This is a genomic window from Herbiconiux sp. (assembly GCF_023264855.1).
In the GTDB taxonomy this organism is placed as follows: Bacteria; Actinomycetota; Actinomycetes; order Actinomycetales; family Microbacteriaceae; genus Herbiconiux.
Genome location: NZ_JAHFUW010000028.1, coordinates 1 through 55,144, shown reverse-complemented (window position 1 = coordinate 55,144; position 55,144 = coordinate 1). Strand labels below are relative to the sequence as shown.

The window sequence follows — 55,144 nt, the reverse complement described above, 5'->3', positions numbered from 1 at the left end:
GCGCGACCGGCTCGAGCCGCCCGGGGCGCCGGGCCGCCCGCCGGGCCGCGCGCGGAGGTCGCGCCACGGGCCGATCGCGAGTCGTGCGATCCCGCGTACACCGACGCCGACATGCCGGAGCGGATCGCGCTGACACCGATCGACGCCACCACGCTGACGGCCAGCTCGAACTCCTCGTCGGAGGCGTAGTCGGCGGCGGCCAGCGACTGCATCACGATCAGATGGCTGCGCCGGGTCTGCTCGAACTGGCGCACCAGGAAGTCGCCGGTCTTGGCGGTGCTCTTCCAGTGGATGTGGCGCCGGTCGTCGCCCGGCAGGTACCCGCGCAGGGCGTGGAACGACATGTCGCTGTCGGTGAGGTCGGCGGTGGGAATGCCCTCGAGGTCGCGCAGCAGGCCCGTGTTGCGCAGTTCCAAGGCCACCGAATGCGGATGCACGAAGAGCTCCGCGGCACCCGAGCGCACCGACTCGCGGCGGGCGAGACCGATCGGATCGCGCCGCAGCACGGTGACGGGGCCGAGCCGGATGACACCGCGGCGCTCGGTGGGCACGGCGATCACGACCTGCCGGGTCTCGCCGGGCGCGAGCGGCGGCAGCACGACGTGCTCGACCCGCTCCCCCACCGCGAGCTCGGCCGCCCGGGCCGGGAGCCGCCGGGCGGTGTCGTTGTGCACCTTCACCGCGACGGTGGCCGACCCGCCGGCCACCACGAAGCCCTCGAGCACCTCGATCCCGATCCGGCCCGAGGCGCGGCCGAAGAGGAACAGCGCCGAGACCATGGCCAGAACCGCGCAGGCGACTCCGATCACCAGCAGCTCGAGCCAGCCGAAGGCGATCCCGAGCCCGATGCCGGCCACCGCGAGACCCGCCACGATCCAGCCGCCGGCCGACACGGCGACGGTTCGCCGTTCCCCCGTCATGCGGCGGAGACGTCCCCGGGCGGCGGGACGTCGAGCAGGATCTGCGAGATCACGCCGAGCGGCGTGACCCCGTCGAACTCGGCCTCGGGGTCGAGCACGAGGCGGTGCGCGAGCACGGGACCGGCGAGCGACTTCACGTCATCCGGAACCACGTAGTGCCGCGCGTCGGAGGCCGCGTAGGTCTTCGCGGCCCGGATCAGCGCCAGCGCAGCGCGCACGCTCGCCCCCAGCCGCGTCTCGGAGGCGTCGCGGGTGGCCTGCACCAGCCGGGACACGTAGTCGTTGATCGTGGCGTCGACGTGCACCGTGCGCGCCTCGGCGGCGAGCAGCGTGATGCCCTCGGCCGTCACCACGGGGGGCAGCGGGTCGCCGTGCGCCTTCTCGGTGGCGCCCTGCAGGATGCGCAGGGTGGTCGCATGATCGGGGTAGCCGATGCTCGTCTTGATCAGGAAGCGGTCGAGCTGCGCTTCGGGCAGCCGATAGGTGCCGGCCTGCTCGATCGGGTTCTGGGTGGCGATCACCATGAACGGCTGGCCGACCGGATGCGGGGTGCCGTCGACCGTGACCCGCCCCTCCTCCATCACCTCGAGCAGGGCCGACTGGGTCTTCGGGCTGGCCCGGTTGATCTCGTCGGCGAGCACCACGTTGGCGAACACCGGCCCGGGATGGAAGCCGAAGACGCCCGTGCGCTGGTCGTACACGCTGACGCCCGTGATGTCGCCGGGCAGCAGGTCGGGGGTGAACTGGATGCGGCTGCTGGTGCCCCGCACGCTGTCGGCGAGCGCTCGGGCGAGCGAGGTCTTGCCGGTGCCCGGAGCATCCTCGAGCAGCAGGTGGCCTTCGCTGAGCATGGCGGTGAGCGCCAGCCGGATCACGTGCGACTTGCCGTGCAGGGTGCGCTCGACGTTGGCCGTGAGCCGGTCGAAGACATCGGCGAACCGCGCCGCCTGCTCGGCCGTCATGGTGCTGCTCGTCGTGCTACCCGTGTCCGTCATGGATCACCTCTCCGCTAGCCAAAGTACACATAGTCGTAAGCGCCGATCGCGACCAGCAGCCAGGCGTCGCCCGCGGCCACCGGCGTGGTCGGGGTGCACGAGGTGGCCGTGACGCTGCGGCCCGCCTCGTCGCGCGCAGGAGCGCCCGCGGCCTTCGACCCGCAGTAGTACGTGGGCACCAGGGCGCCGTTCGGCGGGTCGTCCGTCCAGCCCCAGCTCGTGCCGTCGTACCGCGGCGCCGTGCCGAACGCGAAGGTCAGCGAGGGCTCGGGTGCCTGCATGGTCGACGAGTACGGGCCGCAGACCTCGGTGCCACCCCAGACGTTGCAGGCCTGCATCTGGAACCGGAACGGCTCGCCGAAGAGGCCCTGCGTCACCGCCCGCGGCAAGCCGGGCACGCTCATCGCCGTGGGCGATCCGGCGGGCGCTCCCGTCTGATCGACCGCCTGCACGTAGTACCGAGGGTTCGAGACGGTTCCGGATGTCGGCACCAACGTCACCTGCACCTCCACCGTCGGGTCCTGCCGCACCATCTGCAGGCCGGCCTGCAGGGCACCGGCGTCGATGACGCCCGGGCTCGGGTAGGCGACGGCCGAGACCACGCCCGAGGCCGCGCAACCGGCCGCGTTGTAGGCCCACACCACGAAGGGGTAGGCGGTGTCGACACCCGTCAGGCCCGTGAAGGTGGCAGCGCGCGCCTCGGCTCCGAGCACCTGCTGGGCGAGCACCTCTCCGCCCGTCTGGGGCAGCGTGACGGCACCCGGTGCGGGCGTGGAGACGGTGCAGGACTGGGCGCCGCCGGGAGCCGCACCGGCACCGGGTGTCAGCTGCTGCACGATGTAGCCGGCCACCGCGTTGCCGTTGCCCCCGAATTCCGGCCAGCGCACCGTCACCGTGCCGGGGCCGGCGTCGAGGTTCGCCACCGCCGTGATCGTCTGGGCGAGGGGCGCCCCGTAAGGAGTGCCGCTCGCCGTCGCGGAGGGCCACACGGCCAGAGCCGGGTAGGCGCCGTTCCGGGCCGTGACCGTGATCTCGGCCGAGGAGCCGTTGGCGAGCCCGCCGACGGTCGTGCTGCAGCCGGAGCCGCCGCATCCGGGGCCGGCCGCGTCGAGCGTGGCGACGAGCCGGCCGTTCGCGGCGACGTCGTACTGGCTCACCTCGGATCCCCCGGCGCCGACCGAGGAGGCCCCCCAGGTCACGGCGAGGGCTCCGTCCAGCGGAGCGACGGTGAGCGCGGCCGGGGCGGAGGGCAGCAGGTCGGACCACACCGGCACGGAGTAGCCCACCGGATCGGAGAGCCCGAGGGCGTTGCGGGCGGTCACCGAGAGGTTCACCGCGTTGCCGGGACCGTTGCCCGGTGTGGCGACGACACAGCGGGTGCTCGCGCAGCGGGTCACGCCGCCGGCTCCGCCCGGCGTGCGGGCGGTCACCTCGAAACCGGTGATCGGTGCGTTGTTCGCCACGCCGGGCGAGAAGGAGACCGTGACGGTGCGGTCGCCGAAGGCCGTGACGGCGACGCCGGTGACCTGTCCCGGCCGGTCTTGCACGGCGATCCGCACGGTTCCCCAGGCCGCCCGTTCGGGATCGCCGGTGCCGTCGAGAACCTGGTACTGCACCGTGAGATCGGCGGGAGCGGCATCCTGGGCGACGGTCACCTGCAGCACCCGTCTGTCGGCGCTCGGCGCGATCGCCACACCGGCCGGCAACGACGCCGAGTCGATTCCGCGCACGGACACCACGGTGAGCGGGATCTGCGGGAACGGGTTCGTGGCGTCGTCGTTGGCCAGCACGTCAATCGGGGTGGTGGCGCCTCGCGGGGCCACCACGGTGTCGGTCGCCGGAATCGCCAGGGGCTTCGTCGAGGGCACCACCGTCATCTCGATCCGGCCCGCTTGGCCGGCCACGGCGCCGGCGGCGACGCCGATGGAATAGGCGCCCTGGCTCCCCTTCTTGGTGCCCGGGTCGACCGTGATGGTGAGCGTGGAGCCCAGCAGCACCGCCGAGAAGCCGGCCGGGCGGGGTTCCAGCACCTGATAGGTCAGCGCGCCCGATCCGCCGGAGGCCGAGGTGGTGAGCTTGGAGAGGTCGATCGCCTTCTGCTGGCCCGGCTCGAACTCGATCACGGCGCCGCTGAACACCGGAGGCTGGTCGGCGCGCGGGGTGACGGTGATCGGCAGCACCAGGGTCGCCGTGCGGGCGGTGGGCCCGTCGCCGTCGGCCACCTGGAACGAGACGGACGCCGGGCCGAAGTACTTGTCGGCACTCGTGAACACGAGGGTGCCCGATCCGTCGACCAGGCTCGCGCCGTCGGCGTGGGTGGCCCGCACCGAGTTGGTGTCGGCGACGCGCACCTGCCGCCCGTCGACCGCCACCACGTAGTCATTCACGGCGATCCGCAGGGTCGCGCCCGATTCGACCGTGAGCTTCGGCGCGCCCGTGCGCAGCTGCGGCAGCGCGTCGTTCTGCCCGGGCACCCAGAGGAAGCCGGATGAGCGGATGTTGGGATCGTCCGGATGCGCGACGGTGAACGGGATGACCTGCTGCCGATCCTGCACCTGCACCCGGATGCGCCCGTCGACCACCTTGGCGACCTGGGAGTAGGCGGGCAGCACCGAGAGCCAGAGCTGGCTCGCCGGACCCTCGGCGAAGAAGACGTCGGCGAGCACGTCGACGTCGACGCTCTGCTTGTCGAGGATGTCGGTGAGGGAGAGCACCGTGTCGGAGACCTGGGGCCGGGACAGCGGTGCATCCTGGCTCACCTCGAGGGTGGCGAAGGCCGAACTCGTGCCGCCGCGTTCGTTCGCGATCGTGTAGATGAAGCCGTAGCGGCCGGTTTCCGCGGGAGCGACGAAGCGGAGCGTGTCGTCGACGACGGTGGCGGTTGCTCCGTTGCCGCCCCCGTTCTCCGCGGCGGCGGCAGCGGCATCCGCATCCGGAGCGTCGGCATCCGGGCCCTCGCCGCTCGGGAGATCGGCCGACCCGCCGCCCACGGGCTCGACGGCGGTCACCCGCAGGGGGCTGCCGTCTGGATCGGAATCGTTCTGCAGCACGCGCACCGAGACGGTCTTGCCGGGCCGCACGAGAACGTCGTCGGCGGTCGCGACCGGGTTGCGAGCACCCTCCAGGCGCGGGCTGATGCCCACCCGGATGGCGCCCGTGACGCGCGAGCCGAGCCTGTCCATCACGGTGTAGCGGAAGGTGTCGGTGCCGCTGGAGTACTCCCCCGCCTCGAAGTCGATCCAGTCGGCTCCGGTGCTGCCGACCGTGCCCTTGTCGGGCACCGAGTCGATGCCGAGGAACTGCACCGAATCGCCGTCGGGGTCGATCCCGGTGAGCGGAATCGGGATGCGCACGGTCTCGCCGGCGATCACCCGCGCCGTCACCAGCGGGGGTACCGGAGCGGCGTTCGCGGCGGGGTCGGCCTCGCGCACGCTGATGGTGACGGCGGCGGTGGCCCACTGCCCGTCGGGCGCATCGACCCGGTAGACGGCTGTGAAGTCGCCCGGTGTGTTCGGCGCGAGGTAGCGCAGGCGCGATCCGGAGGCGAAGAGCAGACCGGAACCGTCGCCGAGGCCCTGCACGAGATCGGGATTCAGGGTGAGCGCGTCGCCGTCGGGGTGCACGTCGTTGGCGAGCACGGGGATGTCGACGACGTCGCCCACCCGCACCGAGGCGCTGTCGGCCACGGCGATGGGCGGCTGGTGCACCAGCGGATCCGGGATCGCGATCACGGTCACCGAACCGCGCGCCTCGGCGAGGCCGTTCGTGACGGTGTAGCCGAACGTGATCGTGCCGGTGTCCAGCGGCCGGCTCAGGGTGACCCGGATCATCCGCTGGTCGATCACCTCCACGCGCGCCCCCTGGGCCTCGGCCTGCTGGTCGGCCTGGCTCACGATCAGTACGCCGCCGGCCTGGTCGAAGTCGCCCGCCAGCACGTCGACCAGCACGCTCGTGTTCTGGCGCGCGAAGGCCGAGTGCGGAACCGTGACCGGCCGCGTGTTCGCATCCGGCGGCGAGGTCGCGATCACCCGGATGGTGCCGGCCGCGGTGCGCGCGCCGTCGGACACCGCGTAGTCGAGGATGCCGTCGCCGGCCGAGGCGGCCGTGATGCGCACCGTGCCGCCGGAGTAGTCGGGCGAGAGGGTGTAGCCGTCTTTCGCCGGCACATTGGTGAGGCGCAGCGCCGCGGTGGAGTCGGCGGAGGCCCCGCGCACGTGCTCGAGCGGATCGGCCTCGACCTCCTGCCCCGCCGAGGCGAGCACCACGAAGCCCTCGGCGACGAGAGGAACCTCGTCGACCGGGTGGGTGCGCACCGTCAGGATGCCCGTGCTGGCGGAGCTGCCGTCGCTGACCGTCACCGACACCTCTTTGGTTCCGGTGGACTGGCCGGAATCCGTGAAGGTGACGACCCCTTCCGGGGTGGAGGTGACGGTATCGGGGGCCTGGACACCGGCGGAGAGCACGAAGAATGCGTCTCCGTCGGGATCGAACCAGTCGGATCGGATGTCGAGATCGGTGCGGCCGCCGAGCCCGACGTCGGCCGTGGTCGAACTGCTCTGGACCGGAGCGGAGTTCTCGGACGGATCGCGCACCGTGACCCGCACCGTGGCCTCGGCGCGGCCGCCCCGGCCGTCGGAGATGGTGTAGCCGAAACCGATCTCGCCACGCACGGTCTCGGGCAGAGTGAGCTGCAGCTGCTGATTCTGCTGGATCCTGTCGATCGTCCAGTCGGCGCCCTCCGGCAGCTGCACCGAATCGATCACCACGACGTCGCCGTTGGGGTCGTAGTCGTTCTGCAGCACGGGCAGCACGGTGCTGCGGCCGGGTCGCGCGCCGAGATCGTCGTCGGTGGCGACCGGCGGGCGCTGGGCGGGGTCGACCTGGGCCGGCTGGTCGGTGACCGCCTCCTCGGCGCTCTCGTCGTCGGTGCTGTCGGGCAGCAGCAGATCCCAGTCGTCGATCGGCGCGTTCTCGCGCACGACGTCCCAGGAGCGACCGGAGACCGTGTCGCTCAGCAGGATGCCTCCGGTGCCGTTGGTGCGGAACACCAGGTCGTCGGTGGCGACGGCTCCGGAGAGGGTTCCCACGACCGGATCGCCGTCGCAGCGGCTCCAGGAGCGGCCGTCCGACCAGGCCGCGTACCAGCATCCGTCGGCCCGTGCCGGCGTCGCGGGGAGGCCCCGATGACCGTCGTCGAGTGTCTGGGTCGCACCGCCGCTCAGCGTCACGGCCAGAAGGGAGGCCGAGGTGGCCACCAGAACGTCGGCCGAGGCGTCGGGCGACGGCGATTGCAGCGCGACCGGCGCCCTGCCGTCGGCCGCGCCGGGATCGCCGGCGGAATCGGTGGAGGGATCATCGGATGCGACTCCGGCGAGCGCCTCGACCACGACGCTGCCGTCTTGCGTGAAGAGCGTTCCGGAGTCGGCATCGAGCACCACCCACCGGTCGCCGACGGCGGTGATGGAGACGTCGTCGGAGGCCTCGACGCCGATCGGCCAGGTCGTCGAGCCCTCGGCGCCGATGGCCGGGTCGACGGCGAACACCGAACCGGTGGCCGGCGAGACCGCATAGACGGTGCCGGCGGCCGAGACGACCGTGTCGCCGTGTTCGCCGAGAGTGAGATCGGGTGGCGCGGTGGCGTCGAACCGGGCGAGCGAGGTGCTCGGGAGCATCCACACGTCGCCCGACGTGTGCGAGGTGATGACCGCGAGGGTGCCGGACAGCTGCACGTCGACGTCGCCGGCGGGCAGCGCCACGGTGTCGGTCACCGCGGCCGAAGCGGTGTCGATCAGGCGCGCTTCGGAGCGCCCGAGGTCGCTCACCACGACGGTCTGGCCGAACTGGCTCACGTCCAGCGCGCCGGACTCCATCCGCAGCGCCGTGTTCAGCTCGGCGAGCGGTGGATTGGCCCGGCCGACCGCCTGGTGCAGGTCGCTGCTCACCCACACCGTCGCGTCGTCGAGTTCGACCTTCTGCGCGGTGTACCCGGTCGAGACGACCGCCGTCACCACCACCAGCGCGGCGACGGCCGTGCCGGCGGTCGCCGTGAGAGCGCCGGCACGATGGGACCGGATGCGGTTCCGCGCCCGGGCGAGGAGAGAACCGGCCGTCATTCGGCGGCCGCGCACTTCTCGGAGCTGGCCTCCCCCGACTTGCCCGAGCGCACGACGGCGACGGTGATGCACACCGTGGCGTCGTCGGTGGGATAGGCCGCGAACTCACGACCGCGCTGCACCGAGCTCTCGCCGCCGGCCGTGCTGACGCGATAGCTGTCGCCGTCGCGCAGGCCCGGGTCGTCCCAGCTGAACAGGATGCGACCGGCGCTGGAGGAGGCGGCGATGTCACCGACCCGCGGGATGCCCACTCCGGCTGTCTGCTGCGAGAGCACGACACCGGCGGCCGCGGCGAGCGCGACGACTGCGGCCACGCCGACGAGCCAGCCGCGCCACCGGCGGTTGGCACGGGCGACCCCGGTTCCGGTGTCGCTGCGCTCCAGCGCGGAGCCTGCGGTCATCGGCATCTGCGAGTCGCCCGATCCGGTGGCCCCGGCCCGGAGCGCGGCCGTGGTCGAACGACGGCGCCGGCGCACCGCCGGAGTCGCGCTGCGCAGCACGGTGCGCTCGCCCGGGTCGCGCGCGTAATCGGCCGCCCACTCCGCCATGGCGACCTCGGCCGCCGTGGGGGTGAAGCCCAGCTCCGTCTCCACCGCCTGGAGCTCGCGCAGCACGGCCAGCGCCGACTCCGGCCGCTGCGCCGGATTCTTCGCGAGACCGCGCTGGAGCAGCCGTTCGAGCGAGACCGGCACGTCGTCGCGGCCGATCGGCGGCAGTTTCGTCTTGGCGATGCGGCGGGCCAGATCGCCCGGTGCCGAGGTCTCGCCGGTCACCTCGAACGGCGAGCGGCCGGCCAGCAGGGAGTACAGCGTGGCGCTGAGCGCCCAGACCTCCGACGCGACGGTTCCCTGCGTCGACTCGTCGATCACCTCGGGGGCCGACCACGGGATCGACAGGCCGACGGCCTCCGCGGTGGCCGCCGATCCGCGGGTCGACGACGCGATCCCGAAATCCGACAGAACCGGCGACCCGTAGGCCGTGAGCAGGATGTTGGAGGGCTTGATGTCGCGATGCAGGATGCCCTGGTCGTGCGCCGTCTGCAGGGCCCCGGCGATCTTCACGCCGATCCGCAGCACTTCGGGCACCGGAAGCGGCTGCCGACGATACCCCTGGCCGAGCGAGGAGGAGCACAGCTCCATCACCAGGTAGGGCCGCCCGTCGGAGGAGACACCGGCCTCGTAGACGGTGAGGATCGACGGATGCGCACTCAGGGTGGCCATCAGGTCGGCCTCGACCTGGAACATCCGTCGCACCTGCTCGTTCACCACCTCGGGCAGCATCACCTTCACGGCGACCTGGCGGCGCGGCATGTTCTGCTCGAACAGGAAGACGTCGGCGAAACCCCCCGAGCCCAGCACGCGCACGGCCGTGAACCCGGCCAGTGCGGGCGGAGCGGAAGGGAGTCGACGTGCCATCGGGTGGGTCAGGCTCCGGAGGAGGCACGCGCCGACGCGCCGGCGCCGACCTCGTCGGACTCGACGTCGACCACCACGACGGTGACGTTGTCCCGCCCGCCGTTGGCGAGGGAGGCCGCCACGAGTTCGGCCACGGCGCGCTCGGCGGTGGGAGTGGTGCTGAGGTAATGGCGGATGCCGAAGTCGGTGAGCTCTTTGGTGAGCCCGTCGGAGCACACCAGGATGCGCTGCCCGGCGACCACGGGAAGGGTGACGTAGTCGGGCACCGGCTTCTCATGGAAGCCGACCGCGCGGGTGATGACGTTGCTGTCGGGGTGGTGCTCGGCCTGTTCCCGGGTGATCAGGCCGGCGTCGATGAGTTCTTGCACCACCGAGTGGTCGACGGTGAGCTGGCGCAGCACCTCGCCCTCGAGCAGGTAGACGCGTGAGTCGCCGATGTTGAAGACGAGCCAGCCGAGGTCGTCGTCGATCTCGGCGAGCGCGACGCCGGTGACGGTGGTGCCCGTGCCCAGCACGGACTCGTCGCCCACCTTGTCGATGTCCAGCAGTGCCGTGGCGAGCGCCGCCTCGATGGCGCTCGCATCCGTCACCGCGTCGGTGATGGCACCCAGTCGCTCCACCACGGCCGCACTCGCGATGTCACCCGCCGAGTGGCCGCCCATGCCGTCGGCCACCACGAAGAGGGGCACGTCGGAGAGCGAGCTGTCTTCGTTGCCGGCGCGCTTGTTGCCTTTGTCGGTGAGCGCGGCCCACGACAGGGTGACGCGCCGCGGCTCCGCACCATCGCGGGTGACGTTCGCGCGCGCACTCGTTCGACCGATCTGGGTCACTGGACCAACTCCTGACAGCTATCCGGGAATCCTAAACGGTGGTCTCGGTGTTTTCTCGGTCTCGCGACGAGATGTGGATAACGTTTCCGTCGCCGATTTCGACGATAGCCGACCCTGTTGCCACCACCGAATCCCCCTGCCGCAGTCGCCGCGGCGCCGAACCGGCCACCGACACCCGGGTGCCGTTCGTGGAACGGAGGTCGGTGATCACCACGGTGCGGCCCACGGGTGCGAGTTCGACGTGGTTCTGCGACACCTCGCCCTCGGGCGATTCGACGGCGATGAGCACGGGCGACTCCGTGGAGTAGCCGAGCCGCGGCTGCGGGCGACGGCCGATCACGACTGGGCCGGCGAGGTCGGTGCGGGGGCCGTCTCCGATGCGAAAGACATAGCGCGGCGCCGGCGGGACCTCCGTGCTCGCCTCCTCTGCAGAGGGTTGGGGTTCGTGTTCGGCGGGAGCCCGGGCTTCGGCCCGGGATTCGGGTGCGGCTCGGGGATCGGGCGCGAGCGGCGGGCGCAGCTGCATCACCGTGTCGTCGTTCTCCGGTGCGGCACCGCCGGGGCCGGGCGAGGGAACGGATGCCACGACCACGCCGTCGGCGAGGCGCTCGGCCGAGTCGACCCAGAGCACGCGGCTGGCCCGGGCGACGCCGTGGTCCAGACGCCGCGCCCCTTCGGGCAGCCGGAGCCTGGATTCGGGCACCGGAGGCGTCTCACCCATGGTGACCCCGGTCACGGCGGCGAACTCGGCGAGCGCCCAGGGCTGCGCCCCGCCCGACCCGAACCGGCGGCTTCCGCCCACCGAGAGCAGGTCGACGGCCGCGGTGCCGCGCACCACCACGGTCGCCGTCCACGAGGTGGCGTCTGCCGACTCCGTTTCTGTGAAGCGGACGACGGCGAAGGAGTCGATCTGCGTCGCACCCCGCAGGGGGATGCTCGACACGACAGCCTCCAGCGAGGGGTCTTCCGCGCCGAGGGCATCCCAGACCTGCTGCACGATCTCGCCCGGTGCGCCGCCGGGCAGCAGCACGAGTCCCGGCCATGCCGCGAGCACCACCCAGTGCTCTGCAGGACCGTTCTCGTCGGCGGGAACGAATCGCAGACTCCCCATGCCGCCAGGCTAGCGGCCTCCGGTGGGCCGCAGCTGTGTTCCGGCACCTCGGGCGCGCCTCCCTCGAAATGACGATTTCATCAGACCGAAACGTGTTTTGCTTCGGATCCGCTTGCTGATAGCTATTTGAACTGACAGGATCGAGACATGAGCCCGAAACCGCGAAACTCGCAGCTCGACGACATCTCGAAAGCGATCATCGAGCAATTGCAAGACGACGGCCGCCGCTCCTATGCCGAGATCGGCAAGGCGGTGGGGCTCAGCGAGGCCGCCGTGCGCCAGCGGGTGCAGAAGCTCACCGACTCCGGCGTGATGCAGATCGTCGCCGTGACCGATCCCTTGCAGCTCGGCTTCTCCCGCCAGGCGATGATCGGCCTCAAGGTGTCGGGAGACACCCGTCTCGTCGCCGATGCGCTGGCCCGGATGCCCGCCGTCGACTACGTGGTGCTGACGGCCGGCACCTTCGACATCCTCGCCGAGGTCGTGTGTGAAGACGACGATGACCTGATCGCTCTACTCAATTCCGAGATCCGGGCCTTGGACGGCGTTCAGTCGACCGAGACCTTCGTCTATCTGAAGCTGCACAAGCAGCTCTACAACTGGGGTACACGATGACCACGACAGAACAGCCCGTCACTGCTTCGTTCCCGTCCGGGAGCGCTGCCCGCGCCTCGCGCTCCGAAGCGGAGCTGCAGCGGATGGCCAAAGACCATCTCTGGATGCACTTCTCCCGTCAGTCGGTGATGGAGTCCGGCGCCGGGGTGCCCATCATCACCAAGGGCGAAGGCCACCACATCTGGGATTCGGCCGGCAAGAAGTACATCGACGGCCTCTCGGGCCTGTTCGTGGTGAACGCCGGCCACGGCCGCCGCCGCCTCGCCGAGGTCGCCGCCAAGCAGGCGGAGGAGCTCGCCTTCTTCCCGATCTGGTCGTACGCCCACCCTTCCGCCATCGAGCTCGCCGACCGCCTGGCCCACCTGGCGCCCGGCGACCTCAATCGTGTGTTCTTCTCCACCGGAGGCGGCGAGGCCGTGGAGACCGCGTTCAAGCTCGCCAAGTACTACTGGAAGCTGCAGGGCCGGCCCACCAAGCACAAGGTGATCTCGCGCTCGATCGCCTACCACGGCACGCCGCAGGGCGCCCTGGCCATCACGGGCATCCCCGCGATGAAGGAGATGTTCGAGCCGGTGACCCCGGGCGGCTTCCGCGTGCCGAACACGAACTACTACCGTGCCAAGGAGATGGGCTTCGAGGGCACCGAAGCGGCCTTCGGCCTGTGGGCCGCCAACCGCATCGAGGAGATGATCCTGTTCGAGGGCCCCGAGACGGTGGCCGCGGTGTTCTTGGAGCCCGTGCAGAACTCCGGCGGCTGCTTCCCTCCTCCCCCCGGCTATTTTCAGCGGGTGCGCGAGATCTGCGACCAGTACGACGTGCTGCTGGTCAGCGACGAGGTGATCTGCGCCTTCGGCCGGATCGGCAACTACTTCGCCTGCGACACCTACGGTTTCGAACCCGACATGATCACCTGCGCGAAGGCGATGACCAGCGGCTACTCGCCGATCGGCGCCACCATCGTGAACGAGAAGGTGTACGAGCCGTTCAAGCACGGGCAGACCGCTTTCTACCACGGCTACACCTTCGCCGGTCACCCGGTGTCGGCCGCCGTGGCACTGGAGAACCTGGACATCTTCGAGGAGGAGGGGCTGAACGAGCACGTGCAGCAGAACTCCCCGATCTTCCGTCAGACCCTCGAGAAGCTGAATGACCTGCCGATCGTGGGCGATGTGCGTGGCGACGGCTACTTCTTCGGCATCGAGCTGGTAAAGGACAAGACCACCAAGGAGACGTTCGACGATGACGAGTCGGAGCGCCTGCTGCGCGGCTTCCTCTCGAAGGCGCTCTACGACGCCGGCCTCTACTGCCGTGCCGACGACCGGGGCGACCCCGTCATCCAGCTCGCTCCCCCGCTGACGATCGGCCCGGCAGAGTTCGACGAGATCGAGCAGATCCTCCGCGGCGTGCTCAGCGAAGCCTGGACCAGGCTCTGACACGGGCCACGGATCGGATGACCGGCTACCGCGACGTCTCGTTCTGGTTCGACTCGCTCGCCGCCTCCGGGACGGACGCGCTCGAACCCCGTGCCGCCCTGCGCGGTGACATCTCGACCGGCGTCTGCATCATCGGCGGAGGCCTGACCGGCCTGTGGACGGCCTACTACCTCAAGCAGGCCGATCCGGGCCTCGCCATCACCGTGGTCGAGAAGGAGACGGTGGGCTTCGGCGCGTCGGGGCGCAACGGCGGCTGGTGTTCGGCACTGTTCCCGAAGTCGACCGAGGCCCTGCGGCGACTGTACGGCGACGATGCGGCCCGCGCGATGCGGCTCGCGATGATCGACACGGTCGACGAGGTGGGCCGGGTGGCCGCCACCGAGGGCATCGACTGCGACTTCGTGAAGGGCGGCACCCTGGTGTTCGCCCGCGACACCGTTCAGCGTGCCTCGGCCGCCGCCGAGGTCGACGCCGCCCGCACCTTCGGGGTGGATCCGCTGGAGCTCGTGACGCCCGGCGCCCACGACGACGACCGCTCGCGGGCGATCGCGTCGACCTCCTCGCTCGCCGCCAGCTTCGACCCGTCGTGCGCCCGCCTGCATCCCGCGAAGCTGGTGCGCGGGCTTGCCCGGGTGCTCGAGGGCCTCGGCGTCGTGATCGCCGAGCAGACGGAAGTGGTGGACTGGGCCCCCGGACGCGTGCTGTTCCGCAGCGCCGGCGGGGAGGGGCTGATCTCCTGCGACGATCTGGTGATCGCCACCGAGGGCTACGGATCGCAGCTGCCGGGAGTGGGCCGCCGGATCATGCCGCTGTATTCGCTGATGATCGCGACCGAACCGCTTCCGGACGAGACCTGGGACGAGCTGGGCATCGAGCACGGCACGACCTTCTCCGACTACCGTCACCTGCTGATCTACGGCCAGCGCACGGCCGACAACCGCTTCGCCTTCGGTGGCCGCGGCGCCCGCTACCACTGGGGCAGCGCCGTGAAGCCGGAGTACGACCGGGTCGACCGGGTTTTCGACCATCTGGAGAACACCCTCGGCGACCTCTTCCCGGCGGCGAGGCACGCCGAGGTCACCCACCGGTGGGGAGGGCCACTCGGTGTTCCCCGCGACTGGCACGCCTCGGTGAGCTTCAACCCGCGCACCCGGCTCGGCTTCGCCGGCGGCTACGTGGGCGATGGACTGAGCACCACCAACTTGGCGGGCCGCACACTGGCCGACCTGATCACCGGTCGCTCGACCGAGAACACCGCGCTGCCCTGGGTGAATCACCTCTCGCCCAAATGGGAACGCGAGCCGCTGCGTTTCCTCGGAGCGAACCTCGGCCTCGTCGGCACCACCGCGGCGGATCTCGAGGAGTCGGTCACCGGCCGTCGTTCGCTCGCCGCCCGGCTGCTGAGCCCGCTCACCGGTCACTGACCGGCATCCGGAAGCTCCCGCCCGGTCCGCGGACCGGGCGAGCCCGAACCACTCGTCGACGAGGTCGCGCGCCATCAGGAGAGTCATCGGCCGAGCCACTCGGGAACGTGCCCGGATGCCAGCAGCGGCCGGAACAGGCGGGCGAGCTCGTAGTCGGGATCGATCCGAAGGCAGGCCTGCAGATAGGCGGCTGAGACGCTGCCGCGGCCCCGGCACCATTCGAGCCAGGCCAGGATGGCCAGCGGAGGCGCCGTGAGGGTTTCCGGCGCACAGGCGACCACGCGCCGGAGCACCTCAACGGCTCGCCGCAGTCGTGCCGCCTCGGGAGGCTCCCGGCCGTCGCCGAGAAAGCTCGCGTACCCCGGCGTGGGCGCCGCTCCGCCCGGGTCATCGCGGTCTGCCGGCGGCGGTGAGTCGTGCAGAGCGAGGATCGCCGCCTCGAACCCCCACGCGCACTGCAGCAGCACTCCGTCGCGGATGCGCTTGTGACGCAGCACCCAGGCCAGCCTGATCGCACGAGGATCGGCGGGCAGCCCGCCATGGTCGCTCAGGGCCCCTCGCCAGTCGAGCAGCGCCTCCGCGACATCCGGCCCGCCCGGTGTCTCGTCGGCGCCCGCGAACGAGGCCTCGAGGGTGGCCAGCGCACGCAGCCGCCGTTCCGGATCGATCGGGTCGATGGCCAGGAACGGGCCCCGATGCGGCCCCGCACGCCCGGGCGTCACCGCCGGCTGCCGGCGCGGCGCCGGCACATCCCGCCAGTCCGGCCTGTCGGCGGCGGCACCGAGCACCGATGCCCATCGGTCCCCGGCCACGCAGACCGCGGCCTCGACCGGGAAGCCCGCGGCTTCGAGGCACCCGCTCACCACCTCGACGAGCCGGCGCTCCGGTTCGGCCCATTCCCCGTAGACGACCACGGTCACCGCGGCCGCCTGCTGCACTCGGGCCAGCAGGCCCGTGAGCACATGGGCGAATCGGAGATGCTCGAGCCGCCACGTCGCGTCGGTGCGGAGCCCCGGCGGCTGTGGCAGATCGAGCCGCAGCACTGCGATGGGCTTGCGCCGCCGGCGCACCCGCAGCACGAGGCTCTGGCGGGGACGGAGGCCCAGCACCGTGTCGATGTCGTGCAGGAGAGCGAGGGAGGAGGATCCGGCGCGTGGCCGGGTGTCGATCGTGGTCATGCGGCCAGTGTCGTCGTCCGCCCGGACGCAGGGACGCGGCAGAAGGCATCTGTGGAGAGATCAAGGACGGGGACCGCCTGTGGAGAAGGTCTCGCGGAGGCTCCGCACAGCCCCGGACAGCAGATCGCCGGCCGGAATCAGAGACTCCGACCGGCGATCCGATCACTGCGCAGCCGGGAACCGGCCGGGGATCAGGCCTGGAGGGCGGCCTGCACGTCGAGCGTGATGGTGACCTTGTCGCCCACCAGAACGCCGCCGGTCTCCAGCGCCGCGTTCCAGTTCACGCCGAACTCGTTGCGGTCGATCTCGGTCTTCGCCTCGAAGCCGGCCTTGTAGTTGCCGTAGGCGTCGGCGCCGAAGCCGCCGAACTCGAAGTCGAAGGTGACGGGCTTGGTGACACCCTTGATGGTGAGGTCGCCGTCGACCTTGAAGTCGCCGCCCTCGTTGCGCACGCCCGTCGACACGAAGGTGATCTCCGGGAACTCGGGGGCGTTGAAGAAGTCGTTGGTGGCGAGGTGGCCGTCGCGGTTCTTGTCGTTGGTGTTGACCGAGGCGACCTGAGCGGTGGCCGTGACGGTCGTGTCGAGCGGGTCCTCACCGGTGACGAAGGTGGCGTCGAAGGTGTCGAAGGTGCCCTTGACCTTGCTGATGAGCATGTGGCGAACGCTGAAGCCGACCTCGGAGTGCGAGGGGTCGACGGTCCAGGTGCCGGCCTTGTAACCGGGGATCTCGATGGTGTCAGTCATGCTGTCTCATTTCGTGTCGTGGTGAGGCGAGAAGGGCGCGACGAGCGCGCATGATCAATACAAATGCATAGATCTGGGTATTTATTCCGAAGTGCGGATGAATTTTCCGCACCGTGCCGAGAAGCGGGGTAATCGGGACGCGCGCATTCGCACTCCACAACTTTCACTTTCGTCACATACCCTAGAGGCCATGTGGAAGCCGCCCACCCGTGCCTGGGCCGCCGGTCTCGCGATCGCCGCGCTCGTGGCCACACCCGCGCTGCCCGCCTCGGCAGCACCTGTGTCGAGCCCCGCGAGCCTCGCGACCGCGTCCGTGCCGGCCGCTTCCCCGGCGACGCTGGTGCGCGACGACTACCCCAGCTGGGACGAGGTGAACGCCGCCAAGCAGAACGAGGCCGAGGCCGCGAAGCAGGTCGACAGGATCAACTCCACACTCGACGGTCTCGAAGCCGAATCCGCGCTCAAGGCAAACGAGGCGCTGCAGCGCGGAGAAGAGTACCTCCAGGCCCAGCGCGACCTCGACGCCGCGACCACGGCCGCCGCGCTGCTCGCGGTGCAGGCGGCCGACGCCACCGCCAAGGCCGAGCAGTCGCAGACACAGGTCGGGCAGCTGGCCGCGCAGCTCTACCGTTCCGGTGGCGACTCGACCCTGAACCTGATCCTGAACCAGGGCGACTCCGACTCGCTGCTCTACCAGCTCGGCACGATGACGAAGCTCACCGAGCAGACCGGGCAGATCCGTGATGCGGCGGTCGCCGCTCAGAACACCGCCCAGAACCTCACCGACCAGGCGGCGAAGGCTCAAGCCGAACGCGATCGCCTGGCCACGGAGGCCTCCACTCGGCTCGAGACGGCGAAGGACGCGCAGGCCGCGGCCGATGCCCAGGTGGCCGAGGAGAAGGCCAACAAGGACACCTTGGTGGCCCAGCTCGCGTCACTCAAGAACACCTCCGTCGAGGTCGAGGCCGCCTACCGCGCCGGCGAGGCCGCCAAGGCGGAAGAGCTGGCCCGCCAGCGGGCGGCGCAGGCCGAGACGGACGCCCCGGGCAGCGCCTGGGTTCCCGGCAGCGGCGAGATCATGTCGCCCGCCGAAGCCCAGAACTACGCTTCGAGCATCATGGGGTCGTACGGCTGGGGCGGCGACCAGTTCTCGTGCCTGATCCAGCTCTGGAACGGCGAATCCGGATGGCGCGCCAACGCCTACAACGACTCCAGCGGCGCCTACGGCATCCCCCAGTCGCTTCCCGCCTCGAAGATGGCCTCGGTGGGCGACGACTACGTGACCAACGCCGCCACCCAGATCATCTGGGGCATGAACTACATCGCCGGCCGCTACGACACGCCCTGCGGCGCCTGGTCGGCCTGGCTGGCGCGCAGCCCGCACTGGTACTGAGCCGACGCGACGGCCGCGGGCCTCAGTGGCCGCGGTGATCCTGGATCGTCATCTTCGGTCCGTGCCGCTCGGCGCGGAAGCCGCTGGCCAGCACGAGGCGCACCACCCGCTGCCGCTGCCCGGCCCAGGGTTCGAGCAGTTCGGCCAGCCCGTCGTCGTCGAGCTTCTGGCCGGTGAGGGCCAGCCCCACCGTGGAGGCGAGGTGGTAGTCGCCGAAGCTGACGGCATCCGGATCGCCGTGCGAGCGCTGGGCGGTCTCGGCCGCCGTCCACACCCCCACCCCGTTCACGGTGCGCAGCAGGCACCAGAGTTCCTCGCCCGGATCGCGCGTCGCCGTGCGTTCGAGCCCCCGCGCCACCTCTGCCGCCTGCAGCACCGTGCGGGAGCGGCGCGGATCGACGCCCGCGCGATGCCACTCCCACGACGGGATGCGCCGCCACTGCGCTGCGGTCGGCGCCACGCGGAGCGCTGAGGGCACCGGACCCGGCGGCCGGTCGCCGTAGCGGGTGACGAGGATGCGCCAGGCCCGGAACGCCTCGACCGAGGTGATCTTCTGCTCGATCACGGCCGGCGCCAGGGCATCGAGAACCCGGCCGGTGCGGCAGAGGCGGAGGCCGGGGTTACGCCGGGCGGAGTCGGCGAGCAGCGCCGAACGGGAGGTGTCGAGATCGCTCCAGTCGTCACCGGAACCGAGCAGGGACGGAACGGTGTCGAGGGCGGCGGCCGCTCCCCTCCCCCAGGCGCGCACCCGCACGGCACCGCGGATGCCCGTGAGATGCAGTGACGCCACGGCCTCGCCGCCCGCCGTCTCGATGCGGACGGCCATCCAGATGCCCCCGTCGTCGGAGCGCAGGCAGGGGTCGCCGACCCCACGCCGCAGCGGGCCGAGGGTGGCCCGCAGATCGACCGGCTGACGCGGCTCGTAGAGCATCTCGAGCGGCTCTCCACCGGAATCCGCGGGCGCGGCGGATGGGATCAGAACGGTCATCGTGCGCTGAACACTACGCGAGGGCGCCGACATCGGCGGGCAGGCGCCGCACGCCCGACGGCATTTCCTCAGCCCTCGGCGTCGAGCAGCTGCAGCAGCCAGCCCGGGCCGCGCACGGCCGCTCCGACTGCGCGCACCCGCTCGCTCAACTCGCGGTCGGCGGTCACCACCAGGACGGTCGTGCCCTGCGGCGCACGGGAGACCTCGGCGACGATCTCGTCGTCACCGCTGCCCTCGGCCCGCACCACGTCGACCAGGCTGCCGGAGGCGTCGCTCTCGATCGTCGTGAGGTCGCCGAGAGCACCCTCGGCCGTCGATCCCGCCGTCTCCGCGAAGACCTCCGTGCCGGCATCCGGAGCCTTCGACGACCCCGCCGACTTCGCCTGCCCCTCGACCACCACGCCGAACCGCGGCCAGCTGCGGCTCGCGGCGAGACCGTCGCCGAGCTCGAGTTCGGCCGAGTCGATCCCGGATGCGCTCAGCCGGCCGATCCGCTCGATCAGGGCTTCTGCGGCGCCCAGCCGGTTCTTCCACCAGCCGTTCGGCCGGGAGCCCACCACGTTCGCCGCGTCGACGACCACGCGGATGCTCTCCCCGAGCCTGTCGCGCAGGGCCGGCCACGCCGATCCGAAGCCCGGATGCAGCGGAAGCGCATCGACCTCCTCGACCGGCACCCAGCGCAGCTCGAGGCTCTCGGCGTCGCCGATCACGGGGTCGAAGGAGCGGGCAGCCCGGGTGACGACCGTCACGTACGACCAGAAGCCGAGGTCGAAGGTGGAGGTGAAGGCGATCTCGAGGGCGTCAGAGGGCACCCCGGCCTCCTCCTCGGCCTCGCGGATGGCGCCGTCGACCGCCGACTCGCCCTCGTGCCGCGCCCCGCCGGGCAGGCCCCAGGTGCCGCCGAAGTGGCTCCATTCGGCACGGTGCTGCAGCAGGATGCCGGCCGTCGAGTCGTGCACGAGCAGCCCGGCGGCGCCGTAGCGGCCCCAGTAGCGGCGGCCGTCGGGGCCTTCCACCCAGGCATCCCCGCTGTCGCGCGGCGCCACGGGGTGGAAGGGAACCTCGGTCATACCTCCACCTTCTCACGAGGTGGCGGGGCTCACCGCACCGGCAGACCATGATGGAAACATGATCTTCACACCCGAGCTCCGGCATCCGGTGCGCACCCTCGGAAACCGCACGATCGACTTCGACCGGCGCATCGCCGTGATGGCGATCGTGAACCGCACGCCCGACTCGTTCTACGACCGGGGCGCCACCTTCGCGCTGGACCGCGCGGTCGACGCCGCGCTGCTCGCCGCCGAACAGGGTGCCGACTGGGTCGACATCGGCGGGGCCAAGTTCGCGCCCGGGCCCGAGATCTCGGCGACCGAAGAGCTCGACCGGGTGCTTCCGGTGGTGCAGGCCGTCGCGGCCGCGAGCGACGTCGTGATCTCGGTCGACACCTTCCGAGCCGACGTGGCGGCCGCGTGCCTGGCCGCCGGCGCCCACGTGGTGAACGACACCACCGCACTGAGCGATCCGGAGATGGCGGCGGCCGTGGCCGACTCCCCGTCCCGCGGCTCGCTCGTGCTGACGCACAGTCTCGCCGAGCCGCGGAAGCCGTATCCGAGCCCCTGGTACGACGACGTCGTGACCTCGGTGCGGGCGTTCCTCGAAGAGCGCATCGACCGGGCCCTGGCGGCCGGGATCGGCGACGACCGGCTCTTCATCGATCCGGGGCACGACCTCAACAAGAACACGCTGCACTCGCTCGAACTGACCCGGCGGATGGACGAGATCACCTCGATCGGCCTGCCGACGCTGGCCGCCGTGTCGAACAAGGACTTCATCGGCGAGAGCCTCGGTGCGCCGAAGTCCGAGCGCCGCGAGGGGTCGCTGGTGGCCGCGACCGTGTGCGCGATGCTCGGCGCCCGCGTGGTGCGGATGCACGACGTGCCGGCCAGCGTGAGCGCCATGCGGATGCTGGAGGCGGTTCTCGGATTCCGCGAGCCGGTCGAGGCGGTGCACAACGTGTAGTCGCGCCCTCTTTCACCCTGCGGCTTTCACCCTGTGCCCGGTGCGGGCGCCGGTTTCTGCCCGGTGTTCGCGTTCACCCCAGCGAGTTTCAGGCCGAGCTCGTGCACTATGGGCGAGGATCGCCTGAGAGTCGCTGGAGTGAACCGGGCCGCTCCCCCTCGGCCTCCGAACCGCTCCCTCCGCCGCCGTCCCGCTCCCCTCCGCCGCCGTCCCACTCCCCTCCGCCGCCGTCCTCGACAGGAGCCGCCCATGTCCTCCCTCCACGAGATCCACCCCGAGCCGTCGGGCCCGCTCGACCGCCGCGGCCTGCTCGCCCGCTACGCGCCGGCCGACCGCGACCGGCCCTCCACGCGGGTGAACTTCATCGAGAGCCTCGACGGATCGGCCACCGTGCAGGGGCTGTCGGGCGGGCTCGGCTCCCCGGCCGACAAAGCGGTCTTCGACGTGCTGCGGGCGGTCTCGGACGTGGTGCTCGTCGGGGCGGGAACGGCGCGCGCCGAGGGCTACGGCGCCCTGACGGTCGGCGAGCCGTTCGTGGAGTGGCGGCGCGCTGCCGGTCTCGCCCCGCATCCGGCGTTCGCGCTGGTCAGCGGGCGGCTCGACCTCGACCCTTCCAGCGACCTGTTCGCGAAAGCGCCGACTCCACCGCTCGTGTTCACGGCGGCATCGGCGCCGACGGATGCTCGGGCCCGGCTCAGCGAGGTCGCCACCGTGATCGACGCGGGCGAGACGCACGCCGATCCGGTGGTCGTGCTGCAGGAGCTGCACTCCCGCGGTCTGCTGCAGGTGCTGTGCGAAGGCGGCCCGGCACTGTTCGGGGGGCTGATCGCCGCCGACCTCGTCGACGAGCTGTGCCTGAGCATCAGCCCGGTGCTGGAGGGCGGCGCCGGCCCCCGGATCGCGACGGCGCCGGGAGAACAGGATGGCAGTGCCCCGGGCTCAGGCTCCAGCTCCAGCTCCAGCTCCAGCTCCGGCTCCGGCTCCGGCTCCGGCTCCGGCTCCGGCTCTCAGGACGCGACCGCGGTGGCGCGCTCGGCGCCCACATCGCCGCCACCCGGTTTCGAGCTCGTGCGGCTGCTGCTCGCCGACAGCATGCTGCTGAGCCGCTGGGCGCGCTCGAGAGATTCGGCAGACGGCACCGACATCGGTACCGGGATCGGAGGTGCGTCATGACCTCGACGATCGTGCTCGAGCTGTGGTCGCCCGGAACTCCTGTCGACGCGGCCGTAGCGTCGCTGCTGTTCGGCTACCACCGCCAGACCGAGCAGGAGAAGGGCCGTGCAGTCGAGACGGCGGCCGATCTGCCCGAGCGGTACCGCACCGAGGTCGAGAACACGGCCGCGGCCTTCGCCGACTGCTCGCTGCTGCTGGCCCGCACGGCCGATGGCGAACCGGTGGGCTGCGTCGTGCTGACAGCGGCCGGCTCCGACGGTGCGCTCCCCGAGGTGAAGCGACTCTGGGTCGATCCGGCCGCGCGGGGATTGGGCGTCGCCACCGCCCTGCTCGATGCGGCCGCCGAACGGGCGCACCGCCGTGGCGACGGCGGCGTGCGACTCTCGGTGTGGGAGTGGCGCGAGGGCGCCATCCGCCTCTACGAACGCGCCGGGTTCGTGCGAACGGACTCCTGGGACGACCGGGAGGGCCTGATCTGCCTCGAACGGGTGACCGGATGAGCGCGATCGATCCGGCGAGCGGCACGACGCCCTCCAGCGCGGCGATCCCGCCGAACGAGGTATCCCCGCCCTCGCGCTGGTCGCGCCACGGTGCACGCACGACCGTGCTGTTCACCGTCGCCGACCTCGTGGCCACCCTTCTGTTCGCGTTCGAAGGCGCACGTCTGGCCGCGGAGGCCGGGCTCGACGTCTTCGGCGTGCTGGTGGTGGGCTGCGTCTCGTCGCTGGTGGGCGGCATCCTGCGCGACCTGCTGCTCGGCGACACCCCGCCGTTCGCGTTCCGCTCGCCCTCCCGCATCCTGGTGGCGCTGCTCGGCTCGGTCGCCGCGATCGCCCTGGTGGCGACGCAGGCGACGGCTCCCGACGACCTCTTCGCCGTCCTGGACGCCCTGGGCCTCGCCCTCTTCGCCATCACAGGAGCCGAGAAGGCCCTGGACCACAACGCGAACGGCTGGGTCGTCGTCATCCTCGGCACCCTCACGGCGGTCGGCGGAGGCATCACCCGAGACCTCCTGCTGGGCCACGTCCCCACAGTCCTCACCTCGAGCGTCTACGCCTCCGCAGCGGCCGCCGCCTCGCTGGTGGTCTACGTCGCCGCACGCTTGCGTCTGCCCCCATGGGTCTGCATGACGCTGGGGTTCGCTACCTGCGCCGCCCTGCGTATCCTCGCCATCGTGTTCGACTGGCAACTGCCCCGGCTGAGCTAGCTGCCGGTCGCGCCGGGCTTCGCTCGGCGTGACCGGGCTGCGCCGGTCCCTGCCCGGCGCAGCGCGACATGTGAGCGCGCGGTCGAGGGACGCGGCCTTCGGTCGCATCCCTCGGCCACACGCTCACCTTGGGTCGTCGAGTAGGGCCTGTCACCGTGCTTCGCGGTGGAAGTGAAGGTGGCAAGAGGTAGCGCCGTGGCCGTGGTGACTGTTACAGCCGATCCACCGCTACAACGCGAACCACCGCGACTCCCGCCTCGTTCGAGGCGGCGAGGTCGATCTCGGCGGTGATGCCCCAGTCGTGGTCGCCGGCGGGGTCGTCGAAGATCTGCCGCGCCTTCCACACGGTCGGCTCCTGCTCCAGGATGAGCAGCGCGGCGCTGCGGGCGTGCGGGCCGATGCCGACCGAGTCGTGCTCGTCGTAGTAGTCGTCCATCGCGCGGACCCACCGGTCGGCGTCGAAACCGGAGGCGGCATCCAGCTCGCCGAGTTCGTCCCAGGCCTCGCGGGCGGCGAGCTGCACCCGGCGGAACAGTTCGTTGCGCACCAGCACCGTGAAGGCGCGCGGGTTCGAGGTGAGCAGCTTCGGGGCGGGTGGCACGATGGGCGCGGCATCCGAATCCTCCAGAAGCGCCCTCGCCGCCACGGCCTCCGGGTCGACCATCGCCTCCCACTCGTCGAGCACGCTCGAGTCGGTCTGCCGCACGAGCTCGCCGAGCCATTCGATCAGGTCGAGCAGGTCGTCGTTCTTCAGCTCGTCGGGCACCGTGGAGCGAAGAGTGCGGTACGCATCGGAGAGGTAGCGCGGCACCAGGCCCTCCGAGCGCGCGAGCTTGTAGAACGCGATGTACTCGCCGAACGACATCGCCCGCTCGTACATGTCGCGGATGACCGACTTCGGCGAGATGTCGAAGTCGCCGATCCACGGCTGGGTGGCGCGGTAGGTGTCGAAGGCCTCGGTGAGCAGCCCCAGCAGCGGCTTGGGGTAGGTGACCTCGTCGAGCAGCTCCATCCGCTGCTCGTACTCGATACCCTCCGCCTTCATCGCCTGCACGGCCTCGCCACGGGCCACGAACTGCTGGGCGGAGAGCACGGGACGCGGGTCGTCGAGGATGGCCTCGGTGACCGACACGACGTCCAGCGCGAACGTCGGCGACTCCTCGTCGAGCAGTTCGTAGACGGCGAGCGCGAACGGCGAGAGCGGCTGGTTCAGCGCGAAGTTGGGCTGCAGGTCGACCGTGAGCCGGATGTGCACCTGCCCGGTCGCGACATCCGTCACCTGCTCCACCACCTCGGCGGTGCGCAGCGTGCGGTAGATGGCCAGTGCTTGCCGGATGAGGTCACGCTGCTTGGCGCGCGGCTCATGGTTGTCCTCCAGCAGGGTGCGCAGGTTCGTGAACACGTCTCCGCCGCGTGCGATCGTGTTGAGCACCATCGCGTGCGTCACCGTGAGGTGCGAGGTGAGCGTCTCGGGTGTGGCCGCGATCAGCTTCTCGAAGCTGGGCTCGCCCCACGAGACGAAGCCCTCGGGCGCCTTCTTGCGGATGAACTTGCGCTTCTTCTTGACGTCGTCGCCCATCTTGGCGAGGGCCTTGAGGTTCTCGGTCTCGTGCTCGGGGGCCTGCACCACCACGGTTCCGGCGGTGTCGTAGCCCGCCCGGCCGGCGCGACCCGCGATCTGGTGGAACTCGCGCGCGGTGAGCTGGCGCATCCGGATGCCGTCGTACTTGGTGAGCGCCGAGAGCAGCACCGTGCGGATGGGCACGTTGATGCCGACGCCCAGGGTGTCGGTGCCGCAGATGACCTTCAGCAGCCCGCGCTGGGCGAGCCGTTCGACGAGACGGCGGTACTTCGGCAGCATGCCGGCGTGGTGCACGCCGATGCCCATGCGGATGAGGCGCGACAGCGTCTTGCCGAAGGCCGTGGTGAACCGGAACGGCCCGATCAGCTCGGCGATCTCGTCGCGCACCTCGCGGGAGGCGACCTTGATGCTCGACAGGGCCTGAGCCCGCTCGACGGCCGCCAACTGGGAGAAGTGCACGATGTAGATCGGCGCGCGCTGGGTGGCGAGCAGCTCTTCGACCGTCTCCTGGATGGGGGTCGTGGCGTAGCTGTAGCTGAGCGGCACGGGGCGCTCGACGCCCGTGATGACCGTCGTCTCACGGCCGGTGCGGCGGGAGAGGTCGAGGGCCAGCCAGTCGACGTCGCCGAGCGTGGCCGACATCAGCACGAACTGCGCGGCCGGCAGGGCGAGGATGGGCACCTGCCAGGCCCAGCCGCGATCCGGCTCGGCGTAGAAGTGGAACTCGTCCATCACGACCTGGCCCACCGGGGTGTCGGGCCCGTGCCGGAGAGCGAGATTCGCCAAGATCTCGGCCGTCGCGCAGATGATGGGCGCATCCGGATTCACCGAGGAGTCGCCCGTGACCATGCCCACGTTCTCGGCGCCGAAGATCTCGACCAGCGCGAAGAACTTCTCCGACACCAGCGCCTTGATGGGAGCCGTGTAGTAGCTCCGGATGCCCTGGGCCAGCGCCACCGCGTGCGCCCCGACCGCGACGAGCGACTTGCCGGTGCCCGTCGGTGTGCTCAGGATGACGTTCTCCCCCGCGACGATCGCCATGATCGACTCGTCCTGCGCAGGGTAAAGGGGGGTGCCGCGCTCGGCGGCCCAGCTCGCGAAGGCGTCGTAGGCGGCATCCGGATCGAACGGAGCCGGCATCGCCGGGCGGGAGGGGGTCAGGATCGGCACCACCCCAGCCTAGGCGCGGCGTGCGACATCCTCCCCCGGCCCCCAGGCCGCTGTGCAAGGCTGGGCAGATGGCGAGTGAGGGAGTGGCAGGTGCGGGCGCAGGCGCGGGTGTGCGCATCGACAGCTGGTTGTGGGCGGTGCGGGTGTACAAGACGCGCTCGCTCTCCACGGCCGCCTGCCGGGCCGGCCACGTACGGGTGAACGGCGAACGTGCGAAGGCCGCCCAGACCGTGCGCCCGGGCGACGAGGTGCGCGCCAGGATCAGCGGCTTCGACCGCATCCTGAAAGTCAGCGGATTGGCAGTCAAGCGCGGCTCCGCCACCGTCGCCGCCCAGAACTTCGTGGATCTGACGCCTCCTCCGCCGCCCCGCGAAGCCGTCGCCTCGGTGCCGGTACGCGATCGCGGCGCCGGTCGTCCGACCAAACGCGACCGTCGTGAGATCGAACGGCTGCGCGGTGTCAGGGACGACTACTAACCTTGACTCACGGTCACGACGACGACGACCGCCACCCCGATCACACCGCCGAGCCGCTGGCGAGCGGCCGCACCCCCTCCAGCGAGGCCAGTAGGAGCATCATGTCTGACGCCACCCCGACCGAAGCCCCCCAGAACGAGACCGCGGGCACCGCATCCGGCGAGCCCGCGACCGGAGGCCCGGCCTTCGGAGCACCGGCATCCGGAGCACCCGCCTTCGGCGCGGCCGCCCCCGAACCCGAGGGCTACGAGCTCACCGGGCGCGACCGCACCGCCCTGCGCTTCATCGGCGCCTCGGTGAAGATCGGCACCCCAGAGTTCCGGGAGCGCTACGAAGCGATCGTCGACGACCTGTACCGTCACCACTTCGTCGACCCCACGGCGCGCCCCGCCTACGAGCCGCCTGTGATCGTGCCGGCCGAAGACGTGGAGGGCGAGAACGATCCGCTCGAGATCATCCGGGCGAACCTCGGTCTCGTCATCGACGACCGTCGCCTGCGCGACGATGCCCGCACCGATGCCGAGCGCCGCCTCGCCGAGACCCAGGCACGTCTGTCCGACATGACGGCCCGCTACGAAGACACGCAGGCGCGACTGGATGCCACGGCCGCGGCGCTGGCCGGGCGCGAGGCCGAACTGGCCGCCCTGCACGAGCGCCTGGCGGCCGAGACGGCCGCACTCACCGCCCAGCTGGCCGCCGAGACCGGCGCACTGCAGGCGCAGCTGGCCGATGAGACCGGGCGGCTGCAGGCCGAGCTGGCCGCCACGTCGACCCGGCTCACCGAGGAGCACCGCGCCTCGTCGGCCGGCTACGAGAACCAGATCGCCGGGCTGCACGCGGCACATGCTGCGCAGCTGGGCGAGATCCAGGCCGCGCACTCGGCGCAGGTCGACCAGCTGACCGCAGCGCACGCGGTGCAGGTGGAGCAGCTCACGGGCGCCCACGGCTCCCAGGTGGAGGAGCTGCGCCGAGCGCACGCCGCCGAAGCCGACCAGCTGCGCGCGGGCCACGCCTCGGAGTCGGAGCAGCTGCGCCTGCACGACGAGCAGCTGCGCGCGGCGCACGCCGCCGAACTCGAGGGACTGGTGGCTGCGCACGCCGCCGAAGTCGAGCAGCTGCATGCTGCCCACGCGGCGGCGGAGGAGGAGCTGCGCGCGGCCGCGGCCGCCCAGGTCGAGCAACTGCACAGCGAGCGCGAGAGCGTCGAGGAGCGCCTCGCGGCCGAGCACGAGCAGCTGCGCGCCGAGATCGCCGCCAAAGACGAGCTGCTGGCCAATGAGACCGAGCGCCTTCAGGTCGAGCACGCCGCGGCGCTGGATGCCCTGGCCGTCGAGAACCAGGGTCTGCAGTCCGAGCAGGCTCTGGCGGCGCAGGAGGTGTCCGGCGAGACGGAGCGCCTGCTGAGCGAGCACGCCGCCGAGATCGAGCGCCTGCGCGCCGAGCACGCCGCGGCGGAAGAGGCGATCCGCTCCGAGCACGCGGCTACGCTGGCCGGGCTGAGCTCGGAGGGTGAGGGATCCGAGGCGGCCGCCGCCGCAAGTGCCGAGGCGCTGAACGCGGCGCAGCAGCGGGTGGCCGAGCTGGAGGGCTCGCTGGCCGGCGCGCAGGAGCGCGAGGCCACGCTGGAGGAATCGCTGGCCGAGGCGCAGCAGCGCGTCGAAGCGGCCACCGCGGCGGAGGCCGCGGCGGTGGCGGCGGCTTCTGCCGCCTCTGCGGCCTCCGTCGCAGCATCCGGAACCGTCTCCGAAGGCACCGGATCGGACGACGCCGCGATCATCGCCGAGCTCGCCGAGGCGCGTGCCCGGGTCACCGAGCTCGAGGAGGAACTGGTCGCCGCCCGCAGCGAGATCGGCGTGCTGGCCGACGAGCGCGACCGGGCCCTGTCCGACGCCGCCATCTCGCTCGAGGACCGCGAGAAGCTCAGCGACGCCTTGCTCGAGCTGCAGGCCTCGCGCGGCGGCGCAGCCGCCGGTGGTGCCGCCATAGGTGCCCTCGAGATCGAGCTGCAGGCCTCCCGCGCCCTGGTCGGCGAGATCGAGGACATCGCCACCGGCCAGCTCTGCGCCGAAGACGAGACCAGCGAGTACGCCATCGGCGCCAACGACTCGGCGGTGCTCGTGCTCAACGCGATCGCCGGCGCCGAGTAGCGGCACCGGAAACGCGGGTTCTCCGAAGTCCATTCCGACGCATCGAGATGCGTGATGTGTACGCTGTCCACAAGGGAACGACAGGGCTGAGCCAGGCCAGGCAGGAAACCTATGGACGACGGGGCGACGGCGACGGCGCGGGGACGCGACACCTACCGGCACGGCGGGCTGCGTGAGGCGCTCGTGGAGGCCGGGGTGGAGCTGGCGCGCGAGGGTGGCCCAGCCGCCGTGGTGCTGCGCGAGACGACCCGGCGGGCAGGCGTCTCCCCCAACGCCGCGTATCGGCACTTCGCCGATCGCGACGCATTGCTGCATGCCGTGTCGGACACCTGCCTGGGGTTCGCGGCCGATCGGATCGAGGCCGAGTTCGACGCGCATCCGTCGACCGGGGATGACGTCGCCGACGCCCGGATGATGCTGCGCGCGGTCGGTCTGGGCTACATCGGTTTCGCGCGGGAGGAGCCGGGCCTGTTCCGCACGGCGTTCTCGGTGCCCGACAACCTGCAGCGCGCCGCCGATCCGAGCAAGGCCGGCCGCCGGGGCCGGACTCCTTTTCAGCTCGTCGGAATCGCCCTCGACGCCTTGCTCGAGGCCGGGGTGCTGCCGCCGGACCGCCGCCCGAATGCCGAGTTCCTGGCCTGGGCGACCGTGCACGGCCTCGGCATGCTCGTGATCGACGGCCCCCTCCGCGGCCTCGACGACCGGATGATCGCCTTCGCCACCGAGCGCCTGCTCGACATGGTCGACCGCGGCCTCTGAGCCGCCGCCGCACCCTCCGCGAGGCCGAGACCTGAGTGGGGCCAGCTTTCGCAGAGGCACTCGGGAACGAGAGGAATGTCTCGGGCCGCGCCCGGACGACCCAGGGTGAGCGCGCGGCCGCGACAGCGACCGCACGCGAACATGTCGCCCCGCGCCGCAGAGGCGGCGGCGCGGACCGGGAGGGCCGCGCGCAGCACGACCCTCCCGGCAGCCAGCAGAGCCGCGCAGCAAATACAATCAAGGCATGAGCGACGGCGACCACTCCCAGGTCGGCGCCGACGCGCGCATCGTCGCGGCCACGCTGCAGATCCTGCGCGACAAGGGGCCGAACGCGGTGAACGTGGAGGCCGTGGCCACGGCATCCGGAGTCGCCAAGACCACCATCTATCGCCGCTACGAAGACCGCGAAGCGCTTCTGGGCGCGGCCATCGACGTGGCCACCACCGAGGTCACGCTGCCCAGCGGCATGTCGACCTACGACACCCTGCACTGGCTGCTCGGCGCCGCGCGCATCCGCGTGCAGGACATCGTCGGCCGCGGCACGGTCGCCGCCATCCTGATCGACGACGGCGGTCCGTTCGCCGAACAGTTGCGCGACATGATCCGGATGCGCAGCCACCAGCTGGTCGCCTTCCTCGACGAGGCGGTCGCCCGCGGCGACCTCCGTGCGGGCCTGGACGTGAAGCTCGTCGTGAGTGTGCTCCTGGGCTCGGCCGTCGGTCACGTCATCCGAGGCGGCGAGCCCGACGAGGAGTGGGCCGATCGCCTACTCACCCTGCTCTGGCCGGCCCTCACCCCACCCGAGCACCCCTGAGCCTCTAACCGAGAGGTCGCAAATGGCCCCTAAACCTGGGTTTTAGGGGCCATTTGCGACTTGTCGAGAGGGTTTAGGTCGCGGGGACTTTGGCGGCGCGGGGGGCCTTCTCCACGAGGGACGCTACGTCGGCCGCGGTGACCTGGGGGCCCAGGACCTTGCCGGGGTTGAAGAGGTGCTTCGGGTCGGCCGAGTCGAAGAGGCCCTGCATGAGGGCGACGCCGGCCGGCGAGATGTCCTGCTCCATCCACGGGGAGTGCTCGACGCCGACGCCGTGGTGGTGCGAGAGCGTGCCGCCGGCATCCTGGAACGCCTGCTGGATGCTGAACTTCACCACCTCGTACTGCGCGATCGGGTCGTCGCCGTGCACGAACGCGAACGTGAAGTACAGGCAGGCACCCGAGTGGTACGAGTGCGAGAGGTGGCACATGATCCAGCCGTGCACGCCCAGCGCCTCGTAGGCGCGGTCCGCTGCGGCACGCGTGGCGTCGTAGACCTCCTGCAGGCGCGACCACGGCGCGGCCGTCTCCGACACGTCGGCCGCCGCTCCCCGATCGAGCAGGAAGTCGCGCAGGTAGGGCGTGTCGAACTTCTTCTGGTCGTAGAGGGCGCCCGGACCCTTACCTACGCCGAGACCGCCGTGCTTCTTCACGATCGCACCCACGAGCTTCTTCTCGTAGGCGACGTGCGAGGCCGAGCCCTCGAAGCCGATGAACGAGAGGCACATGTCCTCCAGTACCCAGCCGCGACGCTTCAGCACCGACATCAGCACGCTCTGCGCGGCCCCGGAGACGCCCTTGGACGCCTTGCGCGTGGCCAGCGAGAAGCCGCTCTCGCGCGCATCCGACACCCGGGTGATCGACGGCGAGGCGTCGGACTCCGAGATCTCGTGCATCGCAGCGAGGCCCGCCTCCCAGTTCGGGAAGAAGTACGCCTGCACCTCCCGCACGGCTGGCGTGCGGTGCACCTGTACGGTGACCTCGGTGATGACGCCGAGACGCCCCTCCGAGCCGATGATCATCTCGCGAACGGATGGCCCGGTGGAGGTAGAGGGCAGGGGACGGAGTTCGACGATCTCGCCCGGCCGCACCATCCGCAGTCCCCGGCAGATGTCGGCGATGTCGCCGTACTTGTCGGACTGCATGCCCGAGGAGCGGGTGGCGACCCAGCCACCGACCGTGGAGTGCGTGAAGGAGTCGGGGAAGTGCCCCATCGTCCAGCCCTTGGCGCCCAGCTGCTCCTCGATCGAGGGGCCCTGCGCACCGGCCTGGATGCGGGCGAGGCCCGATCCTTCGTCGATGTCGAGCACGCGGTCGAGGCGGCCGAGATCGAGCGACACGATGGTGCGCTGCTCGTCGGGCAGCGGCTCGAGCGAGCCGGCGATGTTGCTGCCCCCGCCGAAGGGGATGATGACGGCGCCCTCGGCGACGGCGGCGTCGACGATCTGCTGCACGTCCCACTCGTCGGCCGGGTAGACCACGATGTCGGGAACCCGGGCGATCTCGTTGCGGCGGATGCGCAGCAGGTCGCGGATGGACTTGCCGTAGGTGTGGATGACGCGCAGCTCGTCGGAGGTGTGCGCGTTCTCCTCGCCGACGATGGAGACGAGTTCGGCCTCGAACGACGGCGAGATGCGCGACGGTGCGATCGTCAGCTCGTCGAACGACAGCGGCGGCACGGGAGGGGTGCGGACGTCCAGTGCCACGGCCTTCTGCACGAAGGGAACGAACTCGGGCTTGTCCTCGAAGTGGAAGCCGACGCCCTCGACGCCCCAGCCCCACCACTTCATGTGCTTGACGTCGGTCATGCGGCTCCCTTCGCGGAGTTCGAGCTGTCGGTGCGGGTGTAGGTGGTGAAGTCACTGGTGCGTGCGTGCGTGGGCAGCGCAGGGATCGCCGCGGTGCCCGATCCGGTGGAGTGCAGGCGGCGCACCTCCTTGGCGATGCGGGCCGAGAACTCATCAGCGGTCTCGCCGGGCAGGCCGAGCATGGGGGCGCCGAAGACGACGGCGACCGGCGGGCGGCCGGGAAGCGGCCAGTTGCGGCCGCGCGGCATGGCGAGCGATGCCCCCACGATCGCAACCGGCACGCAGGGCACGTCGCAGGCCATCGACAGGGCGGCGGCCCCGGCCTTGAAGTCGGCCATCTCGCCGGTCTTCGAGCGGGTTCCCTCGGGGAACACCAGCAGCGGCACACCCCGGGCGAGCAGCTTCTTCGACACGCCGCGCTTCTCGGCGGTGCCGGTGCGGTCGATCGGGAAGGCGTTGAAGAACAGGGAGGTGAGGATGCGCCGCCACCAGATGTCGAAGAAGTAGTCGGCGGCGGCCCCGGCGGCCAGGTACCGGCCGAGCCGGCGCGGCAGCGCGCACATGATCAGCGGGGCGTCCAGGTGGCTGGAGTGGTTCGCCACGGCGATGAACGCGCCGTGCACGCCCTTGACCGCGTCGTGGCCGCGAACGCTCACCCGCGTGATCGACCAGACGACGGGCTTCAGCACCATCCGCTGCGCCACGAAGCGCATGCCCGCCATCACGCCGGAGGTGAAGCGGTCTTTCGGGGCCCTGATCAGGTGCGGATGCTTGTCGGTCATCGCTTCGCCTTCGATCCCGCGGCGGGTGCCGCTGCGTCGTTGTTCGGAGCAGCCGGTGCGGCCGGTTTGTTGCGACTGGAGGAGATGCGCCCCGAGATCCAGCGGATCACCCGCCTGGGCAGGTGTCGCGTGAAGAAGAACAGCACCTTGAAGCGCTTGGACGGCACCGACAGCACCGCGCCGCGGGCGACGTCCCGCAGGCACTCCTCCACCAGGGCGTCGGCGTCGAGCCAGAGGAACTCGGGGATCGACTTGGTGCGGATGCCCGCCCGCTCGTGGAACTCCGTGCGCACCCAGCCCGGCAGCACGGCCGCGACCGTCACGTTCGAATCGCGCAGCTCGACCGCGAGCCCCTCGGTGTACGACGTGGTCCAGGCCTTGACCGCCGAATAGTTGCCGGTGGCGATGGCACCCGCCACGCTCGAGACGTTGAGGATGGTGCCCTTGTGCCGCGCCTTCATGGCCCGCCCCGCGGCGCCGCCCAGAACGAGCACGGCCAGGCACATGACCGCGAGAGCGCGCTCATGGATGGACACGTCACGCTCGAGCAGGGAGCCGTGGATGCCGAAGCCGGCGTTGTTCACCAGGAAGTCGATCGGGTCGTCGGCCGACTCGAGCCGCGCCGCGACCCGGTCGACGTCGGCGCGCACCGAGAGATCGGCCGAGATGATCTCCACGCGGGTCGCCCCCTCGCGCTCGAGTTCGTCGGCCATGCTGCGGAGCCGGGATTCGTCGCGCGCCACCAGCACGAGGTCGTAGCCCCGCAACGAGAGTGCACGAGCGAATGCGGCACCGATACCGGATGTGCCACCGGTCACGAGAGCCGTCGCCATGATGCTTACGATACGCTACGGAGTGCGTAGCGATCGACCTGCGCGCCCCATCACCACCTCATGTACGCCGCCCACGCGGAGGGATTCCGTTGACCGGAGAGCACACCACATCCGTCGGAGATTCGGTTCCCGACCGATTCGACGTGCGCGAGTTCGCGCGCACCGCCGTGGGCAGCTACCGCTCGGAGATCGACCTCGAGGCCTTCGCCGCCCGGCCGCTGGAGCCGGCCACCGTGCGCGTGCTCGCCACGATGCGCGAGCTCGAGCGCAGCACCATGACCTACCTGCGCAACGTGCTGGTGACGCCCACCCACAAAGACGCGCGGGTCACCGCCTTCCTCACCACCTGGGCCTTCGAGAAGTTCTGGATCGCCGACTCCTTCGAGGCGATCGCCCGCGCGCACGGCCTCGACGTGACCGAGCCTCTGCCGCTGTCGCGCTTCCGCGGCCTCGCGCTGGAGCTGGCCGAGCGCGCCACCCCGATCGTGGAGTCGTTCCGCGCCAACTCGATCGGCCCCGACGTGATCGGCCTGCACATGGCATCCGTCACCATCGACGAGTGGATCACCGAGTCGGCCTACACGAAGCTCGCCGAGATCGACCCGCATCCGGTGCTGCTCGCCGTGCTCGACCACGTGCAGGAGGTGAAGAAGCGGCACCGGCTGTTCGTCGAGGTCGACGCGGTGAACCGCCTCGAGAGCTCTCCGCGCGCCCGCTCGCTCAGCCGCCGGAGCCTGCCGCGGGCCGCGTGGCCGATCGGCGCGGCGAGCCTGCCGAAATCCGAAACGGCCTTCTTCTACGAAACACTCATCGACGATGCGCTCGCCGTGCGGATCGACGAGAAGGTACAGGGTCTGCCCGGGCTGGAGAAGCTCCGGCTCGTGCGCACCGCACGGGCGAAGGCCCTGCGCGGTGGATCGACCCCCACGGCCACGACCGGCCGGTGGCTCGGGCGGGCGGCCGCCACGGCGAAGAACGCCTTGCCCCACAGCACGAGCACCTCCCCCTCGAACACGACCGCCAAGACCCCTACGACCACGACGACCACGACGACCGACAGCCTGAAAGGCGGCCCGACCGGATGACCGAGCCCACCCCGACCGACCCCGAGACGCCCACTGCGATGCCCGGCCACTCCCTGGGCTCCTCGCACGTGCTGCTCACGGGCGCCACCGGCTTCGTGGGCCAGGCCGTGCTCGAACGGCTGCTGTCGTCGCATCCCGACACCACGGTCTCGCTGCTGATCCGCCCCAAGTCCAGCGCCAGCGGCGAATCGCGCCTCACCACGCTGCTGAAGAAGCCCGTGTTCCGCAGCTGGCGCGAGAGCGTGGGCGACGAGGAGGTCGAGCGGGTCATCCGCGAGCGCCTCCGCGTGGTGCAGGGCGACCTGGCGAACCCGGGCGAACTTCCCGGCGACATCGACGTGGTCATCCACGGCGCCTCCACCGTGAGCTTCGACCCGCCGATCGACGAAGCGTTCCAGACCAACGTCGACGGCGCCACCGGCATCTACGGCGCGCTGCTCGCCTCCGGCAGCGACCCGCACGTGGTGCACGTCTCCACCGCGTACGTCGGCGGCATGCGCAAGGGCGTCTCTCAGGAGGCGTCGCTCACGCACGAGATCGACTGGCGTGCCGAGAACTACGCCGCCCGCTCCGCCCGACGCCGCGTAGAGATGGCCTCGCGCCAGCCCGAGGTGCTGCGCTCGCTGCTCGCGAAGTCCCGCGCCAAGCTCGGCAAGGTCGGCCCGCAGGCCGTGGCGCAGGATGCCGAGGCCGCCCGCATCGAATGGGTCACCAAGCGCCTCATCGACTACGGCCGCATCCGCGCCGAGTCGCTCGGCTGGACCGACGTCTACACGCTCACCAAAGCGTTCGCCGAGCGCGCCGCCGAAGAGCTCTGGGGCACCGCCGGGCACCGCCTGTCGATCGTGCGCCCCTCGATCATCGAGAGCGCCCTGCGCCATCCGTTCCCCGGCTGGCTCGACGGCTTCAAGGTGGCCGACCCGCTGATCATGGCCTACGGCCGCGGTCAGCTGCCCGAGTTCCCGGGCGTGCCCGACTCGATCCTCGACGTCATCCCGGTCGACTTCGTGGTGAACGCCATCCTCGCCGCCGCCGTCACCCCGGCGAAGGTCGACGAGCCGAACTACTACCAGGTGGTCTCCGGCGCGCGCAACCCGCTGCCGTTCCACACGATGTACGAGAACGTCAAAGAGTTCTTCACCACGAACCCGATGCCGCACGTCGACGGCCCCATCCAGGTGCCCTCGTGGCGCTTCCCCGGCGGCCGCTCGGTGGAGCGCACACTCCGGCTGCAGGAGCGCCTCACCGCGGGCACCGACGGGCTGGTGGCGCGACTGCCCTCCACCACCCGCACGCGCACCTGGACGCAGACCCTGCACCAGCGCCAGCGCGGCCTCGACCAACTGCGCTACTTCGCCGAGCTCTACCGCGCCTACGTGCAGACCGAGCTGATCTTCGACGACAAGAACACCCGCGCCCTGCACGCCTCGCTGCCCGATGAGCTGAAGGCCGACCGCGGTTTCGACGTGGTGGAGATCGACTGGCACGACTACTTCCAGAACATCCACTTCCCCTCCATCACCGGGCTCACCAAGGCCTACGCGAACCGGCCCGCCGGCCGCGCGCGGGCCAAACGCGCGCTCCCCGTGCGCAGCGACGTGCTGGCCGTGTTCGACTTCGAGGGCACCGTGGTGGAGTCGAACCTCGTGGAGCAGTACCTCTGGGTGCGCCTCGCGCTCATCCCGAAGGCGCAGTGGCCGCAGGAGTTCGCCTCGCTGATGTTCTCGGTGCCGAAGTACCTGCGGGCCGACCACCGCGATCGCGGCGAGTTCATCCGCACCCTGGTGCGCCGCTACAAGGGCATCCGGGTCGAAGACCTGCAGCAGCTCGTGAAGGGCCAGTTCGGCGCCGCGATGCTCAGCCGGGCGATTCCGGATGCGCTGGACCGCGTGGCCCAGCACCGCGCGGCGGGTCACCGCACCGTGCTGGTGACGGGCGCCACGAGCTCGGCCGCCGAGCCCTTCGCACCGTACTTCGACGAGATCGTGGCCGGCGAGATGCACGCCTCGAAGGGCGTGATGACCGGCTACCTCGCGACTCCCCCGCTGGTGGACGAGGCGCGCGCCGCGTGGCTGCGCGAATACGCGGCCGCGCACGGCGCGAACCTCACCCAGTCGTACGGCTACGGGGACAGCCTCGCGGATGTCGCGTGGCTGCAGTTGCTGGGAAACGCCACCGTGGTCAACCCGGACACCGAACTGTATCGGCATGCGCAACGAACAAAGTGGACGGTGGAGGACTGGACCCGTCGTTCATCCGATCGTCAGGTGCTTCCGGCTAACCTGAGCCTGTTGCACGACAAGCAGTCCCCCGCATCCGCTTCGCCCGTCGCATCCGCTGTACCCGAGGAAGGAGATCGGTCCACCGGCCACGAGCCGCGCTGACCGACACGCCATGGCATTCGACATCGACAAATACACCGAGACCTCCACGAAGGTCGCCTGGCAGGACTTGGACTTCTCCGACTTCCGGGAGAACCCGCTGCCCGAGGGCACGTTGCGCTCGCTGCGCTACATGTGCGACATCGAGTACCACACGGTCTGCTACCTGCGCGACATGCTGGTGACCCCCTCGCACAAGGATGAAGACGTCACCGCCTTCATGACGATGTGGAACCGCGAGGAGTTCTGGCACGGCGAGGCCCTCGCGGCCGTGCTGGCCGAGCACGACATCATCGTCGACTTCGACGAGCTCAAGGCGACGCGCCTGAAGCTCGGCTGGAAAGACCGCCTCGACCCCGTGAAGCAGTCGCTGCTCGGCAACATCGTGGGCTCGGGCTTCATCGCCGTGCACATGGTGTGGGGCGCCGTGAACGAGTGGTCGGCCGTGGCCGCCTACAACCGCCTCGCCGACATGGAGGGGCACCCGGTTCTGGCCGAGCTGCTGCGCCGCATCGCGAAGCAGGAGGCCCGGCACGTGGCGTTCTACGCCACCCAGGCCCGGGAGCGGCTCGGCAAGAGCAAGAAGGCGCAGGTGCTCGCCCGCTTCGCGCTGAAGAACTTCTGGGGACCCGTGGGCTCCGGTGTGATGAGCGACGACGAGGTCAAGCACGTGATGGGCCAGCTGATGGGCGGCCCCGAGGGCCGTCGCGAGGCGGCCAAGATCGACGCCCACGTCGCGCGCATGCCCGGCCTGGACGGCCTCACCATCGTGCAGGACGCGCTCGACAAGCGCGGCATCGCCGCCTGAGCCGCACCCCACCACCGCATCGACCCGTCAGTCTGTGCCGCTATCCCATCGGAATGGCGGCACGAACTGACGGGTCGATGGTCGTTCAGCGGTTGACGGAGGACATGTCCGCGTAGCGGTCACCCGTGGCGGGGGCGATCGCGGCCAGGCGCTCGAGCTGCTCGGCGCTCAGGGCGAGGTCGGCGGCACCGACGTTCTCCTCCAGACGCGAGACGCGCTTCGTGCCGGGGATCGGCGCGATGTCGTCGCCCTGGGCGAGCAGCCAGGCGAGCGCCACCTGGGCCGGCGTGGCGTCGAGTTCGGATGCCACGGCATCCACGGTCTCGACGATGCGGATGTTGGCCTCGAGGTTCTCGCCCGCGAACCGCGGGTTCTGCCGGCGGAAGTCGTTCTCGTCGAGCTGGTCGACCGAGCGGATCGTGCCGGTCAGGAAGCCGCGGCCGAGCGGCGAGTACGGCACGAAGCCGATGCCGAGTTCGCGCAGCAGCGGCAGGATCTCGGCCTCGGGATCGCGCGACCAGAGCGAGTACTCGGTCTGCAGGGCGGTCACCGGATGCACGGCGTGCGCCCGGCGGATGGTCTCCGGCGCCGCCTCCGACAACCCGTAGTGCCCGATCTTGCCCTCGGCGATCAGGTCGGCGAGGGCGCCGACGGTCTCCTCGATCGGCGTGCCCGGGTCCATCCGGTGCTGGTAGTAGAGGTCGATGTGGTCGGTGCCGAGGCGCTCCAGCGATCCCTCGACGGCCAGCCGCACGTTCTCGGCGCTGCCGTCCATCCCGTGCGATCCGTCGCCGCGGTGCAGGATCGTGCCGAACTTGGTCGCGACGGCGACCTCGCTCCGGCGGCCGCCCAGTGCCTTGCCGAGCAGCTTCTCGTTCTCGTAGGGGCCGTACATCTCGGCGGTGTCGAAGAATGTGACGCCGAGATCGAGTGCGCGGTGGATGGTGCGGATCGACTCGGCCTCGTCCTGTCCGGCACCGGTGTAGAAGGCCGACATGCCCATGCAGCCGAGGCCGAGCTGCGAGACCTCGAGGGGGCTGTCGACACCGAGGGTGATCTTCTTCATGAGGGGGTGTTCCTTTCTTCGTAGCTCGCGATCTTGAAGTCGATCGCGGCCAGGCTCTGGGTGATCTGGTCGAGCTGGGCGAGCACGGCGGTGCGATGGTCGCGCAGCAGGGCGAGGCGCTCGGGTTCGGTGTCCTCTCCCGTGGCATCCCGGCGCACCAGCTCGGCGTACTCCTTGATGCGCGCGATCGGCATCGCGGTGAGCCGCAGCTTGGTGAGGAAGCCGAGCCAGGTGAGGTCGGCCTCGGTGTAGCGGCGATGGCTCGAGGAGGCTCGGCCCACCGGCCGGAGCAGCAGCCCCTCGCGCTCGTAGTAGCGGAGGGTGTGAGCGGAGATGCCGAGCCGTTCGGCGACCTCGGCGATGCTCAGGTCGCCGAGGCCGGGGGCGCTCGATCCAGGCTGCGGCGCCGGTGCGGTGAGGGTCATATCGGCCACGATAGAACTTCGAGTGCGCTCTAAGTCAAACGAGTGGCAGCATCCACCGGCAACCCCCATAATTCAGTCATGATGTTCGAGGCGACGATCCTGTCCAGCGGGAAGACGGCGACCGGCATCCCCGTGCCTGAGAGCGTCGTGGAGGCCCTGGATGCGGGCAAGCGGATCCCTGTGGTGGTCACCATCAACGGCTACAGCTACCGCAGCTCGATCGTGTTCTACACAGGGCAGTACCTGATCGCGCTGAGCGCCGAGAACCGCGCGGGCGCGGGCGTGACGGCGGGCGAGACGGTCGAGGTCGACGTGCAGCTCGACGAGCAGCCGCGCGAGGTGGAGGTGCCGGCCGATCTGGCCGAGGCGCTGGGCGCCGAAGCCGATGCCGCGGCGGCCTTCGCCGCGCTCTCCTACAGCAACAAGCGGCGGATCGTGCTCTCGATCGAGGGTGCGAAGACGGATGCCACGCGGCAGCGCCGCATCGAGAAGGCGCTCGGCGAACTGCTGGCCTAGAGCGGCGTGCCGCCCGGGCGGCGTGCGCGGTAGCGTCGGAGCATGACCGATCTGCTGCCGATCCCCTCCGCCATGCCCGCCGTGATCTACCGCGCTCCCGGCGCGGTCGACGCTCCGGACAGCTTCGTCGACGCCGAGGTCGAGGTGCCCGCACCCGGCCCGCACGACCTGCTGGTGCGCGTCGAGGCGGTCTCGGTGAACCCGGTCGACGTGAAGCGGCGGGCGAAGGCCGAGCCGATCGGCGACGGCATCCTCGGGTTCGACGCGGCCGGCACGGTCGCCGCCGTGGGCGAGGCGGTCGAGTTCTTCTCCCCCGGCGACGAGGTCTACTACGCCGGCAGCGTGCTGCGGGCGGGCTCCAACGCGGGCTACCAGCTCGTCGACGAGCGGTTGGTGGGGCGGAAGCCCGCCATCCTCTCGTTCGCCGAGGCCGCCGCGCTGCCCCTGACCTCGCTCACCGCCTGGGAGGGCCTGCTGCGTCAGCTGCGGCTTACCGGCGACTCCCACGGCACCCTGCTCGTGGTCGGCGGGGCCGGCGGCGTCGGGTCGATGGTCGTCCAGCTCGCCAAGACGCTCACCGGCGTGACGGTCATCGCGACCGCCTCACGGCCCGAGACCGTGGGGTGGGTGACCGAGCTCGGTGCCGACCTGGTGGTCGACCACTCCCGCGAGCTCGCTCCGCAGATCGCCGAGCTCGCGCCCGAGGGCATCGACTGGGTGTTCAGCACCCAGCGCACGAAGGCGAACCTGCCGGCCCTGGTGGAGGTGCTGAAGCCCTTCGGCCAGATCGTCGCGATCGACGACCCCGATGTGCTCGACGTGACCTCGCTGAAGCCGAAGGCGCTCGGCTTCCACTGGGAGTTCATGTTCGCCCGCTCGACCTACCAGACGCCCGACATGGTGGAGCAGCACCGCATCCTCGACTCGGTGGCCGAGCTGGTGGAGTCGGGCGCGCTGCGCACGACGGCGACGCGCATCCTGACCCCGCTGGATGCGGCGACACTGCGCGAGGCGCACGCCCTGGTGGAGTCGGGAACGTCGATCGGGAAGGTCGTCGTCAGCCGCAGCTGAGCCCGGTGCCGCGGAGCGCTGCGACCGGAGCGGCCGCGGTCAGTGGCGGCGCTGCGTCGGCAGCACGGAGAACACGATGAACAGCGACGCGGAGACGCACAGGATGCCGGCGAAGAAGACCCAGGCGTTCTCGAGCAGGCCGAACAGGAACATCCCCAACAAGAAGAGCAGGATGGCGCCGATGGCAGCGAGCACGTTCATTCGCGGGTTCTCCGATGCGGTGTCGTCGATTCAGTGGCTTCCCCAATACTAGAGGGTGTGGACCTCGACGATCGGATGCCGGCCGACTCGGGCGTGGTGCTCGGAGACGACGGGCTCGCCCGGCCGGCCTGGGCATCCGTCGACCCCCTGCTGCGGGAGTACTACGACACCGAGTGGGGCATGCCGGTGCGCGACGAGCAGGAGCTCTTCGAGCGGGTGAGCCTCGAGGCGTTCCAGTCGGGGCTGTCGTGGGCGACGATCCTGCGCAAGCGTCCGGCGTTCCGGGCGGCGTTCGACGACTTCGATCCGGATGCCGTGGCCGGCTACGGCGAGGCCGACATCGAGCGCCTGCTGGGCGACGCGGGCATCATCCGCAATCGCGCGAAGATCACCGCCACCATCGCCAATGCCCGGGCGACCGTGGCGCTGCGCGCCGATCCGGAGGTCGACGGCGGGCTCGTGGGCCTGATCTGGTCGTTCCGGCCCGCGCAGACCCCGGCGCCGGCCCGCTTCGACGACATCCCGACGACCTCGCCGGAGTCGATCGCGCTGGCCGCGGCCCTCCGGGCGAAGGGCTTCCGCTTCGTCGGCCCCACCACGATGTTCGCCCTGATGGAGGCCGCCGGCCTGATCGACACGCACCTGCTCGCCAGCCACCGCCGGGGCAGCTCCGGCATCTGGCCCCGCTGACCCGGCCGGCGCCCGCTACGCCGGTGTCGTCGCCGGTCGCTGGGCGAGCAGCGGATGCGGAACCGCGCGGTAGGCCGCGACCGAGACGAACGCGAGCAGCGCCCAACCCACCACGACCGCCAGCCAGAGCAGCGCGATGCCGACGGGGCCCGGCGAGAGCGCGGCACCGCCGGCGAAGCCGAGGATGACGACGGTACCGCCGAGGCGTGCCGCCCACGCGGTGCCGCGGGCGCCACGTCGGGCGAACCACGCGCCGAGCACGAAGCCGGCGATGCCGAGGCAGAGGAAGCCGATGCCGCCGAACGCGAGATGCAGGATGCCGCTCGCCGAGCCGCTCCCGCCGGCCGATCCGGGCGGGAAGCCGGCCACGGCATCCGGCGGGAAGATCGCGCTCAGCACCAGGCACAGGCCGTAGACCCCGATCAGCACCGCTCCGGCCCTCGACGCGGCGGGCGTGCGCGCCAGCCCGAACGCCGCCACGACCACCATGGCGCCGCTCAGCACGAGGTCGATGCCCTGCAGCCACCCGGCGTCACCGAGCAGGAGCAGGCTCAGGGCGTGCTGCCCGAGGTCGAATCCGGGACGGGTGAAGGCGAGGATCAGCCCGAAGATCAGGTAGAACGGACCGGCCACGACTCCCCAGCCGAGCATCGACCGGGTGACGGCGGCACCGCGGTCGAAGCCCCCGGCGTCGGGGACATCGCCCGAAGGCTCGGCGGAGGTGGGCAGGTCGGCGCCGGACGCTGCTTCGGGTGTCACCATCGGGTCCTCCTCGGTCGGCTGCTACGTTTGAGCCAGGCATTTTTTACACCAGTCAGTGCAATTAATACACCAGGAGCAGCCGGATGCGCGAGACCGCGAGTGGGGCCGGCGATCCGCGACCCGCGCGGTCCCGCGCCACGATCGTGACCGCCGCCACGGAGCACTTCCTCGAGCACGGCTACGTCGGATCCAACGTTGACCGGATCGCCGACGAGGCGGGCGTCTCCAAACGCACCGTCTACAACCTGTTCGAGACGAAGGAACGGCTCTTCCGGGCGGTCGTCGAGTCGACCACCGACATCGCCGAGGGCTTCGCGCGCGATCTGCACGAAGGCCCGGTCGGCGTGCGCCCGCTCGAGGTCGAATTGCGCGAGCTCGCCCTGAATCACGCCACGGCGGTGCTGAATCCGCGGGTGGTGCGGGTGCGGCGGCTGTTGATCGGTGAGGCGGCTCGCTTCCCCGACCTCGCCCGGGAGTACTACCGGCGGGCTCCGGCCCTCGTGATGGACGCCATCCGCCGACGCCTCGAGCGGTACGCGGCGCTCGGTTCGATCGCCCTGCCCGATGCCGCGCTGGCGAGCGAGCACTTCGCCTTCCTGGTGCTCGGCGCCACGCTGGACCGCGCCCTGTTCGAGTCGGCGGCGACGGCCCCGAGGGCGGCGCTCGAGGCGCGGGCGGTCGCCGGCGCGGAGGCCTTCCTGACGCTCTACGGGCGTAGCCTGGGAGCATGAGCGACGAAACGAATGCGAGCCCGACCGAGGTCGTGGCCGATGACGCGCACAACCGCTACGTGCTGGTGGCCGAGGGCCGCGAGGTGGGCATCACCGAGTACGTCGATCGCGGCGAGCAGCGCGTGTTCGTGCACACCGAGATCGACCCCGCCGAGGGCGGCAAGGGGTACGGCAGCATCCTGATCAAGGGTGCACTGGGTCAGGTGCGCGACGCGGGTCTTCGAGCCGTCGCCGTGTGCCCGTTCGTCGACTCCTACGTGAAGAAGCACCACGACTTCGACGACATCCTCGACCCCGTGTCGATCCGGCTGCGCGCCTCGCTGTAGCGTGATGGGGTGACTCTTCGCGACATCCCTCTGCAGACCATCGACGGCACCGCCACCTCTCTCGCCGACTACGCCGGCGACGCGGTGCTGATCGTGAACGTGGCCTCGCGCTGCGGGCTCACCCCGCAGTACGAGAAGCTCGAGCAGTTGCAGAGGCAGTACGCCGACCGCGGGTTCACGGTGCTGGGCGTGCCCTGCAACCAGTTCAACGGGCAGGAGCCGGGCACCGCCGACGAGATCGTGGAGTTCTGCTCGGCCACCTACGGCGTGACCTTCCCGCTGCTGGCCAAGAGCGAGGTGAACGGCGAGGGCCGTCACCCGCTCTACCGCGAGCTGGTGGAGATCGCGGATGCGGACGGCACGGCCGGCGACGTGCAGTGGAACTTCGAGAAGTTTTTGATCGCGCCCGACGGCACGGTCAGCCGCTTCCGCCCGCGCACCGAGCCCGACGCCCCCGAGGTGGTCGCCGCCGTGGAGGCCGCCCTCCCCCGCTGAGACGCGGCGCCCCGCGGCGCTAGTTCGACAGCACCGAGAGGATGTTGCCGGCCGGATCGAGGAACCACGCGATGTCGGGCCCACGATCAGCGGCCTTTCCGCGCATCACGCCCTTCTCGTCTTGCGGCATGCCCTCGTAGCGCACCAGCTCGATGCCCGCGGCGGTGAGCTCGTCGACCGCCGCATCGATGTCGTCCACCACGAGGTTCAGGATGGTGAACACCGCCGGCGCGTGGTCGGGTTTGGGGTACACCATCACCTCGGCACCACCCGGCACGGTGATCCCCAGCATGCCCATCTCGTTCGTCGTCACCGGCAGGCCGAGTGCCTCACCGTAGAACGCGCGCGCCGCGTCGATGTCGTCGACGCTGAAACCGCTGAATCCGTGAACCGCTGTCACCATGGTGATCTCCTGATGTCGTTCGAGCACATCCGATGTGGACACTGTTCACAATGTCACGACTCGACCGCTCAGGCGAGTACTTCGGCGAGAAATCCCTCCATCGCCGCCCAGCTGCGCGCATTGGCCTTGGGCCGGAAGCTCGGGATCATCGGCTGCGTGAACGCGTGCGGCGTCTCGCTGTAGCTCACCACCTGCCAGTCGAGCCCGGGCTTCGTGCGCAACTCGTTCTCGAACGCGAGCACGGCTTCGTCGGGAACCACCGGATCCGCCGCCCCCGTGAGCACGAGCAGCGGTGCCTCGAGGGCGTCGACATCGGCGGGATCGTGCGTGACGAGGCCGCCGTGGAACGACACCACACCCGCGATCGGCGCCCCCGTGCGCGCGAACTCGATCGAGGCGGAACCGCCGAAGCAGTAGCCGATCACGGCGATCCGCTCGGGATCGACCCGCAGGTCGGCCGCGAGCACGTCGTACCCGGCCCGCACCCGCTCGCGCAGGGCCGGCAGGTCGCCGTAGTAGTGGTGCGCGAGACCGGACGCCTCCTCGTTCGTATCGGGCCGCACGCCTGTGCCGTAGAGATCGGCGGCGAAGGCCACGTAGCCCGACCGCGCGAGCATCTCGGCGCGTGTGCGCACGTACTCTCCCTCACCGAACCAGTCGTGCAGCACGAGCACCGCGGGCTGCGGGCCCTCGGCCGCGGCGTTCCAGACCAGCTGCCCGTCCGCCGGAGCGCCCGGCACCTCGTAGGCGATGCGCTCGCTCTCGATGCGGGCGCCCGCGGGCAGCGGCACGGTGTCGAGCATGGTCTGGTGCTGGGGAGAGATCGTCGTCATCCCTCCGGTCTATCACGACCGGGTGACACGCAGACCCGGCATCACGAGACGGCGGCGTGGCGGCCCACCCGAGCCCGCAGGTCTTTGCGCAGGATCTTGCCCGAGGTCGACTTCGGGATGACGTCGATGAACTCCACCAGACGCACCTTCTCGTGCGGGGCGACGCGCTCCTGCACCCAGGCGATGACGGTGTCTTCGTCGAGGCCGGCCGCCGCATCGCCCTGGGCGCGGCGCACCACGAACGCCTTGGGCACCTCCTGCCCGTCGTCGTCGGTGACGCCGATCACGGCGGCGTCGGCGACATCCGGATGCGCCAGCAGCACCGCCTCCAGCACGGCCGGAGCCACCTGGTACCCCTTGTACTTGATCAGCTCCTTCAGCCGGTCGACGATCGTGTACACGCCGTCGGCGTCGACCGTGGCGATGTCGCCGGTGTGCAGCCAGCCGTCGGCGTCGAGGGTGTGCCGCGTGGCGTCCTCGTCGTGCAGGTAGCCCGGCATCACCTGGGGTCCGCGGATGAGGAGTTCGCCCGGCGCGCTCGGGCCGGCATCCGGAACCTCGACGTCGGCGCCCGTCTCGGTGTCGACCACGCGGCACTCCGTGTTGGGCACGGCCAGGCCGATCGCCGAGCGGTCGATCCCGGTCGCCGTAGGCGGAACGGCGTGCGTGACCGGGCTGGTCTCGGTCATGCCGTAGCCCTGGCAGACGATGCAGTCCAGCCGCTCGGCCACCGCTCGGGCGAGCGCGCCGTCCAGCGGCGCCGCACCCGAGAAGACGACCTCGACGCTCGAGAGGTCGTACTCGCCGACCATCGGATGCTTGGCCAGGGCCACCGCGATCGGCGGGGCGATGAAGATCCAGGTGCAGCGGTGCTCGCTGACCGTGCGGAGGAAGTCGGCGAGGTCGAACTTGGGCATGGTCACCAGGCTCGCGCGCTTCAGCAGCGCGTAGTTCAGCAGCACCGACATGCCGTAGATGTGGAAGAACGGAAGCACCGCGAGAACCCGGTCGTCGCGGCCGAGCGGAATGGCATCCGAGCACTGCAGGATGTTCGCCACGAGGTTGCTGTGGGTGAGCATCACGCCCTTGGGGTGCCCCGTGGTGCCGGAGGAGTAGGGCAGCACGGCGAGGTGCGTGGCGGGGTCGAACGACACCTCCGGCGGCCCCGCACGGTCGAAGAGCAGGTCGCGCAGCGACGGGTGCCCTGCGACGCCGTCGATCACCACGAGGTGGTCGTCGGCGATGCCGACCGCAGCGGCCGCCTCCGCCGCCTGCGCGTACAGCGGCGAGACGGTGAACAGCCAGTGCGCATCCGCGCTCCGCAACTGGTTCGCGATCTCGCCGACGGTGTAGAGCGAGTTGATGGTGGTGGCGGTGCCACCGGCCCGCAGCACGCCGTGGAAGACGGTCGCGAAGGCGGGCACGTTCGGGCAGAGGATGCCGATGGTGTCGCCGACCGCGACGCCCCGGGCCGCGAGGGCTCCGGCGAGCGCGTCGACCTGCGCGATCAGCTGACGGTAGCTCGTCTCGTCGCCGGTGGGGCCGTCGATCAGCGCGATGCGGTCGAGGTCGGCCTCGTCGAATCCGGCGAACAGGGCGTCGTACACGCTCAGGGCGGGGATCTCGACGTCGGGGTAGGTCGAACGGGCCATCGGTCGTCTCCTTCGGCACCGTCTCCGTCGACGGTGGTGTGGCTATTGCACACCTGAGGGACCGTCATCCGCAATGCCTGAGGGGCTAACCCCCAGCCGGATGGTGAGCGAGCGGGCGGCGCGCGTAACGTGGAGGGCATGAGAGCTGTCGTGATCCGTGAACCCGGCGACCCGTCCGTGCTCGAGATCGGCGAGGTGTCGCTGCCGGAGCCTGGGCCGGGCGATCTCGTGATCGACGTCGCCGCGGCCGGCCTGAACCGCGCCGATGTGGCCCAGCGACAGGGCGCCTACCCTCCGCCGCCCGGCAGCCCCGCCTGGCCGGGACTGGAGGTGTCGGGTGTCGTGGCCGAGGTGCACGGCGAGACAGGAGCGGCCTCGGGATTTCAGGTGGGCGACCGGGTGTGCGCGCTGCTGGGAGGAGGCGGGTATGCCGAGCGTGTGGTCGTGCCCGCCGCCCAGGTGCTGCCGGTGCCGGCATCCGTCGACCTGATCGACGCCGCGGGGCTCGTGGAGGTGGTGGCGACGGTGTGGTCGAACGTCTTCCTGCTGGCCGATCTGCGGGCCGGAGAGACGCTGCTCGTGCACGGCGGGTCGAGCGGCATCGGCACGATGGCGGTGCAGCTGGGCACCCTGTTCGGGGCGAGGGTGGCCGTGACGGCCCGCTCGGCCGAGAAGCTGGCGACGTGCCGCGAGCTCGGCGCCGACATCCTGATCGACTACACCACCGAGGATTTCGTGGAACGCATCAAGGCCGAGGCCGGCGGCGCCGACGTCATCCTCGACGTGGTGGGCGGCGACTACCTCGAGCGCAACGTGCGGGCACTGAGCGTGAACGGGCGCATCGCCAACATCGCGAGCCAGGGCGGCGGATCCGCGTCGCTGAACTTCGGGGCGCTGATGATGAAGCGGGGCACCATCCGCTCCACCAGCCTGCGGGCACGGCCGGCCGAGGAGAAGGCCGAGATCATCGCGAGCGTGCGCGAGAACGTGTGGCCGCTGGTGGAGAACGGCAGCGTGCGCCCGATCATCGCCGCGCGCTTCCCGCTCGCGGAGGCCGCGGAGGCGCACCGCCTGATGGAGTCCTCCTCGCACATCGGCAAGATCCTGCTCACGACCTGACGCCGCGGGCTCGGGTCAGGACTCGGCGAGCACGATGATGCGGTCGCCGGGGGCGAAGGTGAGCCGGGCGCTCTTCGGCGGGTTCACGTGCACGCCGTAGGCGCGGTCGGCGGCGCGGGCGTCGGCCGCCAGGCGGTAGCCGATGGCCGTCTCGCCCGCGCGCCGGGCGGCCTCGAGCACGGTGTAGAAGTCGACCTCGGCACCCTGGGCGATGTAGGCCTCGGCGGGCTTCAGGTAGATCTCGCTGCCGGTGCTGGAGAACAGGTCGGCGAACACCTCGGCCAGCAGCCGGTTCTCGCTCACCTGGGTGAGCATCAGGCTCACCAGCTTCTCGCTCACGATGAAGTCGTCGGCGTCGGTGACCTCCGCCAGCTCCCGGTTGCGGTCGTCGAGCATCTCGCTCACGACCGCGAGGTCGACGCCCAGCCGCTCACCGATGTCGCGCAGGTGCAGCAGCGTGATCAGCGTGCGCGCATCCGCCCGCTGGGCCGTGAGCGTCTCTTTGGCGGCGAGCACGATGATGTGGTCGACATGCTGCACCCGAAGGTCTTCCAGCACGGCACGGCTGGTGGGGTCGGCCTGGATGAAGGCGACGTCGACCCCGCGCAGGTGCGGCAGCGCGGGCGGCACGGCGTCGGCGACGATGCGGACCGTCGATCCGGGCGCGAGGTAGTCGGCGAGCTCGCGCAGGATCATCGGAAGGCTCGCGTTGCAGCCGAGCACGAGAGTGTGCTCGGGAACCGGCACGAGGGTGACCGGCGCCACGATGGCCGCCGCATCCGGAGCCGTCGGGGGTGCCAGCGCGATGGTGCTGTCGTCTTCGGCGATGACGATCAGCTGCTCGCCGGGGGCGATCGGGCGGGCGGCCGGCGGATTGATCGCCACCGAGGCGTCGGCACCGATCACCCCGATCACACTGGAGGTCGCGAACGCCGACTGCGCGTCGCCGTAGCTGCGGCCCACCAGGCTCGGCTGCTCGGTGAAGTAGATCTCGTCGCCGTCGAAGTCGAGCAGCTCGGTGTAGACCACGCTCAGGCCGCTCTGCCGGCAGGTCTGCACGGTGACGCGACTGATCAGGTCGCCCGCCAGCACCCAGTGCACCTCGTGTCGGCCCACCAGGCGCGCGGCCTCGAGGTTGGCGGGATCGTCGAGCTCGGCGACGATGTGGTAGTCGGTCTTCGGCCGGGTGGGGTTGTTCGTGAGGGCCAGGGCGGTCTTGATGACCGTCGAATCGGGGTCGTCGTCGCCCTCGGGCGCGAGCAGCACGATGCTGCGGGCCGTGCGCGGGCTGCCGAGCTCGAGGTCGGTGAGGTTCATCGGGTCGCCGCTGCGGCAGATCACGCGGGTTTTGCCGGTCTTGCCGACCTCGGCCCGGATCCGCTCCTCCATCTCGACCTTGCCCTGCTCGGCCACCACCACGATCGCGCTGCGGCCGCGGGACTCGTTGGCGATCAGCAGCTCGCCGATCACCGCGTACACCTTCGGGCTCCAGCCCAGGATGAGCGTGTGGTCGCGCTCGAGCACGCGGGAGCGGCCCTCGCGCAGCTGGGCCACCTTGCTGTCGAAGGCGCCGGAGACGATGCCGATCAGGCTCGCCACGATCAGCAGGCCGCCGATGGTGACGATCAGCATGAAGCCGCGGAACGCCCAGCCGTTGTCGCCCCCGAGCGTGCCCGGGTCGATGGCGCGCATCAGGTTGCCCCAGAGCAGGTCGAGGAAGTCGACCCCGTCGGCGTCGTCGGGGTAGGCGTGCGCCAGGTAGACGATCACGGCCAGGATCGTGACGAACACGAGGGTCGCCCCGCCGAGCAGCACCATCAGGGCCACGGTGCCCCGGGACATGTACGAGTCGAAGCGGTAGCGGATCCGCTCGCCGAGACCGGGTTCTGACATGGCGTCTCCTTCTGACCGGCGGCGCCCTCGCCCGCCCGCTGAAGCACAGCCTAGCCACGACCTGAGCCTCGCTCGCTTTGCCCCCGCGTTCGGGGGTCAGCGCTCGTGCTCCTTCGAGGACGGGTCAGGCCTCTTCGGGAACAGGTCAGGCCAGGCGGATGCCGCTCTGCAGGCGGGGGCGCAGCTCGAAGGCGCGGTCGATGCTCTCGCGGGCGGATGCCGCGGTGGCGGAGTCGCCGCCGATGCCGTTGCGCAGCAGCTGCGGCAGCAGCGAGCGGCGCACCACCACCGACCCGGCCAGGCGGCCCCGGCTGACGACCTCGAAGGGTGCGGCCAGGTCGGCATCCGGAACCACCACGATCCGGCCGGTGAACCGCACGCCCAGCGAGCGGCCGAGCGCACGGGTGCCGCGGCCGAGTTCGTGCAGGGGTTCGTGGTCGGGATGCACGGCCTCGCCGACGATCTCGTCCTTCTTCAGCCGCACGGGGGCTCCCCAGTCTTCGGACTGCACGGCGTAGAGACCCGAAGGCCCGAGCACGACGTGGTCGATGGTCTCGGCGACGCCGTCGACCGTGCGGCCGGTGAGCACGTTGTTCCAGATGGTGTAGCCGATTCCGAGGGTGCCGACGATGCCGGCCGTGGCCTCCTCGGCGAGCGCCTTGGCGAGCCAGCCGCGGATCTCGCGCGGTGCCGAGCGCACCAGCGCCGGGTCGTAGGGGTCGGCGATGTCGACGCCGCGGCCCACCCACTCGCGCAGGAGGCTCAGGTAGATCTCGCGCTCCTGGCCGCCGGGGTGGCCGTAGCTGCGGGCCTTGACCGAGGAGCTCTTCGCGCGGGCGGCCGATCCGGAGGCGGGGCCGAAGCCCGAACCCGAGGTGGAGGCCGAACCGGAGGCGCCGGCGGGGTGGGCTCCGGCGCCCGAGCCGAAGTCGGCCGAGCCCCGGCCGCGGTCGTAGGCGGCGCGATCCTCGGGGGTGCCGATCCGTTCCCAGGCGCGCTGCACGGCGACGAAGCGCACCGGGTCTCCCCCGGTGTCCGGATGCGTCTGCCGCAGCAGCCGCCGGTAGGCCCGCTTCAGCTCGTCGGGGCCGACGGCGGGATCGACGCCGAGCACCTCGTACGGGGTGGAACCAGCGGGACTCTCGGACACCCGACCACGATACCGGGCCGATCCTGTGGCCCGGCTTCAGATGAGCCCGTCAGCTCCGCACGCGCAGCACGAGCACGGGGGCGGGGGCGTGCACGAGAACGTCGTGGCTGACCGAGCCGAGCAGGAAGCGGCTGAGGCCGCGCCGGCCGTGACTGCCGATCACCAGCAGCGAGGCGTCGGCCGCCGCGTGCAGCAGGGCGTTCACGGGGGCCTCGAAGACGGCCGAGGCGACGACCTCGACCCCCGCGGTGTCGGTGTGCTCGACGGCGGCCTCGGCGACGGATCGTGCGCGCTCCTCGAGAGCGTCGTAGAGCGCGGCATCGTCGCTGAAGTCGGGGGTGGCGAAGGGCGGCAGGGTCCAGGCCGTGACCACGCGCAACGGCTCGTCGAGGCGACGGGCCTCGGCGACGGCGGCGGCGAGGATGGCGTCGGGGCCGTCGGAGCCGCCCGATCCGTCGACGCCGACGACCACTCCCCGGCGGTGCACGGGCGGCAGATCGGGGATGACGGCCACCGGCACGGTCGCCGCGGCGGCGACCCGCACGCTCACGGCACTGGTGGTGAGGCGCTCGTAGACGTCTTTGCGGTAGCAGCCCACCACGAGGAGTGCTGCGCCGGTCGACTCGGCCTCGGCGCAGAGCACGGTGATCGGGTTGCCCGGCAGCGTGCGTGAGGTGATCGTGACGTGCGGAGCCTTCGAGTCGGCGTGGAACGCCGCGTCGGCCAGCACCACCTCGCCCTGCTTCGCCAGCAGCGGAGTCGCCGTGAAGCCCTCGGAGTCCCACGAGGTGTCGGCCACGAACAGCACGTCCACGTCGAGCCCGGTCGCCTCGGCGCGGCGCAGCGCCCAGTCGAGGGCCACCGTGGCCGAAGGCGATCCGTCGTACCCCACCAGAATCCGACCGCTCATCGCGTGCCTCCCGTGCTGTCGTCGTGCGCGGGCCGCCACTGCGTGAGGGCCTCGTCTCCAGCATGGCGGATGCCGCGGCCGGTGTCAGCCCGAGTCAGCCCGTGATGGGTGCCAGCCGGTGTCAGCCTGTGCCAGCCGGTGCCAGCCTGTGCCAGCCGGTGTCAGCCTGTGATGTCGACCCGCGAGATGAGCCCGCCCGGCCCGCCCTCGAGCTGGAAGGCGATGGTGCCGCCTCCGTTGTAGCCCTCGCCGGTGACGTGGACGGCGACCACGTGGATGTCGCGGTTGACGGTGAGGCCGCCCACCTCGAAGCGACTGTGCACGCCCATGTTGTCGCTCTCGTTCCAGCGGGCGATCTCGTCGAGGCCGGTGAAGGTGCGGCCCCAGTCGTCGAGCACGGCGTCGGCGGCGAAGGCGGCGAGGAAGCGTGCACGGTCTTCGTCGTTGCTGGCGGAGAAGAAGGCGTCGATGGCGGTGGGCAGCTCGAACGGTTGAGCGGACATGCCCCCATCCTGGGCGATCCGCCGGGCGACGCGCCAGGGCTCACGGGGCTCGCACGGGATACTGGGAGGCGGAATAGCGGATGGCGTGTCGGCGTTGCAGACTTCATACATACGCATGGAAATGGATGGGATCCGCATGGCGCACGATGACCAGCAGGCAGAGCAGTCCGCACAGGCAGAGCAGGCACCGCTCTCGACCCCCTCGACCGCTTCGGCTCTCGAGTTCGGGCTCGACACCTTCGGCGACGTCACCGCCGATGCCTCAGGAACCCCGCTGCCGCACGCCCAGGTGCTGCGGAACCTCGTCGACCAGGGCGTTCTGGCCGACCAGGTGGGCATCGACCTCATCGGCTTCGGCGAGCACCACCGCGCCGACTTCGCGGTCACCACTCCTGAGGTCGTGCTCGCGGCCGTCGCGGCGAAGACCTCGCGCATCCACCTCGGCTCGGCGGTGACCGTGCTCTCCTCCGACGACCCGGTGCGCGTGTTCCAGCGCTTCTCGACCCTGGATGCGCTCTCGAACGGGCGCGCCGAGGTCACGCTCGGGCGCGGCTCGTTCACCGAGTCGTTCCCCCTCTTCGGCTTCGAGCTCTCGGACTACGAGGTGCTGTTCGAAGAGAAGCTCGACCTGTTCGCGGCCGTGCGGTCGCAGCATCCGGTGACCTGGTCGGGCACGACGCGGGCTCCGCTGACGAACCAGAGCGTGTTCCCGCCGGTCGAGAACGGGCTGCTGAAGACCTGGGTGGGCGTGGGCGGCAGCCCCGAGTCGGTGGTGCGCGCGGCGCGCTACGGCTTCAACCTGGCCCTGGCGATCATCGGCGGCGAGCCCTCGCGGTTCGCACCGTTCGTCGACCTCTACCACCGGGCGCTCGACCAGTTCGAGCTGCCGCGCCAGCAGGTGGCGGTGCACTCGCCCGGCCACATCGCGGCCACCGACGAGGAGGCGCGCGAGCAGCTCTGGCCGCACTACCAGGCGCTGATGAACCGGATCGGCCGCGAGCGCGGCTGGTCGCCGATGGGGCGCGGGCATTTCGAGCAGGAGATCCGGTCGGGGTCGCTGTACGTGGGCTCGCCCGAGACGGTGGCGCAGAAGATCGCGGCCACTGCGAAGACGCTGGGTATCGACCGCTTCGACCTGAAGTACGGCAACGGCGGCCTCTCGCACGAGAACCTCATGACGAGCATCGAGCTCTACGGCACGCAGGTCATCCCGCGCGTCCGCGAGCTGCTCGCGGACGCGTAGGCCGCGCCACTTCCACCCGCCCCGCGCATCCGCTCGCCTCATGGGCCCTGTTCGGTCGCACTTTTGTGCGAAAAGCCCGGATTTTACGACCGAAAGTGCGACCGAACGAGCGCTCGACAGCCCCGGGTCAGGCGGGCACGGACGCGAAAGGCTCGTGGGCGGCGCGGGACTCGCGGGCCAGCAGGGAGCGCTTGACCTCCACGCCCCAGGCGAAGCCGCCGAGGGTACCGTCGGTGCGGAGGACACGGTGGCAGGGCACGAACAGGGCGGGGGCGTTGCGGGCGCAGGCGCTGGCGGCCGCGCGCACGGCGGTGGGGCGGCCGAGCTCGGCGGCGAACTCCTGGTAGCTGAGCGGATGCCCCGGGGCGATGCCGCGCAGGGCCGCCCAGCCGCGCGTGTGGAACTCCCCGCCGGTCTGCCGCACCTCGACGGCGTCGATCGCGTGCACGTCGCCCGCGTAATACGCGCGGACGGCCTCGGCGGCCGTCGTCTCGCCCTGGACGACGTCGGCGGCGGCCGGCCGGATGGACGGGGTCAGGCGAGCGAGCAGGGCATCGACGTCGGAGGTCCAGCCAGAGGCGAGCACGCGGCCCTCGTCATCGGCGATGATGCCGAACGGGCCGTCCGGGGTGTCGACGAACTGGATCGTGGCGGTCATGAGATCTCCTCGGATGATGCGGTGGGGCGGATGGGTTCGGTAGGGCTGATGGGCGCGGCGCCGCTTGTGGGTGCGCTGCCACGGGTTGACTCAGGTGCGGCACGAGCCGCGGACCCGGGTTCGGCGCCACGCGGGGACTCGGGTGCGGCACGAGCCGCGGACACGGGCGGGGTGCCATGCGGGGACTCGGGTGCGGCAAGACCCGCGGACCCGGGCGCGGCACGACGCGCGGACTCGGGTGCGGCGCGAACCGTGGACCCGGGTACGGCGCGAGCTGCGGACCCGCGCGCGGC

The 55,144-nt window shown here is 71.0% G+C and carries 49 protein-coding genes; 23 read left to right on the top strand and 26 right to left on the bottom strand.

Annotation, left to right across the window (positions count from 1 at the left end; all coding sequences use genetic code 11):
* The 6 genes from Q0D75_RS12470 to Q0D75_RS12445 form a co-directional block, all read right to left on the bottom strand.
* Positions 1-920: DUF58 domain-containing protein (locus tag Q0D75_RS12470; RefSeq protein ID WP_291053870.1), on the bottom strand; the 920-nt coding region annotated here is incomplete at its 3' end.
* Positions 917-1,915, bottom strand: a complete 999-nt coding sequence (locus Q0D75_RS12465; protein ID WP_291053868.1) for a MoxR family ATPase — start codon at positions 1,913-1,915, stop codon at positions 917-919. The genes Q0D75_RS12470 and Q0D75_RS12465, both read right to left, overlap by 4 nt.
* Before the next feature lie 14 nt (positions 1,916-1,929).
* Positions 1,930-8,028, bottom strand: coding sequence for an Ig-like domain-containing protein (locus Q0D75_RS12460; RefSeq protein WP_291053866.1), 6,099 nt, complete (start codon positions 8,026-8,028; stop codon positions 1,930-1,932).
* Entirely contained in the window at positions 8,025-9,443 is a 1,419-nt protein-coding gene (locus tag Q0D75_RS12455) for a serine/threonine-protein kinase (RefSeq protein WP_291053864.1), read from the bottom strand. The genes Q0D75_RS12460 and Q0D75_RS12455 overlap by 4 nt, the downstream gene beginning before the upstream one ends.
* A gap of 8 nt (positions 9,444-9,451) precedes the next feature.
* The gene (locus Q0D75_RS12450) at positions 9,452-10,273 is read right to left on the bottom strand and encodes a protein phosphatase 2C domain-containing protein (protein WP_291053862.1); all 822 of its coding nucleotides are present in this window, start codon (positions 10,271-10,273) and stop codon (positions 9,452-9,454) included.
* Between the two features lie 31 nt (positions 10,274-10,304).
* Positions 10,305-11,384 carry an FHA domain-containing protein gene (locus Q0D75_RS12445; protein ID WP_291053860.1) on the bottom strand — a complete coding sequence of 360 codons (1,080 nt, stop codon included), beginning with the start codon at positions 11,382-11,384 and terminating at the stop codon, positions 10,305-10,307.
* A 147-nt stretch (positions 11,385-11,531) separates the two neighbouring features.
* Between Q0D75_RS12445 and Q0D75_RS12440 the strand changes: the two genes are divergently transcribed.
* From Q0D75_RS12440 to Q0D75_RS12430, 3 genes are read left to right on the top strand one after another with little or no spacing between them, the layout of a single operon-like run.
* The gene (locus Q0D75_RS12440) at positions 11,532-11,999 is read left to right on the top strand and encodes an Lrp/AsnC family transcriptional regulator (protein ID WP_291053858.1); all 468 of its coding nucleotides are present in this window, start codon (positions 11,532-11,534) and stop codon (positions 11,997-11,999) included.
* Entirely contained in the window at positions 11,996-13,432 is a 1,437-nt protein-coding gene (locus tag Q0D75_RS12435; protein WP_291053856.1) for an aspartate aminotransferase family protein, read from the top strand. The genes Q0D75_RS12440 and Q0D75_RS12435 overlap by 4 nt, the downstream gene beginning before the upstream one ends.
* A 17-nt stretch (positions 13,433-13,449) precedes the next feature.
* Positions 13,450-14,856, top strand: a complete 1,407-nt coding sequence (locus Q0D75_RS12430; RefSeq protein ID WP_291053854.1) for an FAD-binding oxidoreductase — start codon at positions 13,450-13,452, stop codon at positions 14,854-14,856.
* An 83-nt stretch (positions 14,857-14,939) separates the two neighbouring features.
* Here the strand turns inward: Q0D75_RS12430 and Q0D75_RS12425 are convergent, their stop codons facing one another.
* Both Q0D75_RS12425 and Q0D75_RS12420 read right to left on the bottom strand, forming a co-directional pair.
* Positions 14,940-16,034, bottom strand: a complete 1,095-nt coding sequence (locus Q0D75_RS12425) for a DUF4192 family protein (protein ID WP_291053852.1) — start codon at positions 16,032-16,034, stop codon at positions 14,940-14,942.
* 191 nt (positions 16,035-16,225) lie between these two features.
* Positions 16,226-16,780 (bottom strand): YceI family protein, encoded by a 555-nt coding sequence (locus tag Q0D75_RS12420; protein WP_291053851.1) that lies wholly within the window; start codon positions 16,778-16,780, stop codon positions 16,226-16,228.
* Positions 16,781-16,970: 190 nt separating this feature from the next.
* On the opposite strand from Q0D75_RS12420, the gene Q0D75_RS12415 reads away from it, so the two are divergent.
* The gene (locus Q0D75_RS12415; protein WP_291053849.1) at positions 16,971-18,173 is read left to right on the top strand and encodes a hypothetical protein; all 1,203 of its coding nucleotides are present in this window, start codon (positions 16,971-16,973) and stop codon (positions 18,171-18,173) included.
* A 22-nt stretch (positions 18,174-18,195) separates the two neighbouring features.
* Here Q0D75_RS12415 and Q0D75_RS12410 read toward each other — a convergent pair whose 3' ends face one another.
* Positions 18,196-19,161 (bottom strand): DNA-3-methyladenine glycosylase 2 family protein, encoded by a 966-nt coding sequence (locus Q0D75_RS12410; protein WP_291053847.1) that lies wholly within the window; start codon positions 19,159-19,161, stop codon positions 18,196-18,198.
* Between the two features lie 68 nt (positions 19,162-19,229).
* On the bottom strand, positions 19,230-20,231 hold the full coding sequence (locus Q0D75_RS12405) for an NUDIX hydrolase (protein ID WP_291053845.1): 1,002 nt from the start codon (positions 20,229-20,231) through the stop codon (positions 19,230-19,232).
* Positions 20,232-20,289: 58 nt separating this feature from the next.
* Between Q0D75_RS12405 and folP the strand changes: the two genes are divergently transcribed.
* The 4 genes from folP (at position 20,290) to Q0D75_RS12385 (ending at position 23,560) form a co-directional block, all read left to right on the top strand.
* A complete protein-coding gene (gene folP / locus Q0D75_RS12400; protein WP_291053843.1) occupies positions 20,290-21,180 on the top strand; it encodes a dihydropteroate synthase in 891 nt (296 codons plus the stop codon).
* 249 nt (positions 21,181-21,429) lie between these two features.
* Entirely contained in the window at positions 21,430-22,353 is a 924-nt protein-coding gene (locus tag Q0D75_RS12395; RefSeq protein WP_291053841.1) for a pyrimidine reductase family protein, read from the top strand.
* On the top strand, positions 22,350-22,853 hold the full coding sequence (locus tag Q0D75_RS12390) for a GNAT family N-acetyltransferase (RefSeq protein ID WP_291053839.1): 504 nt from the start codon (positions 22,350-22,352) through the stop codon (positions 22,851-22,853). The genes Q0D75_RS12395 and Q0D75_RS12390 overlap by 4 nt, the downstream gene beginning before the upstream one ends.
* Positions 22,850-23,560, top strand: a complete 711-nt coding sequence (locus Q0D75_RS12385; protein ID WP_291053837.1) for a trimeric intracellular cation channel family protein — start codon at positions 22,850-22,852, stop codon at positions 23,558-23,560. The genes Q0D75_RS12390 and Q0D75_RS12385 overlap by 4 nt, the downstream gene beginning before the upstream one ends.
* Before the next feature lie 211 nt (positions 23,561-23,771).
* Here Q0D75_RS12385 and Q0D75_RS12380 read toward each other — a convergent pair whose 3' ends face one another.
* Entirely contained in the window at positions 23,772-26,282 is a 2,511-nt protein-coding gene (locus tag Q0D75_RS12380; RefSeq protein ID WP_291053874.1) for a DEAD/DEAH box helicase, read from the bottom strand.
* A 98-nt stretch (positions 26,283-26,380) separates the two neighbouring features.
* Here Q0D75_RS12380 and Q0D75_RS12375 point away from each other — a divergent pair, with 98 nt between their 5' ends.
* From Q0D75_RS12375 to Q0D75_RS12360, 4 genes are all read left to right on the top strand, one after another.
* Entirely contained in the window at positions 26,381-26,788 is a 408-nt protein-coding gene (locus Q0D75_RS12375) for an RNA-binding S4 domain-containing protein (protein WP_291053835.1), read from the top strand.
* Positions 26,789-26,889: 101 nt separating this feature from the next.
* Positions 26,890-28,935, top strand: a complete 2,046-nt coding sequence (locus tag Q0D75_RS12370; RefSeq protein ID WP_291053833.1) for a hypothetical protein — start codon at positions 26,890-26,892, stop codon at positions 28,933-28,935.
* Positions 28,936-29,046: 111 nt separating this feature from the next.
* Positions 29,047-29,694, top strand: a complete 648-nt coding sequence (locus tag Q0D75_RS12365; protein ID WP_291053831.1) for a TetR/AcrR family transcriptional regulator — start codon at positions 29,047-29,049, stop codon at positions 29,692-29,694.
* 244 nt (positions 29,695-29,938) lie between these two features.
* Entirely contained in the window at positions 29,939-30,508 is a 570-nt protein-coding gene (locus tag Q0D75_RS12360; protein ID WP_291053829.1) for a TetR/AcrR family transcriptional regulator, read from the top strand.
* Positions 30,509-30,581: 73 nt separating this feature from the next.
* Here the strand turns inward: Q0D75_RS12360 and Q0D75_RS12355 are convergent, their stop codons facing one another.
* From Q0D75_RS12355 to Q0D75_RS12345, 3 genes are read right to left on the bottom strand one after another with little or no spacing between them, the layout of a single operon-like run.
* The gene (locus tag Q0D75_RS12355; protein WP_291053827.1) at positions 30,582-32,315 is read right to left on the bottom strand and encodes an FAD-binding oxidoreductase; all 1,734 of its coding nucleotides are present in this window, start codon (positions 32,313-32,315) and stop codon (positions 30,582-30,584) included.
* Entirely contained in the window at positions 32,312-33,097 is a 786-nt protein-coding gene (locus tag Q0D75_RS12350; protein WP_291053825.1) for a lysophospholipid acyltransferase family protein, read from the bottom strand. The genes Q0D75_RS12355 and Q0D75_RS12350 overlap by 4 nt, the downstream gene beginning before the upstream one ends.
* A complete protein-coding gene (locus Q0D75_RS12345; RefSeq protein WP_291053823.1) occupies positions 33,094-33,930 on the bottom strand; it encodes an SDR family NAD(P)-dependent oxidoreductase in 837 nt (278 codons plus the stop codon). Before Q0D75_RS12345 ends, Q0D75_RS12350 begins: the two co-directional genes overlap by 4 nt.
* 89 nt (positions 33,931-34,019) lie before the next feature.
* On the opposite strand from Q0D75_RS12345, the gene Q0D75_RS12340 reads away from it, so the two are divergent.
* The 3 genes from Q0D75_RS12340 to Q0D75_RS12330 are packed head-to-tail and all read left to right on the top strand — an operon-like array spanning position 34,020 to position 38,204.
* Complete coding sequence (locus Q0D75_RS12340) at positions 34,020-35,015, top strand: hypothetical protein (RefSeq protein ID WP_291053821.1); 996 nt, start codon at positions 34,020-34,022, stop codon at positions 35,013-35,015.
* Positions 35,012-37,399, top strand: coding sequence for an SDR family oxidoreductase (locus tag Q0D75_RS12335; RefSeq protein ID WP_291053819.1), 2,388 nt, complete (start codon positions 35,012-35,014; stop codon positions 37,397-37,399). Before Q0D75_RS12340 ends, Q0D75_RS12335 begins: the two co-directional genes overlap by 4 nt.
* 10 nt (positions 37,400-37,409) lie before the next feature.
* On the top strand, positions 37,410-38,204 hold the full coding sequence (locus tag Q0D75_RS12330; protein ID WP_291053818.1) for a ferritin-like domain-containing protein: 795 nt from the start codon (positions 37,410-37,412) through the stop codon (positions 38,202-38,204).
* An 85-nt stretch (positions 38,205-38,289) separates the two neighbouring features.
* Here Q0D75_RS12330 and Q0D75_RS12325 read toward each other — a convergent pair whose 3' ends face one another.
* Positions 38,290-39,270 carry an aldo/keto reductase gene (locus tag Q0D75_RS12325; RefSeq protein ID WP_291053816.1) on the bottom strand — a complete coding sequence of 327 codons (981 nt, stop codon included), beginning with the start codon at positions 39,268-39,270 and terminating at the stop codon, positions 38,290-38,292.
* A complete protein-coding gene (locus tag Q0D75_RS12320) occupies positions 39,267-39,695 on the bottom strand; it encodes a MerR family transcriptional regulator (protein WP_291053814.1) in 429 nt (142 codons plus the stop codon). The genes Q0D75_RS12325 and Q0D75_RS12320 overlap by 4 nt, the downstream gene beginning before the upstream one ends.
* Positions 39,696-39,773: 78 nt before the next feature.
* Here Q0D75_RS12320 and Q0D75_RS12315 point away from each other — a divergent pair, with 78 nt between their 5' ends.
* Positions 39,774-40,211, top strand: coding sequence for a YdeI/OmpD-associated family protein (locus Q0D75_RS12315; RefSeq protein ID WP_291053812.1), 438 nt, complete (start codon positions 39,774-39,776; stop codon positions 40,209-40,211).
* A gap of 42 nt (positions 40,212-40,253) precedes the next feature.
* A complete protein-coding gene (locus Q0D75_RS12310) occupies positions 40,254-41,282 on the top strand; it encodes a zinc-binding alcohol dehydrogenase family protein (protein ID WP_291053810.1) in 1,029 nt (342 codons plus the stop codon).
* Between the two features lie 39 nt (positions 41,283-41,321).
* Here Q0D75_RS12310 and Q0D75_RS12305 read toward each other — a convergent pair whose 3' ends face one another.
* Entirely contained in the window at positions 41,322-41,483 is a 162-nt protein-coding gene (locus Q0D75_RS12305) for a hypothetical protein (RefSeq protein WP_291053808.1), read from the bottom strand.
* A 75-nt stretch (positions 41,484-41,558) separates the two neighbouring features.
* Here Q0D75_RS12305 and Q0D75_RS12300 point away from each other — a divergent pair, with 75 nt between their 5' ends.
* Entirely contained in the window at positions 41,559-42,173 is a 615-nt protein-coding gene (locus Q0D75_RS12300) for a DNA-3-methyladenine glycosylase I (protein WP_291053872.1), read from the top strand.
* Between the two features lie 15 nt (positions 42,174-42,188).
* Here the strand turns inward: Q0D75_RS12300 and Q0D75_RS12295 are convergent, their stop codons facing one another.
* Entirely contained in the window at positions 42,189-42,935 is a 747-nt protein-coding gene (locus Q0D75_RS12295) for a DUF998 domain-containing protein (RefSeq protein WP_291053806.1), read from the bottom strand.
* Positions 42,936-43,018: 83 nt separating this feature from the next.
* Between Q0D75_RS12295 and Q0D75_RS12290 the strand changes: the two genes are divergently transcribed.
* From Q0D75_RS12290 to Q0D75_RS12280, 3 genes are read left to right on the top strand one after another with little or no spacing between them, the layout of a single operon-like run.
* Positions 43,019-43,666: a TetR/AcrR family transcriptional regulator gene (locus tag Q0D75_RS12290; protein ID WP_291053804.1), complete on the top strand. Its 648-nt coding sequence runs from the start codon at positions 43,019-43,021 to the stop codon at positions 43,664-43,666.
* Positions 43,663-43,992: a GNAT family N-acetyltransferase gene (locus tag Q0D75_RS12285; protein WP_291053802.1), complete on the top strand. Its 330-nt coding sequence runs from the start codon at positions 43,663-43,665 to the stop codon at positions 43,990-43,992. The genes Q0D75_RS12290 and Q0D75_RS12285 overlap by 4 nt, the downstream gene beginning before the upstream one ends.
* A gap of 9 nt (positions 43,993-44,001) precedes the next feature.
* Positions 44,002-44,487, top strand: a complete 486-nt coding sequence (locus tag Q0D75_RS12280; protein ID WP_291053800.1) for a glutathione peroxidase — start codon at positions 44,002-44,004, stop codon at positions 44,485-44,487.
* Positions 44,488-44,506: 19 nt separating this feature from the next.
* On the opposite strand, the gene Q0D75_RS12275 is transcribed toward Q0D75_RS12280, so the two are convergent.
* The 3 genes from Q0D75_RS12275 to Q0D75_RS12265 form a co-directional block, all read right to left on the bottom strand.
* A complete protein-coding gene (locus Q0D75_RS12275) occupies positions 44,507-44,890 on the bottom strand; it encodes a VOC family protein (protein ID WP_291053798.1) in 384 nt (127 codons plus the stop codon).
* Positions 44,891-44,958: 68 nt separating this feature from the next.
* Complete coding sequence (locus Q0D75_RS12270; RefSeq protein WP_291053796.1) at positions 44,959-45,723, bottom strand: dienelactone hydrolase family protein; 765 nt, start codon at positions 45,721-45,723, stop codon at positions 44,959-44,961.
* Between the two features lie 41 nt (positions 45,724-45,764).
* On the bottom strand, positions 45,765-47,375 hold the full coding sequence (locus Q0D75_RS12265) for an AMP-binding protein (RefSeq protein ID WP_291053794.1): 1,611 nt from the start codon (positions 47,373-47,375) through the stop codon (positions 45,765-45,767).
* A 138-nt stretch (positions 47,376-47,513) separates the two neighbouring features.
* Here Q0D75_RS12265 and Q0D75_RS12260 point away from each other — a divergent pair, with 138 nt between their 5' ends.
* Complete coding sequence (locus Q0D75_RS12260) at positions 47,514-48,494, top strand: NAD(P)H-quinone oxidoreductase (RefSeq protein WP_291053792.1); 981 nt, start codon at positions 47,514-47,516, stop codon at positions 48,492-48,494.
* Between the two features lie 15 nt (positions 48,495-48,509).
* On the opposite strand, the gene Q0D75_RS12255 is transcribed toward Q0D75_RS12260, so the two are convergent.
* From Q0D75_RS12255 to Q0D75_RS12240, 4 genes are all read right to left on the bottom strand, one after another.
* Positions 48,510-50,387, bottom strand: coding sequence for an NAD-binding protein (locus Q0D75_RS12255; protein WP_291053790.1), 1,878 nt, complete (start codon positions 50,385-50,387; stop codon positions 48,510-48,512).
* A gap of 145 nt (positions 50,388-50,532) precedes the next feature.
* Positions 50,533-51,537 carry a DnaJ domain-containing protein gene (locus Q0D75_RS12250; RefSeq protein WP_291053788.1) on the bottom strand — a complete coding sequence of 335 codons (1,005 nt, stop codon included), beginning with the start codon at positions 51,535-51,537 and terminating at the stop codon, positions 50,533-50,535.
* 49 nt (positions 51,538-51,586) lie between these two features.
* Positions 51,587-52,447, bottom strand: a complete 861-nt coding sequence (locus Q0D75_RS12245; protein ID WP_291053786.1) for a universal stress protein — start codon at positions 52,445-52,447, stop codon at positions 51,587-51,589.
* 161 nt (positions 52,448-52,608) lie between these two features.
* Positions 52,609-52,950: a nuclear transport factor 2 family protein gene (locus tag Q0D75_RS12240; RefSeq protein WP_291053784.1), complete on the bottom strand. Its 342-nt coding sequence runs from the start codon at positions 52,948-52,950 to the stop codon at positions 52,609-52,611.
* 136 nt (positions 52,951-53,086) lie between these two features.
* Here Q0D75_RS12240 and Q0D75_RS12235 point away from each other — a divergent pair, with 136 nt between their 5' ends.
* The gene (locus Q0D75_RS12235) at positions 53,087-54,193 is read left to right on the top strand and encodes an LLM class flavin-dependent oxidoreductase (protein ID WP_291053782.1); all 1,107 of its coding nucleotides are present in this window, start codon (positions 53,087-53,089) and stop codon (positions 54,191-54,193) included.
* Between the two features lie 127 nt (positions 54,194-54,320).
* Here the strand turns inward: Q0D75_RS12235 and Q0D75_RS12230 are convergent, their stop codons facing one another.
* Positions 54,321-54,851 (bottom strand): methylated-DNA--[protein]-cysteine S-methyltransferase, encoded by a 531-nt coding sequence (locus Q0D75_RS12230; RefSeq protein ID WP_291053780.1) that lies wholly within the window; start codon positions 54,849-54,851, stop codon positions 54,321-54,323.
* Positions 54,852-55,144 lie beyond the last annotated feature (293 nt).

What these genes read in the sequence shown, in the direction of transcription:
- Q0D75_RS12395 (WP_291053841.1), top strand. Translation starts at nt 21,430, where the DNA reads ATGTCCTCCCTCCACGAGATCCACCCCGAGCCGTCGGGCCCGCTCGAC.
- Q0D75_RS12265 (WP_291053794.1), bottom strand. Translation starts at nt 47,375, where the DNA reads ATGGCCCGTTCGACCTACCCCGACGTCGAGATCCCCGCCCTGAGCGTG.
- Q0D75_RS12380 (WP_291053874.1), bottom strand. Translation starts at nt 26,282, where the DNA reads ATGCCGGCTCCGTTCGATCCGGATGCCGCCTACGACGCCTTCGCGAGC.
- Q0D75_RS12350 (WP_291053825.1), bottom strand. Translation starts at nt 33,097, where the DNA reads ATGACCGACAAGCATCCGCACCTGATCAGGGCCCCGAAAGACCGCTTC.
- Q0D75_RS12275 (WP_291053798.1), bottom strand. Translation starts at nt 44,890, where the DNA reads ATGGTGACAGCGGTTCACGGATTCAGCGGTTTCAGCGTCGACGACATC.
- Q0D75_RS12305 (WP_291053808.1), bottom strand. Translation starts at nt 41,483, where the DNA reads ATGAACGTGCTCGCTGCCATCGGCGCCATCCTGCTCTTCTTGTTGGGG.
- Q0D75_RS12390 (WP_291053839.1), top strand. Translation starts at nt 22,350, where the DNA reads ATGACCTCGACGATCGTGCTCGAGCTGTGGTCGCCCGGAACTCCTGTC.
- Q0D75_RS12230 (WP_291053780.1), bottom strand. Translation starts at nt 54,851, where the DNA reads ATGACCGCCACGATCCAGTTCGTCGACACCCCGGACGGCCCGTTCGGC.
- Q0D75_RS12455 (WP_291053864.1), bottom strand. Translation starts at nt 9,443, where the DNA reads ATGGCACGTCGACTCCCTTCCGCTCCGCCCGCACTGGCCGGGTTCACG.
- Q0D75_RS12325 (WP_291053816.1), bottom strand. Translation starts at nt 39,270, where the DNA reads ATGAAGAAGATCACCCTCGGTGTCGACAGCCCCCTCGAGGTCTCGCAG.
- Q0D75_RS12360 (WP_291053829.1), top strand. Translation starts at nt 29,939, where the DNA reads ATGAGCGACGGCGACCACTCCCAGGTCGGCGCCGACGCGCGCATCGTC.
- Q0D75_RS12375 (WP_291053835.1), top strand. Translation starts at nt 26,381, where the DNA reads ATGGCGAGTGAGGGAGTGGCAGGTGCGGGCGCAGGCGCGGGTGTGCGC.
- Q0D75_RS12270 (WP_291053796.1), bottom strand. Translation starts at nt 45,723, where the DNA reads ATGACGACGATCTCTCCCCAGCACCAGACCATGCTCGACACCGTGCCG.
- Q0D75_RS12295 (WP_291053806.1), bottom strand. Translation starts at nt 42,935, where the DNA reads ATGGTGACACCCGAAGCAGCGTCCGGCGCCGACCTGCCCACCTCCGCC.
- Q0D75_RS12445 (WP_291053860.1), bottom strand. Translation starts at nt 11,384, where the DNA reads ATGGGGAGTCTGCGATTCGTTCCCGCCGACGAGAACGGTCCTGCAGAG.
- Q0D75_RS12370 (WP_291053833.1), top strand. Translation starts at nt 26,890, where the DNA reads ATGTCTGACGCCACCCCGACCGAAGCCCCCCAGAACGAGACCGCGGGC.
- Q0D75_RS12415 (WP_291053849.1), top strand. Translation starts at nt 16,971, where the DNA reads ATGTGGAAGCCGCCCACCCGTGCCTGGGCCGCCGGTCTCGCGATCGCC.
- Q0D75_RS12235 (WP_291053782.1), top strand. Translation starts at nt 53,087, where the DNA reads ATGGCGCACGATGACCAGCAGGCAGAGCAGTCCGCACAGGCAGAGCAG.
- Q0D75_RS12465 (WP_291053868.1), bottom strand. Translation starts at nt 1,915, where the DNA reads ATGACGGACACGGGTAGCACGACGAGCAGCACCATGACGGCCGAGCAG.
- Q0D75_RS12430 (WP_291053854.1), top strand. Translation starts at nt 13,450, where the DNA reads ATGACCGGCTACCGCGACGTCTCGTTCTGGTTCGACTCGCTCGCCGCC.
- Q0D75_RS12345 (WP_291053823.1), bottom strand. Translation starts at nt 33,930, where the DNA reads ATGGCGACGGCTCTCGTGACCGGTGGCACATCCGGTATCGGTGCCGCA.
- Q0D75_RS12300 (WP_291053872.1), top strand. Translation starts at nt 41,559, where the DNA reads ATGCCGGCCGACTCGGGCGTGGTGCTCGGAGACGACGGGCTCGCCCGG.
- Q0D75_RS12290 (WP_291053804.1), top strand. Translation starts at nt 43,019, where the DNA reads ATGCGCGAGACCGCGAGTGGGGCCGGCGATCCGCGACCCGCGCGGTCC.
- Q0D75_RS12335 (WP_291053819.1), top strand. Translation starts at nt 35,012, where the DNA reads ATGACCGAGCCCACCCCGACCGACCCCGAGACGCCCACTGCGATGCCC.
- Q0D75_RS12315 (WP_291053812.1), top strand. Translation starts at nt 39,774, where the DNA reads ATGATGTTCGAGGCGACGATCCTGTCCAGCGGGAAGACGGCGACCGGC.
- Q0D75_RS12440 (WP_291053858.1), top strand. Translation starts at nt 11,532, where the DNA reads ATGAGCCCGAAACCGCGAAACTCGCAGCTCGACGACATCTCGAAAGCG.
- Q0D75_RS12425 (WP_291053852.1), bottom strand. Translation starts at nt 16,034, where the DNA reads ATGACCACGATCGACACCCGGCCACGCGCCGGATCCTCCTCCCTCGCT.
- Q0D75_RS12385 (WP_291053837.1), top strand. Translation starts at nt 22,850, where the DNA reads ATGAGCGCGATCGATCCGGCGAGCGGCACGACGCCCTCCAGCGCGGCG.
- Q0D75_RS12435 (WP_291053856.1), top strand. Translation starts at nt 11,996, where the DNA reads ATGACCACGACAGAACAGCCCGTCACTGCTTCGTTCCCGTCCGGGAGC.
- folP (WP_291053843.1), top strand. Translation starts at nt 20,290, where the DNA reads ATGATCTTCACACCCGAGCTCCGGCATCCGGTGCGCACCCTCGGAAAC.
- Q0D75_RS12320 (WP_291053814.1), bottom strand. Translation starts at nt 39,695, where the DNA reads ATGACCCTCACCGCACCGGCGCCGCAGCCTGGATCGAGCGCCCCCGGC.
- Q0D75_RS12240 (WP_291053784.1), bottom strand. Translation starts at nt 52,950, where the DNA reads ATGTCCGCTCAACCGTTCGAGCTGCCCACCGCCATCGACGCCTTCTTC.
- Q0D75_RS12285 (WP_291053802.1), top strand. Translation starts at nt 43,663, where the DNA reads ATGAGCGACGAAACGAATGCGAGCCCGACCGAGGTCGTGGCCGATGAC.
- Q0D75_RS12260 (WP_291053792.1), top strand. Translation starts at nt 47,514, where the DNA reads ATGAGAGCTGTCGTGATCCGTGAACCCGGCGACCCGTCCGTGCTCGAG.
- Q0D75_RS12355 (WP_291053827.1), bottom strand. Translation starts at nt 32,315, where the DNA reads ATGACCGACGTCAAGCACATGAAGTGGTGGGGCTGGGGCGTCGAGGGC.
- Q0D75_RS12365 (WP_291053831.1), top strand. Translation starts at nt 29,047, where the DNA reads ATGGACGACGGGGCGACGGCGACGGCGCGGGGACGCGACACCTACCGG.
- Q0D75_RS12460 (WP_291053866.1), bottom strand. Translation starts at nt 8,028, where the DNA reads ATGACGGCCGGTTCTCTCCTCGCCCGGGCGCGGAACCGCATCCGGTCC.
- Q0D75_RS12330 (WP_291053818.1), top strand. Translation starts at nt 37,410, where the DNA reads ATGGCATTCGACATCGACAAATACACCGAGACCTCCACGAAGGTCGCC.
- Q0D75_RS12420 (WP_291053851.1), bottom strand. Translation starts at nt 16,780, where the DNA reads ATGACTGACACCATCGAGATCCCCGGTTACAAGGCCGGCACCTGGACC.
- Q0D75_RS12245 (WP_291053786.1), bottom strand. Translation starts at nt 52,447, where the DNA reads ATGAGCGGTCGGATTCTGGTGGGGTACGACGGATCGCCTTCGGCCACG.
- Q0D75_RS12405 (WP_291053845.1), bottom strand. Translation starts at nt 20,231, where the DNA reads ATGACCGAGGTTCCCTTCCACCCCGTGGCGCCGCGCGACAGCGGGGAT.
- Q0D75_RS12410 (WP_291053847.1), bottom strand. Translation starts at nt 19,161, where the DNA reads ATGACCGTTCTGATCCCATCCGCCGCGCCCGCGGATTCCGGTGGAGAG.
- Q0D75_RS12255 (WP_291053790.1), bottom strand. Translation starts at nt 50,387, where the DNA reads ATGTCAGAACCCGGTCTCGGCGAGCGGATCCGCTACCGCTTCGACTCG.
- Q0D75_RS12310 (WP_291053810.1), top strand. Translation starts at nt 40,254, where the DNA reads ATGACCGATCTGCTGCCGATCCCCTCCGCCATGCCCGCCGTGATCTAC.